Source organism: Bittarella massiliensis (ex Durand et al. 2017), assembly GCF_009876955.1.
Lineage (GTDB): Bacteria > Bacillota > Clostridia > Oscillospirales > Ruminococcaceae > Bittarella > Bittarella massiliensis.
The window spans coordinates 195,348-250,762 of record NZ_WWVY01000009.1 but is presented as its reverse complement, the minus strand read 5'-3'; the positions used below and the strand labels follow the sequence as shown (position 1 = coordinate 250,762).

45 protein-coding genes and 1 riboswitch are annotated in these 55,415 nt (G+C 64.9%); of the genes, 15 read left to right on the top strand and 30 right to left on the bottom strand.

What is annotated here, in order from left to right; translation table 11 throughout:
• Positions 1-29 precede the first annotated feature (29 nt).
• The 3 genes from GT748_RS11395 to GT748_RS11385 all read right to left on the bottom strand — a co-directional run bounded on the left by GT748_RS11395 (position 30) and on the right by GT748_RS11385 (position 4,605).
• Complete coding sequence (locus GT748_RS11395; protein WP_021658912.1) at positions 30-935, bottom strand: helix-turn-helix domain-containing protein; 906 nt, start codon at positions 933-935, stop codon at positions 30-32.
• A 182-nt stretch (positions 936-1,117) separates the two neighbouring features.
• Entirely contained in the window at positions 1,118-2,881 is a 1,764-nt protein-coding gene (locus tag GT748_RS11390) for an ABC transporter ATP-binding protein (protein ID WP_021658910.1), read from the bottom strand.
• Positions 2,881-4,605, bottom strand: coding sequence for an ABC transporter ATP-binding protein (locus tag GT748_RS11385; protein ID WP_044992249.1), 1,725 nt, complete (start codon positions 4,603-4,605; stop codon positions 2,881-2,883). Before GT748_RS11385 ends, GT748_RS11390 begins: the two co-directional genes overlap by 1 nt.
• A 177-nt stretch (positions 4,606-4,782) precedes the next feature.
• Here GT748_RS11385 and GT748_RS11380 point away from each other — a divergent pair, with 177 nt between their 5' ends.
• Positions 4,783-5,658, top strand: coding sequence for a LysR family transcriptional regulator (locus GT748_RS11380; protein ID WP_044992224.1), 876 nt, complete (start codon positions 4,783-4,785; stop codon positions 5,656-5,658).
• Between the two features lie 630 nt (positions 5,659-6,288).
• Here the strand turns inward: GT748_RS11380 and GT748_RS11375 are convergent.
• Complete coding sequence (locus GT748_RS11375) at positions 6,289-8,961, bottom strand: hypothetical protein (RefSeq protein WP_161222349.1); 2,673 nt, start codon at positions 8,959-8,961, stop codon at positions 6,289-6,291.
• Positions 8,962-9,860: 899 nt separating this feature from the next.
• Here GT748_RS11375 and GT748_RS11370 point away from each other — a divergent pair.
• A complete protein-coding gene (locus GT748_RS11370) occupies positions 9,861-11,051 on the top strand; it encodes an RNA polymerase sigma factor (RefSeq protein ID WP_021658905.1) in 1,191 nt (396 codons plus the stop codon).
• Positions 11,052-11,362: 311 nt separating this feature from the next.
• Here GT748_RS11370 and GT748_RS11365 read toward each other — a convergent pair whose 3' ends face one another.
• The gene (locus GT748_RS11365) at positions 11,363-11,932 is read right to left on the bottom strand and encodes a folate family ECF transporter S component (RefSeq protein ID WP_021658904.1); all 570 of its coding nucleotides are present in this window, start codon (positions 11,930-11,932) and stop codon (positions 11,363-11,365) included.
• 193 nt (positions 11,933-12,125) lie between these two features.
• Positions 12,126-12,222: riboswitch (THF riboswitch) on the bottom strand.
• 68 nt (positions 12,223-12,290) lie between these two features.
• Positions 12,291-13,232 carry a 4Fe-4S cluster-binding domain-containing protein gene (locus tag GT748_RS11360; protein WP_021658903.1) on the bottom strand — a complete coding sequence of 314 codons (942 nt, stop codon included), beginning with the start codon at positions 13,230-13,232 and terminating at the stop codon, positions 12,291-12,293.
• Between the two features lie 498 nt (positions 13,233-13,730).
• Here GT748_RS11360 and GT748_RS11355 point away from each other — a divergent pair, with 498 nt between their 5' ends.
• Together GT748_RS11355 and GT748_RS11350 are read left to right on the top strand one after the other, a co-directional pair.
• Positions 13,731-14,441 (top strand): ABC transporter ATP-binding protein, encoded by a 711-nt coding sequence (locus GT748_RS11355; protein ID WP_021658901.1) that lies wholly within the window; start codon positions 13,731-13,733, stop codon positions 14,439-14,441.
• Entirely contained in the window at positions 14,434-16,047 is a 1,614-nt protein-coding gene (locus GT748_RS11350; protein WP_161213509.1) for a hypothetical protein, read from the top strand. Before GT748_RS11355 ends, GT748_RS11350 begins: the two co-directional genes overlap by 8 nt.
• A gap of 418 nt (positions 16,048-16,465) precedes the next feature.
• Here the strand turns inward: GT748_RS11350 and GT748_RS11345 are convergent, their stop codons facing one another.
• Entirely contained in the window at positions 16,466-17,836 is a 1,371-nt protein-coding gene (locus GT748_RS11345) for an MATE family efflux transporter (RefSeq protein ID WP_021658898.1), read from the bottom strand.
• A complete protein-coding gene (locus GT748_RS11340; protein ID WP_021658897.1) occupies positions 17,829-18,674 on the bottom strand; it encodes a GNAT family N-acetyltransferase in 846 nt (281 codons plus the stop codon). Before GT748_RS11340 ends, GT748_RS11345 begins: the two co-directional genes overlap by 8 nt.
• A 307-nt stretch (positions 18,675-18,981) precedes the next feature.
• Between GT748_RS11340 and GT748_RS11335 the strand changes: the two genes are divergently transcribed.
• Together GT748_RS11335 and GT748_RS11330 are read left to right on the top strand one after the other, a co-directional pair.
• Positions 18,982-19,557 (top strand): xanthine phosphoribosyltransferase, encoded by a 576-nt coding sequence (locus tag GT748_RS11335; protein WP_021658896.1) that lies wholly within the window; start codon positions 18,982-18,984, stop codon positions 19,555-19,557.
• 216 nt (positions 19,558-19,773) lie between these two features.
• Entirely contained in the window at positions 19,774-21,384 is a 1,611-nt protein-coding gene (locus GT748_RS11330; protein WP_021658895.1) for an amidohydrolase, read from the top strand.
• Positions 21,385-21,439: 55 nt separating this feature from the next.
• Here GT748_RS11330 and GT748_RS11325 read toward each other — a convergent pair whose 3' ends face one another.
• Both GT748_RS11325 and GT748_RS11320 read right to left on the bottom strand, forming a co-directional pair.
• Positions 21,440-22,141, bottom strand: coding sequence for a sugar transferase (locus GT748_RS11325; RefSeq protein WP_021658894.1), 702 nt, complete (start codon positions 22,139-22,141; stop codon positions 21,440-21,442).
• Complete coding sequence (locus GT748_RS11320) at positions 22,138-23,337, bottom strand: DegT/DnrJ/EryC1/StrS family aminotransferase (protein WP_021658893.1); 1,200 nt, start codon at positions 23,335-23,337, stop codon at positions 22,138-22,140. Before GT748_RS11320 ends, GT748_RS11325 begins: the two co-directional genes overlap by 4 nt.
• 637 nt (positions 23,338-23,974) lie before the next feature.
• On the opposite strand from GT748_RS11320, the gene GT748_RS11315 reads away from it, so the two are divergent.
• A complete protein-coding gene (locus GT748_RS11315) occupies positions 23,975-24,925 on the top strand; it encodes an NAD(P)-dependent oxidoreductase (RefSeq protein ID WP_021658889.1) in 951 nt (316 codons plus the stop codon).
• A gap of 778 nt (positions 24,926-25,703) precedes the next feature.
• Here the strand turns inward: GT748_RS11315 and GT748_RS11310 are convergent.
• Together GT748_RS11310 and alaS are read right to left on the bottom strand one after the other, a co-directional pair.
• Positions 25,704-26,042, bottom strand: coding sequence for a histidine triad nucleotide-binding protein (locus GT748_RS11310; protein ID WP_021658887.1), 339 nt, complete (start codon positions 26,040-26,042; stop codon positions 25,704-25,706).
• A 107-nt stretch (positions 26,043-26,149) separates the two neighbouring features.
• Positions 26,150-28,804, bottom strand: coding sequence for an alanine--tRNA ligase (alaS, locus tag GT748_RS11305; protein WP_044992220.1), 2,655 nt, complete (start codon positions 28,802-28,804; stop codon positions 26,150-26,152).
• A gap of 509 nt (positions 28,805-29,313) precedes the next feature.
• Here alaS and GT748_RS11300 point away from each other — a divergent pair.
• Positions 29,314-30,198, top strand: a complete 885-nt coding sequence (locus tag GT748_RS11300; RefSeq protein WP_021658884.1) for a YitT family protein — start codon at positions 29,314-29,316, stop codon at positions 30,196-30,198.
• A gap of 66 nt (positions 30,199-30,264) precedes the next feature.
• Here GT748_RS11300 and GT748_RS11295 read toward each other — a convergent pair whose 3' ends face one another.
• Positions 30,265-30,852: a pentapeptide repeat-containing protein gene (locus GT748_RS11295; RefSeq protein ID WP_021658883.1), complete on the bottom strand. Its 588-nt coding sequence runs from the start codon at positions 30,850-30,852 to the stop codon at positions 30,265-30,267.
• Positions 30,853-31,041: 189 nt separating this feature from the next.
• Between GT748_RS11295 and GT748_RS11290 the strand changes: the two genes are divergently transcribed.
• Positions 31,042-32,523 carry an APC family permease gene (locus GT748_RS11290; RefSeq protein WP_161213512.1) on the top strand — a complete coding sequence of 494 codons (1,482 nt, stop codon included), beginning with the start codon at positions 31,042-31,044 and terminating at the stop codon, positions 32,521-32,523.
• Positions 32,524-32,600: 77 nt separating this feature from the next.
• Positions 32,601-33,965, top strand: coding sequence for an MATE family efflux transporter (locus GT748_RS11285; RefSeq protein ID WP_021658881.1), 1,365 nt, complete (start codon positions 32,601-32,603; stop codon positions 33,963-33,965).
• On the opposite strand, the gene GT748_RS11280 is transcribed toward GT748_RS11285, so the two are convergent.
• The 9 genes from GT748_RS11280 to GT748_RS11240 form a co-directional block, all read right to left on the bottom strand.
• On the bottom strand, positions 33,919-34,857 hold the full coding sequence (locus tag GT748_RS11280) for a hypothetical protein (protein ID WP_044992218.1): 939 nt from the start codon (positions 34,855-34,857) through the stop codon (positions 33,919-33,921). The genes GT748_RS11285 and GT748_RS11280 overlap by 47 nt on opposite strands.
• A 169-nt stretch (positions 34,858-35,026) precedes the next feature.
• Positions 35,027-36,688, bottom strand: coding sequence for a phosphoenolpyruvate--protein phosphotransferase (gene ptsP, locus GT748_RS11275; RefSeq protein WP_021661266.1), 1,662 nt, complete (start codon positions 36,686-36,688; stop codon positions 35,027-35,029).
• 67 nt (positions 36,689-36,755) lie between these two features.
• Positions 36,756-37,010: an Ig-like domain-containing protein gene (locus GT748_RS11270; protein ID WP_143161557.1), complete on the bottom strand. Its 255-nt coding sequence runs from the start codon at positions 37,008-37,010 to the stop codon at positions 36,756-36,758.
• A 149-nt stretch (positions 37,011-37,159) separates the two neighbouring features.
• Entirely contained in the window at positions 37,160-37,417 is a 258-nt protein-coding gene (locus GT748_RS11265; protein ID WP_021661264.1) for an HPr family phosphocarrier protein, read from the bottom strand.
• A gap of 43 nt (positions 37,418-37,460) precedes the next feature.
• Positions 37,461-39,365: a PTS fructose transporter subunit IIABC gene (locus GT748_RS11260; protein ID WP_021661263.1), complete on the bottom strand. Its 1,905-nt coding sequence runs from the start codon at positions 39,363-39,365 to the stop codon at positions 37,461-37,463.
• 37 nt (positions 39,366-39,402) lie between these two features.
• Positions 39,403-40,323 (bottom strand): 1-phosphofructokinase, encoded by a 921-nt coding sequence (pfkB, locus tag GT748_RS11255; RefSeq protein WP_021661262.1) that lies wholly within the window; start codon positions 40,321-40,323, stop codon positions 39,403-39,405.
• A complete protein-coding gene (locus GT748_RS11250; protein ID WP_021661261.1) occupies positions 40,320-41,072 on the bottom strand; it encodes a DeoR/GlpR family DNA-binding transcription regulator in 753 nt (250 codons plus the stop codon). The genes pfkB and GT748_RS11250 overlap by 4 nt, the downstream gene beginning before the upstream one ends.
• A 374-nt stretch (positions 41,073-41,446) precedes the next feature.
• On the bottom strand, positions 41,447-42,316 hold the full coding sequence (locus GT748_RS11245) for a MerR family transcriptional regulator (protein ID WP_021661259.1): 870 nt from the start codon (positions 42,314-42,316) through the stop codon (positions 41,447-41,449).
• A gap of 154 nt (positions 42,317-42,470) precedes the next feature.
• Positions 42,471-44,084 carry a peptidoglycan D,D-transpeptidase FtsI family protein gene (locus GT748_RS11240; protein WP_021661257.1) on the bottom strand — a complete coding sequence of 538 codons (1,614 nt, stop codon included), beginning with the start codon at positions 44,082-44,084 and terminating at the stop codon, positions 42,471-42,473.
• A gap of 233 nt (positions 44,085-44,317) precedes the next feature.
• Between GT748_RS11240 and GT748_RS11235 the strand changes: the two genes are divergently transcribed.
• Positions 44,318-44,512, top strand: coding sequence for a hypothetical protein (locus GT748_RS11235; protein WP_021661256.1), 195 nt, complete (start codon positions 44,318-44,320; stop codon positions 44,510-44,512).
• A gap of 52 nt (positions 44,513-44,564) precedes the next feature.
• Here the strand turns inward: GT748_RS11235 and GT748_RS11230 are convergent, their stop codons facing one another.
• The 4 genes from GT748_RS11230 to GT748_RS11215 all read right to left on the bottom strand — a co-directional run bounded on the left by GT748_RS11230 (position 44,565) and on the right by GT748_RS11215 (position 48,056).
• Entirely contained in the window at positions 44,565-44,906 is a 342-nt protein-coding gene (locus GT748_RS11230; protein ID WP_044993429.1) for a hypothetical protein, read from the bottom strand.
• Positions 44,907-45,073: 167 nt separating this feature from the next.
• Entirely contained in the window at positions 45,074-46,171 is a 1,098-nt protein-coding gene (locus GT748_RS11225; RefSeq protein ID WP_044993428.1) for a BMP family ABC transporter substrate-binding protein, read from the bottom strand.
• A gap of 259 nt (positions 46,172-46,430) precedes the next feature.
• Positions 46,431-46,976 carry a Gx transporter family protein gene (locus GT748_RS11220; protein WP_021661253.1) on the bottom strand — a complete coding sequence of 182 codons (546 nt, stop codon included), beginning with the start codon at positions 46,974-46,976 and terminating at the stop codon, positions 46,431-46,433.
• A 24-nt stretch (positions 46,977-47,000) separates the two neighbouring features.
• Positions 47,001-48,056, bottom strand: coding sequence for an FAD:protein FMN transferase (locus GT748_RS11215; RefSeq protein WP_052537730.1), 1,056 nt, complete (start codon positions 48,054-48,056; stop codon positions 47,001-47,003).
• Positions 48,057-48,368: 312 nt separating this feature from the next.
• Here GT748_RS11215 and GT748_RS11210 point away from each other — a divergent pair, with 312 nt between their 5' ends.
• Complete coding sequence (locus GT748_RS11210) at positions 48,369-48,809, top strand: FMN-binding protein (RefSeq protein ID WP_021661251.1); 441 nt, start codon at positions 48,369-48,371, stop codon at positions 48,807-48,809.
• Between the two features lie 140 nt (positions 48,810-48,949).
• On the opposite strand, the gene GT748_RS11205 is transcribed toward GT748_RS11210, so the two are convergent.
• From GT748_RS11205 to GT748_RS11195, 3 genes are all read right to left on the bottom strand, one after another.
• Positions 48,950-50,233 (bottom strand): hypothetical protein, encoded by a 1,284-nt coding sequence (locus tag GT748_RS11205; protein ID WP_021661250.1) that lies wholly within the window; start codon positions 50,231-50,233, stop codon positions 48,950-48,952.
• Positions 50,234-50,488: 255 nt separating this feature from the next.
• Positions 50,489-51,049, bottom strand: a complete 561-nt coding sequence (locus tag GT748_RS11200) for a hypothetical protein (RefSeq protein ID WP_021661248.1) — start codon at positions 51,047-51,049, stop codon at positions 50,489-50,491.
• Positions 51,022-52,929, bottom strand: coding sequence for an ABC-F family ATP-binding cassette domain-containing protein (locus GT748_RS11195; protein ID WP_021661247.1), 1,908 nt, complete (start codon positions 52,927-52,929; stop codon positions 51,022-51,024). Before GT748_RS11195 ends, GT748_RS11200 begins: the two co-directional genes overlap by 28 nt.
• 199 nt (positions 52,930-53,128) lie before the next feature.
• On the opposite strand from GT748_RS11195, the gene GT748_RS11190 reads away from it, so the two are divergent.
• Positions 53,129-53,755, top strand: coding sequence for a lactate utilization protein (locus GT748_RS11190; RefSeq protein WP_021661246.1), 627 nt, complete (start codon positions 53,129-53,131; stop codon positions 53,753-53,755).
• Positions 53,756-53,808: 53 nt separating this feature from the next.
• The gene (locus GT748_RS11185) at positions 53,809-54,378 is read left to right on the top strand and encodes an HDIG domain-containing metalloprotein (RefSeq protein ID WP_021661245.1); all 570 of its coding nucleotides are present in this window, start codon (positions 53,809-53,811) and stop codon (positions 54,376-54,378) included.
• Between the two features lie 69 nt (positions 54,379-54,447).
• Here GT748_RS11185 and trxA read toward each other — a convergent pair whose 3' ends face one another.
• Positions 54,448-54,819: a thioredoxin gene (gene trxA / locus GT748_RS11180; protein ID WP_021661244.1), complete on the bottom strand. Its 372-nt coding sequence runs from the start codon at positions 54,817-54,819 to the stop codon at positions 54,448-54,450.
• Positions 54,820-54,933: 114 nt separating this feature from the next.
• On the opposite strand from trxA, the gene GT748_RS11175 reads away from it, so the two are divergent.
• Complete coding sequence (locus tag GT748_RS11175; protein WP_044993425.1) at positions 54,934-55,374, top strand: YaiI/YqxD family protein; 441 nt, start codon at positions 54,934-54,936, stop codon at positions 55,372-55,374.
• Positions 55,375-55,415: the final 41 nt, after the last annotated feature.

Genomic DNA, 55,415 nt, shown 5'->3' with positions numbered 1-55,415 from the left:
CGCGCCGCTCCCCTTTTTGGACGCGCGTTTTACAGTTTTACCGCCGGCACCGCCACCCGGGCGCCGGTCTCCTGCTCGGCGCCGAAGTTGAAGGACGGGCCGCTCTCCGGGGCAAAGCGGTAGCCGAAGGGCTCGGGGCGGTAGCGCTCCACCGCCCGCTGCACCGACTCGATGGCCAGGCAGAAGTCCTCCTCCCGGTCGTAGGGCTCGCTCTGGAAGTAGAAGAGGGCCCCGGCCGGCAGCTGGGCCAGCGCATACCCCTCCGGCACCTCACCGCAGTAGTCCAGGGGCAGTTCCACCCCGGCGGCGATGTTGGAGCAGCCCTCCTTCACCAGCTGGGGCGGCAGCTCCAACAGGGCGGCAGTGTCCATCTTCTGGGGGATGCTGTTCAGCAGCCCCTCCCACTCGCAGCCCATCTCCTCGCAAAAGGAGAGGTAGTCCTTCCCCTTTTTGGAGCAGAGGTAGAGCAGCTTTCTGCGGGGTCTCTCCTGGACGGTGACGGTACACATCTTGATTTCTTCGCTCATCTGGCATTCCTCCTTGCGGCGGATCAGGGCCTGATAGTCCCTGATCGGGTACTGTACGAACAGGGGGATGGGGGACGGCGAGCGCCGGTAGCGCGACGGGGCGACCGAAAATCGGCTCTCAAAGGCCCGGGTAAACCCCTCGTGGCTGGCAAACCGGCTGTCCAGGGCGATGTCGAGCACCGGATCCCGGGTGTCCCGCAGCCGGGCGGCCCCCTGGGTCAGCAGCACGGCCTGCAGGTACTCCCGCGGGGTCTGCCCCAGCAGCTCCTTGAAGAGGCGGTCGGCGTGCCGGCGGGAATAGCCGGCGGCGGCATACATCCCCTCCAGGGAAAACTCGTCGCTCCCCGCCCAGCGGCGGATGTAGTCCTGCATCCGCTGGACGGCGGCGGTCTGTTCGGTCAGCTCCATCTCTCTTCCCCCCTCTCACAGGATACCAGAGCGCGCCCCGCGGCGCTTGACCTGGTTGGACAACCCCTTTTGGGCCAGTGTAACACCCGCCCCCCTCCCCGGGCAAGGGTCGATTTTTTCCAGGGCGGCAAAAGGGGGCGCAGCCCCTGTTTGGCTGCGCCCCCACGGGCGGTCTGTCCGGTCTACTCCTCCGCCCCGGCAAACTGGCTGTTGTAGAGTTCGGCGTAAAAGCCGCCCTTCTCCAGCAGGGACTGGTGGTTGCCCTGCTCCACGATCCTGCCGTCGCGCATCACCAGGATGCGGTCGGCCTCTTTGATGGTGGAGAGCCGGTGGGCCACGATGAAGCTGGTCTTCCCCCGCATCATCTCGTCAAAGGCCTTTTGGATGCGGATCTCGGTGCGGGTGTCGATGTTGGAGGTGGCCTCGTCCAGAATCAGCATCGGGGGCGAGGTCAGCATCACCCGGGCGATGCAGAGCAGCTGCTTTTGCCCCTGGGAGATGCTCCCCCCCTCCTCGGAGATGACGGTGTCATACCCCTGGGGCAGCCGCTTGATGAAGCTGTGGGCGTGGGCCGCTTTGGCCGCCGCGATCACCTCTTCCTCGCTGGCGTCGGGGCGGGCGTAGGCGATGTTTTCCCGCACTGTGCCGGTGAAGAGCCAGGTGTCCTGCAGCACCATCCCGTAGCAGGCCCGCAGGGAGCCCCGGGCGTAGTCGCGGATGTCCTTGCCGTCCACCGAGATGGCGCCCTTGTCCACGTCGTAAAAGCGCATGAGCAGGTTGATGAGGGTGGTCTTGCCGCAGCCGGTGGGGCCGACGATGGCCACCCGCTGGCCCGGCTCCACCTGCAAGTTGAAGTCCTCGATCAGGGGCTTTTTCGCCTCGTAGGCAAAGGAGACCCCGTCCACCGCCACCCGGCCCTCGCAGGATGCGGGGCGGGCGGCCTCCAGCGCGTCGGGGGACTCGCTGGGCTCGTCGAGCACCGCAAAGACCCGGCGGGCCGAGGCGAGGGCCGACTGCAACTCGGTCACCACCCCGGAAATCTCGTTGAAGGGCTTGGTGTACTGGTTGGCGTAGGCCAAAAAGCTGCTGATCTGGCCCACGGTGATGGCCCCGTTGATGGCCGCCACCGCGCCGATGATCCCCACCCCGGCGTAGACCACCCCGTTGACAAACCGGGTGCAGGGGTTGGTGAGGGAGGAGTAGAACTGCGCCTTCACCCCGCAGTCGTAGAGGCGGCTGTTGATCTCGTCAAATCTCTCCTGCGAGGCGGCCTCCCGGCCAAAGGCCTTGACGATCTTCTGGTTGCCCAGCATCTCCTCCACGTAGCCGCCCATCTCGCCCCGCACCGCCGACTGCTCCCGGAACATGTTGTGGGAGCGCTTGGCGATAAAACTGGCCACAAAGAGGGAGAGGGGGGTGATGAGTACCACCACCAAGGCGATCTTCACATTGATGGAGAGCATGAACGCCAGAGTGCCGAGGATGGTGATGACCCCGGTGAAGAGCTGGGAAAAGCCCTGGAGCATCCCGTCGGAGATCACGTCGATGTCCGACACCACCCGGGTGATGAGATCGCCGTGGGAGTGGCCGTCGATGTAGCGCAGGGGGACGGTGGAGAGCTTGGAAAAGGCCTGCACCCGAATGTCCTTGACGGTGTGGTAGGTGATTTTGTTGGTGCAGTAGGTCATCAGCCACTGGGTCAGGGCCCCCAGGGCGTAGACCCCGGCCAGCCAGCCGGCCATCCCCAGGATGCCGGTGAAATCCACCTGCCCGGGGCCGATAATCATGTCCACCGTCCGCCCCACCAGCACCGGGCCGGTGAGGGTGCAGGTGACGGTGGCCACCGCGCAGAGAAGGGCCAGGGTCAGCAGCCACCAATAGGGTTTTAGATATTTGAGGATCCGCCCCAGCACCGGGGTGCGGTCCTCCTGCCTGATTTTCGCCATCAGCGGCTCACCTCCTCTTCGCTGAGCTGGGAGAGACAGATCTCCCGGTAGACCGGGCAGCTCTCCAACAGCTGTTCATGGCTCCCCACCCCGGCCAGGCGGCCGTCGTCGAGGACCGCGATCACGTCGGCATGGCGGATGGCGCTGGCCCGCTGGGAGACCACAAAGACGGTGCTCTCCCCCGCTTGGGCCGCCAGGGCGGCGCGCAGGGCCGCGTCGGTGCGGTAGTCCAAGGCCGAGGAGGAGTCGTCCAAAATCAGGATGTCCGGCCGCCCCACCAGGGCGCGGGCGATGGCCAGCCGCTGCCGCTGCCCGCCCGAGAGGTTCTTGCCCCCCTGCAAGATGGGGGTGTCATACCCCTGGGGCAGCTTTGCCACAAATTCGGCCGCCTGGGCAATGTCCAGCGCCCGGGCGATCTCCTCGTCGCTGGCATCGGGCTTTCCCCAGCGCAGGTTTTCCCGCACCGTGCCGGTGAAGAGGACCGATTTCTGGGGGACGATGCCGATTTTTTTGCGAAGGGCGGCGGTGTCGTAGGCCCGCACGTCCACCCCGTCGATGAGCACCCGCCCGGCGGTGGCGTCGTAGAAGCGGGGGATCAGGTTGACCAGGGTGGACTTGCCCGCCCCGGTGCCGCCGATGATCCCCACCGTCTGCCCCGGCTGCACCGTCAGGTCGATCCCCTCCAGGGCGTTTTCACCGGTGCTGTAAGCAAAGGACACCCCTTCAAAGGCCACCTTGGCGGCCCCCCAGAGGCCGCTCTCCTCCCCGCCGGGGAGGATGGAGGGCTCGGTCTCGAAAATCTCGTTGACCCGGCTGGCCGAGGCAGAGGCCTTGGTGAAGATGACCACCAGGTTGGCCACCACCACCAGGGCCAGCAGAATCTGTGTCATGTAGTTGACCAGGGCGATGATCTGCCCCTGGGTCAGGGCGCCGCTGTCCACCCGGAAGCCGCCGAACCAGAGGATGGCGATGATGGCGAAGTTGACGATGATGGAGGTGAGGGGGTTCAAGAGGGCGGACACCTTCCCCACCCGCACCGAGGACTGGGCCAGGTCGTCGCTGGCCGCGTAGAAGCGTTGGTTCTCGTGCTCCTGCTTGGAGAAGGCCTTGATGACCCGGGCGCCCTCCAGATTCTCGCGGGTGATGAGGCCGATGCGGTCCAGCTTTTTCTGGATGGTGCGGTAAAAGGGGATGGTCCGCTTCATCACCTGGTAGAGGACCAGGGCCACCAGGGGCCCCGCCACCAGGAAGATGAGCGACAGCTTCCAGTCCAGCCAGATGGCCATGACGGTGGAGCCGATGACCAGGAAGGGGGCGCGGATCACCAGGCGGATGAGCATTGCCACCGCCACCTGCAACTGGTTGACGTCGCTGATGATGCGGTTGATGAGGGTCGAGGTGCCCAGCTTGTCGATCTCGGCGTGGGACAGGGTGCCCACATGGGCAAAGAGGTCGTGGCGCAGCCGGGTGCCCACCCCCTGGGAGGCCCGGGCGGCCGAGTACTGACAGATGAGGGCGCAGCCCAGCCCCACCAGCCCCAGCAGCACGATCACCGCGCCGGTCTTGAGCACGTAGGGCAGGTCGCCCCGGGCCACCCCGTCGTCGATGATCTTGGCCATCAGCAGCGGCACGATCAGCTCGAAGATGGCCTCGGTCAGCTTGAAAAGCGGGCCGATGATGACCTGTTTCCGAAATTCCTTTAGATAGCGAACCAATTTCAGCAAGATGTTTTCCCCCACTTTTTTCGGGTTTTGCCTGGCCGTTTGTTGCAAATCCCCGGCAAACTGTTATTATAATAACAAATGCGCAGCTATATGAAAAGGATTTTATTTGTATATTTTCCATTCAAGTCCCGTATAGCTTGCCCCGCCGGAAGGGCGGGGGATGAGGAGGTCGTTTTGTTGGAGTTAAAACAGCTGTCCGCCTTTGTCGCCGTGGCGGAGGAGGGCACCATCTCCGCCGCCGCCCGGCGGCTGCACATGACCCAGCCCCCCTTGAGCCACCAGCTCAAGCTGTTGGAGGAGGAGCTCTCCCTCACCCTCTTTGAAAGGGGGGCGCGCAAGGTGACCCTCACCCCCGCGGGCGAGCTGTTCTACCCCCGGGCTGCCAACATCTTGGAGATGGCGCGGGTGGCCCGCAAGGAGCTCTCCGACCTGGCGGTGGGCAAGCGGGGCACCCTGCGGCTGGGCACCGTCTCCTCCTCGGGCAGCGCCCTGCTCTCCAGCCGCATCCGCGAATTTCACGCCCTCTACCCCGACGTGGACTTCTCCCTCCACGAAGGAAACACCTACCAACTGCTGGAATTGCTGCGCGCCGGCATCATTGAGGTAGCGGTGGCCCGCACCCCCTTTCAGGCCGAGGGGTTTCACTGCAGCTACCTGTCCCCCGAGCCCATGGTGGCGGTGGCCGGGCCCGCTCACCCCTGGCCGGGTGAAGGGGCGCTCTCCCTCACCTATTTAAAGGGGCGACCCCTCATCCTCTACCGCCGGTTTGAGGACCTGATCGCCCGCCAGTGCGCAGCGGCGGGCTTTGCCCCCACCGTCCTCTGCAAAAACGACGACGCCCGCACCACCCTCATGTGGGTGGGGGCGGGGCTGGGGGTCGCCCTGGTGCCCCGCTCGGCCCTCAAGATCATGCAGGGATTGCAGGTGAGCTGCCGGGAAATCGACGACCCGGCCCTCACCACCCAAATCGCCGCCGTCTGGGCCAAAAACCGCCCCCTCTCCCCCCCGGCACAGGGGTTCGTGGAGGTCTTTTCCCGGGAGCGGGAGGTATGAGGGGGACGGCGGATCAGCTGTCCCCGCGCCAAAAAAGGCCGCTGCCCTCTGGCGGCGGCCTTTTTTGGAAAGGGGGGATGAGGGGTGCTTGGCCCTCTGGGGGCAGACGGCATGGGCGGGGGTCTGCCCCTGTGCGGAAGGGGGAGGATCGCGGGAGGCAAAGGGTCCAAAAGCGCTGCCGGGCAGCCTGTGACAGGCTGCCCGGCGGCGCTCCTCTTTTGGGCCGAAAGACTCCCCTCCCTCTCCGTGGAGGCGGTGGGGCGTACAGGGAAGCCCGCGCCGCTCTCCGCCAACACTTTCACCTTGCCCAGCGTCATCCCTCCAGGCCCCGGCGCTGGAGCCGGAGGAGGAGACCGCAGGGGGATGTGCCCTTTCGGCGACGGGGACAGGGTCGGGAGGTCGGGTTTCCGCCCGGATGGCGCAGACTGGGGCCGGCCACTGGGCGATGGCCGGGCAGGAACGCTCAGCCACCATCCCCGCCGAGAGGCATGCCGTGGCGATGGGGAAAAGCGGGGGTGCGGCCGGCTCTTATTGCGCCAAAGAGGCCGCTGCTTTTTGGCAGCGACCTCTTTGAAAAGGATATTGGAGGGGTCTTTTACCCGTTGACAGCGGTTGGCCCGAGCGGAGAAATCAGAGGGCTTCCCCCTCCCTCTCCTCTTCCTTTTTCTCGGCGGAGAGGTTCCACAAGGCCATGAAGATCACCCCGCCCCAGCAGAGGAGGGCGGGCACATCCAGCCCGCAGCGGGCGAGGAAGGCCAGGGAGACGGCGCAGCCGCCCGCCAGGGCCAACAGCACCGCGTCCCAGAGGGTGAGGCCGTGTCTCCCCCGGCCGAGGAAGGTCTTGCGCCCCAGCCAGTAGAGCAGGGTGCAGAGGGCCCCCAGCAGGGCCAGCCAGTGGATGGGGCAGTGCCCGTCCGCCCCGTGGCCGCTGCCGCCGTCCATCCCGGTGTAGGGGGTGGCGCCGCCCGACGAATTGCCGTCGGGGGCCAGGTCACCGGCCGCGCCGGGTTTTAACTGATATTGCAAAAAGAGGGAGGTGCGGTTTTCAGCGGAGTCTTCCAGGGTGTAGGCGATCAGGTATTCTCCCGGCTGGGTGGTGTCGATGCCCTCCACCGCCTTCCCGTCCCGGCTCACGGCAAAGCGCACCTCTTTTAGCATCCCGTCCGGCTGGGCGGAGGTGAACTGGTACCGGCTCTGCAGAAAGGCCCGCAGCTCCTCCCCGTCCAGCCAGCCGTCCGACAGCGGCGGGTCGGTGATGGTCTGCACCAGCCGGTCCGTCACCGTGGCGTACTTGGTCCCGCTCTGCCAGTCCTCCACGATCTCCGGCTCCTCCAGCTCACTCCCCGGCTCCACCGTCGGGTCGCTGGGGTCGTAGGCCACCCAGGGCGGGCTCCCCACCGGCAAAAAGGTGTAGGTCAGGTAGACGGTGGTCTTGTTCCCCCGGCTGTCGGTGGCCGTCTGGCTGATGACGCAGCTCCCCGGCTTGGCGGTGTCGTACCCCGCCGCGCTCACGTCCTTGCCGTCCTGGGTCACGCAGATGGGCGAGAGGCTCAGCTCCCCGTCCCCCTGCTGGCTCACAAACCCGTACCGCCCGGCAAAAATCTGCTGGGCCGTCGCCCCCGTCAGGCTGCCGCCATAGGCCCCGGGCTCCCTGACCCCCTCGGCGATCTGCTCGTAGACATAGGCGTGGTAGCGCCCGGTCTCCGGATCCTCCTTGATCACCGGCTGGGGCACCGGCTTCAGGGGGTCAAAGGGCGGGCCCACCGGCGGGGTCCCCTCCTCCTGCCGCTCCACCAGCGGCGGCGCGTCCGGGTCGATGAGGGTGTCGGTCAGGTAGAGGGTGGTGGTGTTCCCGTCCGCGTCGGTGGCGGTGCAGACCACCACAAAGCTGCCCGCCTGGGTGGTGTCCACCCCCTGGCCGCTCACGTCCGCCCCCTTCTGGGTGATGGCATAGGTGTAGTTCAGGCTGTCGTCCCGTTCCACGTTGGAGGCAAAGCCGTATCTCTGGGCCATCAGCTCCGCCGCGTCCTCCAGGGTGAACCGCCCGCCGTAGAGGGGGGCCGCCTTGTCGATGTACTCGCTCATGCTGTCGCTGGCCGCGGCGTGGCGCAGGCCCCCCTCGTCGGTCTCCTCCTCCGGCTCCAGCTCCGGGGCCTCCGGGTCGGCCGGGGTGACGCTGGGCGGGGCGTTGAAGGAGACCGGCGTGGGCTCCCCCCCATTCCCCGCCGCGTCCACCGCCCGGTAGAGCCCGTTTTGCCCGATGGAGGCGCTCTCGCTGGCCTTGCCGTTGCCCTTCTCCGCCCCCTCGGTGGGCAGGTCGAAGGTCTCGGCCGCCACCCACTCCTTGGAAGCAGTGTCGTACCGCTCCAACTTCCAGATGCCGGAGAGGTTGTCCGCCAGGGTCACCGACGAAGCCGGAGCGGCCGCCCGCCGGAACCCAAACAGCGCGGGGGCCGGGCTGGCCGCCGTCAGGGTCGGCGGCACCTTGTCCACCTTGATGACGTCGTCGTTCCGCACCGACTTGGCCCCGCTCTTGCTGTTTTCCGCCTGCAACGCCACCGGCGTCTCGGTCTCGTCGGTATAGAGCAGGGGTTCCTTCTCACTGGTGAGGGTGGCGTGTACCGTCCCCTCCTCCGGATCCTTGATGTAGAACTGGTTGAAGTCCCCGGGGTAGAAGGTGATGGCCACGTCCGAGTTGTTCCACCCGTTCTCGTTGGGGCTGGTGCGGGTGTAGTGATAGTCCTTCCCCGCCTCCCCCTCCGGCTTCTCCGGGTCGGCCGGGACCAATGGCTGGGCGGGGATCAGCTCGGCACTTGAATACTGCTTGGAGTCGAAGAAGTCGTCGCTCATCCGCTGGCCCACCGTGACGGACTTGCCGTCGGGGTTGTTGATTTTTGCCTTGTAGGTGATGACGTTCCCCGCCGCCGTGCAGCCGAAGGGGATGCCCTCCCCCGACACGTCGTAGGGCTGCCCGGAGGCGTTTGTCACTGCCTTGCCGTCCACCGTCACCGTCTGGTCGGCTCCCGTGAGGATGTCCAGCCCGGCGGTGGGGTACTTTTTGACCTTTTCGTCGTCCCCCGGCACCAGGGTCAGGTGGTCGTAGACGATCTCCTTCCCCGCGTCGGGGTGGGTGTTCTTCACCGTGGCGCGAACGGTGACCACGTCCCCGTCCTTTAGGGCCTTTTTTTCCTCGTCGGTCATGGTGTTCCCGTCTTTGTCCAGCAGCTCGGTGCTCACGAACTGGGGGGTGTAGTGGGTGTAGCGGGCTTGGAGAAAATCCGCGTTGATGGTCGCATTGGGCACCCTTGCGCTTTTGCTAAAGGCAATCTGTCCAAAAACAGAGAGACTGGCGGTGGCCGTCTTGACAATTTGATTTTTGTAGGAGACCTCCACACCGTCAAAGGATATATAAAATGTCTGTGCAGAAGCATCGTAGCGCAATTTTTGCACCTTTGCACCCGTCAGAGAACTGGAAGAAAGTTCTTTTGTAGAGAGATACTCTGTACAGTTGCTCCCAGTAAAACGGGCAGCATATATTTTGTATGAGCTTCCCAACAACCCGGCGTCAAAGGCGAGCCAATCACCACCCGCCGTACCCGTCACACCATATCTGCCGACACAGTTGGTGGCATTGTCGGGCTGCAGCGTGTAGCTGGTCTCTATCTCCCAATCCGCTTGGAGAGATATTTTGTTTTTGCTCGAGAGAGCTGACTGGTTGATCCAGAGACCTGAATTCCAATGTGCTGTTTGCCACGGATAGCCGCCGGTGGTACTGGCGAGCAGCATGTGATTGTCCGTCAGCTCTAAAGCGCCAGGCCCAAATATTTGCTGTAAATCAAAACTTCCCACAAACTCCGAGGAGCTGTCGCCGCCGGAAGGGTCCTCCCCCCCTTCGACTGCCCAGGCCGGCGTCAAATTGAGACAGAGGGTGGCTGCCAGACCTATTGCCGCCAATTTTTTTGGCAGCTTCCGCCGTTTTCGCTCTCTCATTGCCCATTCTCCCCTTTTCCAATATTTCTCTGTTCGTGTGGCGGGGAGGCTCGGTCCTTCTCTCCAACCCGCACAGACAGCGAAAGAAAGTCGATTTTCCCCTTCTTTTTTCTAAGAGAAACGGTTGGGGGAAAAGTGGTCACAACTTGAAAAGAAAAATTTATTTGTTACAATGGGGAAAACCGACTTGTCGAAAAAGGGGGAAACAGCAGGTGAAAAAGGCAACGCACGGGCAGCTTGCCCAGTGGCTGGAAGCGGCCCGCCAGGGGGACGAGGCGGCATTTCGCGCCCTCTACGACGCCACCGCCCCCCTGCAAAAGAGCCGGGCTTTGGGGATTTTAAAGGACCCGGAGTTGGCCGGTGAAGCGGTGCAGGAGAGCTATCTCGCCTTTTTCCGGTCGATGGGGAACATCCACTCGGGCAAGGCGGTGGTGGCCTACCTCAACAAGACCACCTACTACGCCTGCCTGGCGGTGCTGCGGCGGGAGAAGCGCCCCACCGAGGGGGAGCAGGCCCTGCTGACCCTGGCCGAGCCGGAGGAGAACGGCCCCGAGGCCCAGGCCGACCGCAGCGACCGGCAGCGGCGGCTGCGGGCCGCCCTGGACAGCCTGCCTGACCGCCAGCGCCAGGCGGTGCAGCTGCGCTATTACCAGGGCAAAAAGCTGGCGGAGACCGCCCGGGAGATGGGCTGTTCCCAGAGCACCGTGCAGCGGCTGCTGCGGGAGGCGCAGGGCGCTCTCCGCACCGCCCTGAGGGGCGGACTGCTCACCGTTTTGCCCCTGGGGGTGGCCGTGCGGGTTGCAAACCGCGCCCCCCAACCGGCCCGCCGGGTGCCCCGCTGGGCAGCGGCGGCCGCTGTTTTGGTGGTAGGCGCCCTCACCGCCGCCGTCTGGCAGGCCCTGCCCCCCGCCATTCAGTCGGCAGAGGCCCAGGTGAGCGACCCGGCCAACGCCGCCACCATCGCCGTGCGGCTGGGCGGGCGAACCGCCGACCGAGTGCGGCTGATCGACGCCCAGGGAGGGGCGGTGGACTTTGCTCCCCAGGGGGACGGCCTCTACCTGGCCACCGCCCGGCAAAACGGCACCTATCGGGTGGAGGCAGCGGCCGGCAGCCGCCTGGCCACCACCTCGGTGGCGGTGGACGCCCTGGACACCGAGGCCCCCGCCCTCCTCTGGGTCGAGCGGGAGGGGAGCGACACCCTGATTGCCCTGCAAGACAGCGGCTCGGGGGTGGACTGGGCCTCCGCCGTCGCCTGCGCGCCCACGGGGGAGGTCTACGCCCCCCAGCCCCACGCGGAGGGCGAGGGTGTCGTCCGCTTTTCCCTGCCGCCGGGGCGCTACACCCTGAAGGTGCGCGACCTGGCAGGCAACTGGGCCCAAGGGCCGCTGCAGGTGCTGGGGTAAGCGATAAAAAGGGGGGAAGGCACAGGCCTTCCCCCCTCTTATGGTACTGTCAAGTCCGCTGGAGAGAGCAGTTCCCTCTACACAGATAAGCTGGAGAGGGACCTTTCTCCCAAAGCCAGTCAATACAAAGAAGCAGCCCTGAAATCACAGGATTTCAGGGCTTTCTTGGCAGAAAAAAACGGGACCGGCCCGTTAATCTCCTAGATTCTATTCAGGCGCTTTCTCGGGTGGGCTATACCCCCAAATCGTAAGAGAGCAAATATTCGATTTTGGGCTTTGAGCTACCGAGGCACGCAACCGCTTCAACTGTGCTACCGGGAGAGGCTCCCCCCCGTCTGCCTCACCCGCACCCGTTCCAGCAGCCGCAACATCCCGTAGAGCAGGGCGGTGTCCACCGGGAACATCACCAGCTGTTTGGTCAGCCGCACGGTGGAGATGAGGACAAAGGCCTTGCCGTAGAGGATGGAGAGAAACAGGGGGTTGAGCACCAGGTTGATGACCAGGGAGACGGTGAGTTTGGCGCAGACCGCCCGCCAGAGTTTCACCGGCTTTTTGTAGAGGTAGAGGCCGTAGAGAAAGCCGGAGAGGCAGGCGTTGAAGGTGAAGCCGATGAAGTAGGGCCCGTCGGGATGGATGAGGTATTTGATGATGTCGCCAACTCCCCCGGCGGCCGCCCCCAGCAGCGGGCCGTAGAGGAAGCCGGTGGCCGCCACCGCCAGAAAGCTGAAACCCACCTTGAGCAGCTCGGAGAGACGAAGGGTGAAAAAGCTGAGCACCACGTTGAGGGCGGTCATCATCGACGCCCCCGCCAGGCTGGACAGGGTCCGAAACTCCCTCGCTGCCAGCCGAAATCGGTTTTTGGTCTTGGTTGTCTCCTGCATGGGACACACACTCCTTTCTTGACAGCAGAAAGGGGCGGTGCGCCAAAGCGCGCCGCCCCGTACAAGCCGGTATTGCCACATCGCGTAAAGGAGTGCCCCCCGGCCCGGCCATCCCCCCAACGGGCGGAGAGAGCAGCCGGGGCCGGGAAACGTATTGCGGGGACGGGACCGGCCCGTCCCCCCTTCACCGTGCAGCAGCGGGATGCGGGGACCGCACCGCAAGTCGCCTTTTCGTCCGCCCGACAACTCCCCGTTCGAGCGGCACTTAACGCGCGGTCCCCTACTCTGCTTAAGCAAGGCCAGTATAGCAGTTTTTTCCCCCGTTCACAAGAGAAACTTGACAGGCCGGGGCGGCCCCTCACCCCCGCCGCAAAAAGGCGGGCAGGCCGCTGCCGTCAAAGGGGGGGATGAAGCTCTCCTCCGCCGTGTCCCCCTCCTGCACAAAGCCCTTTTCCACCCCGCAGTCCACCGCATGGTCCACCCACTGGTCGTACTCGTCGGGGGTGACGGTGCGGCAGAGTTCCGGCCAGGGCGCCACCTGGGGGAGGATGGGGGTGTACTGGTTCATCAAACTCAGGTAGACCCGGTCGCCGTAGCGCGCGTGCAGAGTTGCCGTCAGCCGCTGGGCCTCCCCCACCCGGCCGGGCAGCAGCAGCTGGCGGATGATCACCCCGCCGGTCATCACCCCCCGCTCGTCCAGCCGGGGCGGGCCGGTCTGCTCCACCATCTCGTCCAGGGCGGCCACGGCCACCCCAAAATAGTCCTCCACCCCCGAATAGCGGCGGGCCGTCTCGGCCGAGAGGTACTTGCAGTCGGGCAGGTAGACCTGCACCTTCCCCCGCAGCAGGCGCAGGCACTCCACCCGCTCGTACCCACTGGTGTTGTAGACCACCGGCAGGTGGAGCCCCTGCGCCCGGGCCAATTCCAGCGCCCAGAGGATGGAGGGCAGGTAGTGCCCCGGGGTGACCAGGTTGATGTTGAGGGCCTCCTGCTCTTGCAGGTGGAGAAAGACCTGGGCCAACTCCTCCTCGCTGACCTCCTGCCCCTGCTGGCGGGCGCTGATGTCGGCGTTTTGGCAGTAGACGCACCGCAGGGTGCAGTGGGAGAAAAAGACCGCCCCGCTCCCCGCCTGGCCCGAGAGACAGGGCTCCTCCCAGTAATGGAGGGCGGCCCGGGCGATTTTGGGGGTGGCCCCTGCACCGCAAAAGCCGGTCTCCCCCGCCAGCCGGTCGACCCCGCAGCACCGGGGGCAGAGCCGGCAGCACTTGTAAAGGGACAGATAGGGGTTTGTCCGCTCCATCTCGCTCTCTCCTCTCCCTCGTCAAACTTCCCCCGCGGCTGTGGGGGTGCCCTTTTGCGATAACCACAAGGGCAGACCGGCATCGCCCGCGCGCTGGGGCAAAAGCGCCAACAGCGCCCATCCGCCCTGCGCACCGGCCGCACCATCGCCGCTTTTGGACTGTTGTATCGCCGGCGCCGGGGGCGCAGTGGGGTTTTGGCCGCGGGCAGGGGGCAAATGGTGTTTGCGCATCTGCCAGGCCATCCCCGAGATAACAGCCGCTCTGCGACCAGTATACCACATCCCCTCCCCGCTGCAAAAGGGGGGGACTTTCCCCCCGCCCGGACGGGGGCGGTTTTGCCCGGCGGCCGCCGCCCGAAAAAGGGGTGCTCCTCCCCCCTCGATTTGCCCGGAAAGGGGATTGACAAACAAATCACAGCTATGTATCATTGTATTATTCCAGTAATACAATGACCAAATCACACCCGTGTTTCCCCCGTTGGGGGAGGAGGAGACCAGATGACACAGCTGACACTGCAGGGAATCACCAAGTCCTTTGGGGAGAAGCAGGTCCTCAAGGGGGCCGACTTCGCCTTTGAAAAGGGGAAGATCTACGGCCTGCTGGGCCGAAATGGGGCGGGCAAGACCACCCTCTTCAACTGCCTGTCGGGGGAGACCCCGCCGGACGGCGGCCAGGCGCTGCTGGTGGACGAGGCGGGGGCCCGCCCCCTGCAGGAGGGGGACGTGGGCTACGTCTTCTCCACCCCCATCCTGCCCGAATTTCTCACCGGGTACGAGTTTGTCAAGTTCTTCATGGACATCAACCGGGAGAAGATCCACTCCTCCATGGGGATCGACGACTACTTCGACCTGATCCGCTTTGCCCCGGAGGACCGGCACCGCCTCATCAAAAACTATTCCCACGGGATGAAAAACAAGGTGCAGATGCTCTGCTTCATCATCGCCAAGCCGCCGGTGATCTTGCTGGACGAGCCCCTCACCTCCTTCGACGTGGTGGTGGCGCTGGAGATGAAAAATCTGCTGCGGGAGATGAAGGACGAGCACATCATCGTCTTCTCCACCCACATCCTGCAGCTGGCCACCGACCTCTGCGACGAAATCGTCCTCCTCACCGGGGGCGAATTGGAGCCGGTGGACGCCTCCATCATCCACAGCCGCGAGTTTGAGGACCGGGTGGTCGAGCTCTTGAAGGAGGAAGGCCATGATTAACACCCTTCGCCAGAGCTTTCAGATCGGGGCGGCGGTGACCGGCAACACCCTCATCTACTGGTGCCAGCGCCTGCCCCTGGTGGGAAAGCTCTTCAAAGACCGGCTCTATGCCGAGGGCTCCCTCAAAGACAGGGTCTGCGCCGTGGCCTTTTTGCTCAAGGCCTGCACCCAGGTGCTCTACAAGGCCCTCTACGTCTGCCTGGCCATCTGGCTGCCGGCGGCGGTGGTGATGGAAACCCTCACCCCCCAGCAGCGGGTGGACGCCTTTCTCTGGTTTCTGCTGATGATGAGTTTTGTGGGGGGCGCCCTCATCAAGACCGCCATCGGGGACACCAGCGCCGTCAAGTACACCTGCGTCAAGTTGATGGGGATGCCCGCGCAGGAATACCTGCCGGTCAACGGCCTCTTCTCCCACCTGATGGACATCCTCTACCTGCTGCCCGTCACCGCCCTCTTCTCGGCCCTCATCGGCTTTGGGGTCCTGCGGGGGCTGCTGCTGGCCCCCCTGTGGGTGGCCGCCCACCTGATCGGGGAGCGGGTGCAGCTCTGGCTGTTTGACCGCTTCGGCCTGCTGACCCAAAAGAAGATGGCCTACCAGTGGGTGCTGATCCTCCTCATCCCCCTGGCGGCCTACCTGCCGCCCTTCTTGCAGGCCATTCCCCCGGTGGGGCGGGTGGTCGCCTCCCCCCTCTTTTGGGCCGCCCTGCTGGGGCTGGGGGCGCTGGCCGCCCACAGCCTCTTTCGCTACCGCAACTACCCCGCCTTTGCCCGGCAGGCCCTGCCCTTGAGCGAGGTGCAGCTGGACGCCAAAAAGGCCTCGAACCAGGCCCAGTTCGCGTCGGTCAAGCTGCGGGACAAGGACTTTGCGGGCGACGCCCTGCAGACCGGCAAATACGACCGAAAAACGGGTTACGACTACCTCAACGCCATCTTCTTCGACCGGCACAAGCGGCTCTTCTTCCTGCCGGTCTGCCGCCGTCTGGCGGTGGTGGCGGGGGCGGCCGTTCTCTCCTTCGGCTGCCTTCTCTTCTTTCCCGAAATCGCCCGCAACCTGGGGGGGTACCTCCCCCAGTCCCTGCCGCTGATGGTCTTTTTGATGTATCTGCTCTCCATTGGCGACCAGGCCTGCCGCGCCATGTTCTACAACTGCGACATCAGCCTGCTGCGCTACGGCTTCTACCGGCAAAAGGAGGTCATCCTCCGCAACTTCCGCATCCGGCTGCGGCGGCTCTGCGGCTTCAACCTCATCACCGCCGGGGGGATCTGCCTCTACGTCCTCTCCTTCGGGCTGGCGGCCGGGCTGAACTGGCCCCCGCTGGACATCCTCTCCTACTGCGCCACCGTGCTGATGCTGGCCGTCTTTTTCTCGGTGCACCACCTGTTCCTCTACTACGTGTTCCAGCCCTACACCGCCGAGCTGGACATCAAAAACCCCTTCTACACCCTGCTGAACATGGTGGTCTACATCGCCTGCTTTGTCTGTCTCAAGCTGGACAGCCAGCCCGCCGGCTTTGCCTTCATCGTGCTGGGGGCCACCATCCTCTACACCGCCGCCGCCCTGGTGCTCATCTACCGCTGGGCGCCCAAGAACTTCCGGGTCAAATAGGCGGCAAAATCGCGAGCGCCGCGCCGCCCCATTTTGGGGGTAGCGCGGCGCTCGTTCTATTCGGGACGGAAGGCCCTTTCTTCTAGCTGGGGCGGGGACTGCTGATGTTGGGTTTGTGCCGGTCAAAGAGGAGGGCACTGGGGAGAGTTGCAGCCCCCTTTTCAGTCGCATTGGCCGGTCCGCGGGGCGTTGTCTGCAAAGCCGTTGTCCCACAGCTTGACCGGCGCGAATTGGGCCCGGCCCGCGGCCCTTTGGATGTCCGGCAGGAGCCCCTCTCCCACCAACTGGGGAGGGACAACAGAGCGCCCCTTTTTGATTCCCAAAAGGGCGGAGAGGCCGCCTGTTTTCCCCCGACAGTCCGAGCGCCCTCCCTCCCGCCGTCGGGCACGGGGGCGAGGGCAAGGATGAGGGCGGTCGATCAGCGGGGCACGCTCAGGGCCTTTTCCTTCCCCTCCAGCCGCCGGCGCTGCCGCCAGAGGCAAAATACCGAGCAGAGGAAAGCGCCCCCCTCCGCCAGGGGGACCGCCAGCCAGATGCCCGCCCTCCCCCAGACCCGGGGCAGGTACAGGATGGCGGGCGCCAGCAGGCCGAAGGTGCGCAGAAAGGAGAGCAGGGCCGAGGCCCTGCCGTCCGACAGGGCGGTAAAATAGGCTGAGGAGAAGAGGTTGATCCCCGAAAAGAGGAAGGAATAGGCAAAGAGGGAGAACCCCTCTGCCGCCAAATTTGCCACCGCTTGGTCCTCCCCCGCAAAGAGGGCGGCGATCCGGCCGCCCCCCAGCAGGGCCGCGGCGAACACCGCCAGGGAGGAGAGCCCCACCGCCCCCAGGGCCAGGCGGGTGGTCCTCGCCAGGGCCGAGCGGTCCCCCCGCCCATACTGGTAGCTGATGACCGGGGCCACCCCCATGGAGAAGCCGATGTAGAGGGTGCTGAGCACGAACTGGGAGTAGATGAGGACGGTGATGGCCGCCACCCCCTCCTCCCCCAGGCGGGCCATCATGGCGGCGTTGAAGAGAAAGGTGGTCACCGCTGCCGCCAGCTGGCCCACCATCTCGCTGCAGCCGTTGCGGCAGCTCTCGGCCACCGCTTGCCACCCGCCGCCGGGGCGGGCGAAGCGCAGGCTCCCCCCGTCCCGGGCGAAAAACCAGAGACCGGCCGCCACAGGGATGGCGTAGCCGATCCCCGTCCCGAGGGCGGCCCCCGCCACCCCCATCCCCCCGGGGACGATGAAGAGCCAGTCCAGCAGGGCGTTGGCGCAGCCCGACCCCAGGGTGAGCGCCAGCCCCAGCCCGGGACGGCCCGCCGTCACCAGCAGATTTTGAAAGAACACCTGCCCCAGCCCCGCCGGGGTGAAGAGGAGGATGACGGCCAGGTAGTCGCGGCAGTAGGGGTAGAGCCGCTCGCTGGCCCCCAGCCCCCGGATGAGGGAGGGCAAAAAGAGCAGCCCTCCCAGGGCGATCAGCACCCCGAGGGCCCCGGCGAAGAGGGCCAGCAGGGTGAACTTGCGGCGGGCAGCCAGGGCGTTTCCCGCCCCCATCTCCCGCGCCACCAGGGCACTCCCTCCGGTGGCCAGCATGGTCCCCAGCCCCACCGTCAGGTTGATGACCGGGCAGACGATGTTCACCGCCGAGAGGGCGTCGGTCCCCACCAGCCGGGCGATAAACAGGGTGTCCACCACCGTGTAAAGCCCCATGAACAGCATGGTGCCCACCGTGGGCAGGGCAAAGCGCAACAGGGCGGCGGGGCCGAAGACCCGGTCCAGGGGGTTGGCCCCCTCGGTTTTTTTACCCATCCCGCCGCCTCCCCTCCGGGGGGAAGAGAATCATCTGCTGGGTGGGGTAGCCAAATTCCACCCGCAGGGGGCCCTCGACAAAGCCCAGGCGCAAAAAGGCGGCCCGATAGCCCGGATCGGCCCGGTCCCCCGCGCGGAAGGTGGTCAGGTAGAGGGGGCTGCCCGGCCAGCGGGCGGCGGCAAAGCGGAGCATTGCCCGGGCCGCCCCCCGCCGCCGGCAGTGGGGCGACACTGTCAGGTAATCGATCCACCCGGGCGCGCGCCCCAGGATCACCGCCCCCGCCAGCTCCCCCTCCCCGGTGGGCAGGAGGAAGGCCCGCCCCTCCGCCACTGCCGCCGCGAGGGCGCGGCCGAACCCCTCCTCCAGGTGGGGAAAGCCCTCCACCGTGGAAAAGGCCAGCTCTGTCCAGGCGGGGATGTCCTCCTCCCGGGCCGGGCGCACCGCGCCAAATCGCCGCGTCCCTCTGGCAGGGAGCTGCCGGGGGCGATGGCGAAGCTGCAGGGGGTAAAAGCGCCCCTCTTCCCGAAAGGCGTGGGGCGGCTGCTTGTAGAAGGCGGCAAAGGCGGCGGTGAAGGCCTGTTGGCTCTCATACCCCGCCGCCAGGGCGATGTCCGCCAGGGGCCGGCGGGTGTAGCAGAGCTGCAGCGCCGCCTCGGTCAGCCGGCGGCGCTGGGCGTAGCGGGCGGGCGGCAGCCCCACCGCCTCCACAAAGGCCCGCTGCAGGTAGTAGGGGGAGTAGTGCAGCCGCTCGGCCAACTCGGCCAGCGGGATGCGGCGCTGCAGCTCCCCCTCGATGATGGCGACCGCCTCTGCCGCCAGTTTTCGCGCGCTGTTCAACGGCGCTCCCCCCTCTCTGTTTTTTCAGTATAGCAGACCGGCGCGCAGGGCGCTTTCTCCCCCTTGCCCATTTTGCCCACTTTGCGCGGGGAGGCGCGAAAAACCGCCCCAAAAGCGGAAACGGTTTGCCGTCGAAATGCCCCGCCGCTGTCAAACAGCCGCCTTTTTTTCGGGACAGATGCCAACGGTGCCAGACCGCCCCCGAAAAATCGACAAATTTGTGAGCAGTTTGCCCCTTTCTTTCTGTCCTGCCGCCGTGGTATCCTGGTGGTACTTTGGAAATTGGAATGCAGGAGGAAAGACGCCTATGGAACTCTTGAAGCAGCGCATCTTACAGGACGGAAAGGTCAAGCCCGGCCACATTTTGAAGGTGGACAGCTTTCTCAACCACCAGATGGACATCCCCCTTCTCGACGAGATCGGGGCGGAGTTTGCGCGCCGGTTCGCAGGGGTGCCGGTCAGCAAGATCCTCACCATCGAGGCGTCGGGCATCGGCATCGCCGCCATCGCTGCCCGCCACTTCGGCAACGTGCCGGTGATCTTTGCCAAAAAGACCAAGTCCAAGAACCTGGACGGGGACATCCTCACCGCCCAGGTGACCTCCTACACCCGGGGCACCACCTTTGACATTCAGGTGGAGAGCAAGTTTGTCAACCCGGGGGACCACATCCTCATCCTCGACGACTTTTTGGCCCGCGGACAGGCCCTGCTGGGCCTCATCCAGCTGGTGCAACAGGCGGGCGCCACCATCGCCGGCTGCGGCATCGTCATCGAAAAGGGCTTTCAGGACGGCGGGGAGCTGGTGCGCCGAACCGGCGTCCGGCTGGAGAGCCTGGCCGTCATCAAGGAGATGAGCGACGACAGCCTGGTCTTTGCCGACTGACCCACCCGCCCAATGCCACCGCCGGGGACGCCCCCTCTCGACCGCCGAGGGGGGCGTCCCTTTTTTCGCGCAGAATTTACAATTTTTTCATAGCTGCCGCCGGAGCGCCCACTACAATAGAAAACACGGCCCGGCATATCTCTCCGGGCCGGAGACTAGACTACTGTATATCGGCCGCCCCTCCCGGCGGCACAGAAAAGAAGGGTGAAACGCAATATGTCACAAACGCTCTACTACAACGGCCACATCTACACCATGGAGCCCGGCGACCAGTGCCGCTGCGAGGCTGTTTTGGTGGCAGACGGCCGCATTTTGGGGGCCGGCGCACTCGCCGCCATGGAGCAGCTGGCCGACGCCGGTGTCCGCCGGGTGGACCTGGAGGGAAAGACCCTCCTCCCCTCCTTCATCGACCCCCACAGCCACCTCTCCATGCTGGCAAACACCCTGCACGCCGTCCCCCTGGGGGACTGCACCAGCTACCGGCAGATCGTGCAGCGGCTGCGAGAGGCCGTCGCCAGCGGGGACCTGGAGCCCGGCCAGTGGGTCGTCGGCTTTGGCTACGACCACAACCGCCTCGAAGAGGGGCGCCACCCCACCCGGCAGGTGCTCGACCAGGTCAGTTCCACCCGGCCGGTGCTCATCACCCACCAGTCGGGCCACATGGGGGTGGCCAACACCATCGCCTTAAACGAGGGCGGCTACACCCCCCAGACCCCCGACCCCGAGGGCGGCAAAATTGGTCGGGACTACGCCACCGGGGAGCTTAGCGGCTATCTGGAAGAAAACGCCTTCATCTCCTTCTCCTCCTCCGCCTCCAGTCTGGCCCCCACCTTCGCGCAGATGCTGGCCCTCTGCGAAAAGGCGCAGGAGGTGTATCTCAAACACGGCATCACCACCGCCCAGGAGGGGATGGTCAAGCACCAGAACTTCACCCTGCTGCGCACCCTGGCCGAGCACGGCAGCCTGAAATTGGACCTGGTGGGCTATGTCGACTTGAAGGACGAGGCGGAAATCGCCAAGGAAAACCCCGAGTATCTGCGCCAGTACCGCAACCGGCTGAAAATCGGCGGCTACAAGATCTTCCTCGACGGCTCGCCCCAGGGCAAGACCGCCTGGCTCTCCGCCCCCTACGAGGGCGAGCGGGACGGCTACTGCGGCTACCCCATCTACAAGGACGCCGAGGTGGAGCGGTTTTGCAAAATCGCCATGGGTGAGGGGATGCAGCTGCTCTGCCACTGCAACGGCGACGCCGCCTCGCAACAGTACCTGGACGCCTTTGCCGCGGCCAAGGCCGCCCTGCCGGACAAAGACACCTGCCGCCCGGTGATGATCCACGCCCAGACGGTCCGCCCCGGCGACCAGGTACCCCGGATGAAGGAGCTGGGGATGATGCCCTCCTACTTTGTCGCCCACACCTATTTCTGGGGGGACACCCACCTAAAAAACCTGGGGCAGGAGCGGGCCACCCGCATCTCCCCCGCCGCCTCCACCTTAAAGGCGGGCATCCCCTTCACCTTCCACCAGGACACCCCCGTCTTGGAGCCGGATATGCTCCGCACCGTCTGGTGCGCGGTCAACCGCATCAGCCTCTCGGGGGCCGACATGGGAAAAGCGGAGCGCATCTCCCCCCTGGAGGCGCTGAAGGCCGTGACCATCAACGCCGCCTACCAGTACTTTGAAGAGGACGAAAAGGGCTCCATCGCCCCCGGCAAGCTGGCCAACCTGGTCATCCTCGACCAGGACCCCATAGAGGTGGATCCCATGGCGATCTGCGACATCCGGGTGGTGGAGACCATCCGCGAGGGCGAGACCCTCTACCGCGCCTGAGGAACAGGCGACAAAAGAGCGCGCGAACGGTGTTCGCGCGCTCTTTTTTGCTGTCTTAATCCTGGTGAAAGAAAACCCCCATGACGGTTTTCCACATCAGTTTGAAATCCTCCCCGAGGCCGAAATTTTGCAGGTATTCCAGGTTGTAGCGCATCTTGGCGGGCAGCACCCGGGTGACATAGGCCTGATCGATGTCGCTGCAGCCCTCTTCCATGGCCTGGTTGAGGATGGTCTGCTCGTCCTTGAACTTGATGCTGGCGTTGGAGGTGATCCCCGCCGGCAGCAGCAGGGTGGCCCGCATCTCGTCGGTGTAGGCGTCCACGTACTGGGGCACCTCGGGGCGGGTGCCCACAAAGGTCATCTGCCCCAAAAAAACGTTGATGAGCTGGGGCAGCTCGTCCAGCCGGTAGACGCGCAGCTTGTCCCCCACCCGGGTGACCCGGCTATCGCCGGGGGCGGTGACGGCGCTGCCCAACTTGTCCGCATCCTGCACCATGGTGCGAAACTTGAAGATGCGAAAGGGCTTGCCGCCGGTGGTGATCCGCTCCTGCCGGAAAAAGACCGGCCCGCGGGAGTCGCACTTGATGACCACCGCCAGCACCAGCAGCAGCGGCGACAGGCAGATGAGCATCAGGGCGCTGACGATCAGGTCAAAGGCCCGCTTGCAGAGAAGGCTCCCCTTTTTCTTGAGCAGCCTGTCCCTGTATTGGTGGATGATGGGGGCGTCCATCGCCCCCGTCAGTTTCCCTGGTATCATACATCTTCCTCAAGGCTTTGCAGGACCGCTGCGATCACATATTCCACCTGCTCGTCGGTGAGGGTGCTGTACAGGGGAAGGGTCATCTCGTTTATAAACTGGGCGTAGGCGTTGGGGTAATCGGCAATGTCAAAGCCCAGGTTTTTGTAGGCGCTCAACAGCGGCAGCGGCTTGTAGTGGACGTTGGTGGCGACCCCCTTTTCGGCGATGCGCTCGATGAGGGCGTTTCGCTTTTCCAAGCTGTAGCCGGGGATCCGGGTCAGGTAGAGGTGGCCGGAGGACTGGTACTCCCCGGTGTAGTGGGGCATGATCTCCAGCTTGCCGGCAAAGGCGGCGTCGTAGCGCGCGACCACAGAGCGGCGCTCGGCCAGCAGCTGGGGATAGCGCTCCAACTGGCTCTGGCCCAGGCCCGCCAAAATGTCGGTCATATTGCACTTATAGGCCGGGGAGACGATGTCGTACTCCCAGGCGCCCAACTTGGTCTTGGAGAGGGCGTCTTTGGTCTGCCCGTGCAGGGAGAGCAGCATGAACTGGCGGTAGATCTCCTCCCCGTCGATGCCGGGAAAGTCCAGCCAGGTGGCACTCCCCCCCTCGGCGGTGGTGAGGTTTTTCACCGCGTGGAAGGAAAAACAGGTGAAGTCGGCCACAGAGCCGATCTGCCTGCCCTTGTAGGTGGCCCCTACCGAGTGGGCGGCGTCCGCCACCACGGCCACCCGGCCGATGGCCTTTTGCAGGTCGCTAGCCGGGGTGAAGAGGTCTTTTTTCCCCTCCAACACCGAGAAGATGGCGTCGTAGTCGGCGGGCACCCCGCCGATGTCCACCGGAATGACCGCCTTGGTTTTCGGGGTGATGGCCTTTTCCAGATTGGCAGCCGACATGTGGTAGCTGCCCTCGTCCACATCGATGAGGACCGGGGTGGCGCCCACATGGCAGATGACGCTGCAGGAGGCCGTGTAGGTATATGCAGAGGTGATGACCTCATCCCCCGGGCCGATGCCCAGCACCCGCAGAGAGAGCTCCAGCGCGGCGGTGGCCGAGTTGAGGCAGGCGGTGTGGGCGGTGCCGCAGTAGGCGGAGAGGTCCTTTTCCAGCTGTTTGGTCTTGGGGCCGGTGGTGATCCAACCCGAACGAAGGGCATCGACTACATTGGCGATGTCCTGTTCGCTGATATCCGGGGGAGAAAAGGGAATTTTCATTACAGATCGCACTCATTTCTCTTGATTACTCGGTGGATAAGCCACAGAAGAAAGGACGGCACCCTGCCCGAGGCAGCATTGGGCCGACCTTGCTTGAATCAATTGTAATCGTTTCCCCATGGCCTGTCAAGAAATGGGGGCACTTTATCACGGAAAATTCATTTTCTCCTCCGGCTTTTCAGACAGCGTTCACAGGGGGTTCATGTTCTCTTTTTCGGCGGCCGTTTCAGGGTCATTCTCTATGTATATTTTTTCCTTTTGCGCGACTTTTATTCCCCCCTGTACCGCCGGCGGCCACCTGTGGTATAATGACAGAAATGCGGCTGTCCTGCGGCGATTGCCGGACTGCTGCGCACCCCCATACCATCCCCTTGCCCACGGCTCAACGGCGCGCTTTTCGGTGGGAAGGGTGGGCAAAATAGGCAGGCGGCGAAATCCAAGTCAAAGGGGCCCCACTCCCCCTCTGGCACTCCCCGCTGTGCCCGCAAGGGCTTGCGGCTGCACGGTAGGTTCGTCGGGCCGCCCTGCTCGTCGGCGCACGACCCCGCTTATCCTGCCTGCCGCCCCATTCCCGAAGAGATGAAGCGCCTGTTTTGGCAGGGGCGAACTGTAAAAAAGAAAGAAAGAGGGTACTTTTGTGAAGGATAAAACCGTGGTCCTCAACGCCGACCGCATCAACTACGACGGCAAGATCGACTTCTCCCACATCGCCTCCCAGGTCACCGTCTACGGCGCCACCGACGAGGGACAACTGTTGGAGCGCATTCAGGGATACGACATTGTGGTGACCAAGGAGATGCCCGTCTCCGCCGAGAGCATCCGCCGGTTCCCCGATTCGGTCAAGCTCCTCTGCGAGGCGGGGACCGGCTACAACAACATCGACCTGGCCGCCGCCAAAGCCCGGGGGATCACCGTCTGCAACATCCCCGCTTACAGCACCCAGCGGGTGGCGCACACCGTCTTTTTGCTGCTGCTCAACCTCTTTTCCTCCATGCAGAAGCAGCAGGCCATGCTCTGCCGGGGCGATCACAGCAATTTTGAGCAGTTTCTCCAGGTCGACCACCTGGAGCTCAACGGCAAGATCCTGGGGGTCGTCGGGGCCGGTCACATCGGCCGGGCGGTCATCCGTCTGGCCCACGCCTTTGATATGGAAGTGCTGGCCTATACCCGCACCCCTCGGCCCGACGAGGAGGGGGTGCGGTATGTCCCCCTCGACACCCTGCTGCAGGAGAGCGACGCCGTGACTCTCCACTGCCCCCTCACCGAACAGACCCGCCACCTGATCGACGAGACGGCCCTCGCCAAGATGAAACCGACCGCCTTTCTCATCAACACCTCCCGTGGGGCTTTGATCGATGAGCCCGCCCTCATTCGGGCCCTGGCCGCCCGACAAATTGCCGGGGCCGGACTGGATGTGTTGGAGCAGGAGCCCCCCCGGCCGGACAACCCGCTCTACACCCTGGACAACGTGGTCCTCACCCCCCACATGGGTTGGAAGGGGCTGGAGACCCGCCAGCGCCTTGTCGACTTATTGGGGGAAAACATCGCCGCCTTCTGCCGGGGAGAGCCCCGCAATGTCATCGTCTGAACTTCAATTGACAGATCAAGTGGATAAAAAGAGGGAGCCGGAGCAGCAGGTGCTGCTCCGGCTCCTTTTTGTTGTGAGGCGTATGTGGGGCGTTGCGCTTTGGAATAGGAAGTTTGCACAGCGGCTGTGTCTGTGCAGACGCTAAAGTTTTGGGTTGTGTCCTCGAATAGGGGACGATCCGCTGGGAGGGGTCATGCGATTTCATGGACATACCAGTTCAATCCACGTCCCCTGCGTGAGGGGACGACTGACCGATTCACTCAGCGACTGGCTCACCGAAGTGATTTCAATCCACGTCCCCTGCGTGAGGGGACGACTTATAATACACGTTCCATTCGGACAAGTCAAGCTTTTCAATCCACGTCCCCTGCGTGGGGGGACGACCCGGGGTATCTGCGCAAGTTGCGTATTTTACAAGTTTTTCAATCCACGTCCCCTGCGTGGGGGGACGACGTAACCATTGTTTGCTTAACTCTTTTACGATATTTTTTCAATCCACGTCCCCTGCGTGGGGGGACGACAGCAAAACAGCACAAAAACAAGACGCTGCTTTCCTCTTTAGGATACTCTTTCCACAAAATCCTGTCAAATGCAGATCCCATTTTTCCCAAACCTCTCCATTCCACCGCAAAAGGCCGGTATTCTGCGGTGCGAACCTCCCGGCAAATGGGTGTGCACTTGGGGTTCGCACCCGCGAATTGGGTAAAAAGCGCGCAAAAGAGCTGGACGCAGACGCGTCCAGCTCTTTTGAATCGAGGGATATGCAAGGGCAGGGCAATCAGCCCGGGGGCCAGGCCAACGAGCGGCCGGCCAGCACGTGAAAGTGCAGGTGACCCACCGTCTGGCCGCCGTCTTTGCCGCAGTTGTTGACGATGCGGTAGCCGTCTTTCAGCCCCAGCTCCCCCGCCAGCTTGGCGATGGTGGCGAAGATGTGGGCGACAATGGCGCTGTTTTCTTCGGTCAGCTCGTCGCAGCTGGCGATGTGGGCTTTGGGGATGACCAGAAAGTGGACCGGCGCCTGGGGATCGACATCGTAAAAGGCCAGGATCGAGTCGTCCTCATAGAGCTTTTTCGAGGGGATCTCCCCCCCTGCGATCTTGCAAAAAAGGCAATCCACTGGGCACTCCTCCCTTCTGCCGGCGGGCAGGGGCTCTCCCCTGCCCGCCGGGCGATTCTGTGTAAGCGCTGACGCCGCATCCCGTCAAAGGCGGGGCGGGAAAGGCGCTAGTGGGCAATCATCCGGGCGATGATGCTGGGCACCTGGGCGATGGCCTCGTCGATTTTGAAGATCTCCTTGACGCCGGCCATGGCGTTGTCGGCCCGGCCGCCGCCGCTGCCCCCGGCCAGTTTGGCGATCTCCTTGACCAGATTGCCGGCGTGGACCCCGGCCTCAACGGCCTCCTTGCCGCAGGAGACACAGATGGTGCCCTTGCCGTCGACCACGGTGGAGAGGACGGCCACCATCCGCGGCGCCTTGTCCCGCACCCGCTCGCCCATCGAGCGCAGGCTCTTGGCGTCGGTGCCGGTGAATGAGGCGCTGACCAGCCGCACGTTCCCCACCTCGGTGGCCTGCTCGAAGAGGCTGTCCATCTGGATGGCGGCCAGCTGGCTGCCCAACTCCTCGATCTGCTTGCCGCAGCGCTTGAGCTCGCCCATCACCGACTCGGCCTTTTCCACCAAGTCGGCGGGGTTTTGCAGTTTCAGGGCCCGGGCGGCCTGCTGGATGGCCTCCTGGTCGCGGTCGAGCTGGCGGATGACGCCGAAGCCGGTGACGGCCTCGATCCGGCGGACGCCGGCGGCCACCGAGCTCTCGGAGAGGATCTTGAACAGCCCGATGCAGCCGGTGTTCTTCACGTGGGTGCCGCCGCAGAACTCACGGGAGAAATCCCCCACCGAGCAGACCCGGACGGTGTCGCCGTACTTCTCGCCAAAGAGGGCCATGGCCCCCAGCTGCTTGGCCTCCTCAATGGGCATCTCCCGCACGTCGGTGGGCAGGGCCTCCATGATCTTGCGGTTGACCAGCTCCTCCACCTGGGCCAGTTCCAGCCCGCTCATGGAGGAGAAGTGGGAGAAGTCAAAGCGGACGCGGTCCTTGGTCACCAGCTGGCCGGCCTGGTGGACATGCTCGCCCAGCACCTCCCGCAGGGCGGCCTGCAGCAGGTGGGCGGAGGTGTGGTTGCGGGCCACGGCGGCGCGGTAGTCCTTGTCCACCGAGAGGCGCAGGGCGTCGCCGGTGTGGAGGGTGCCGCACTGCACGGTGACGGTGTGGAGGTACTGGCCGGTGGGGGACTTGGTGCAGCCCTCCACCAGGGCGGCGACCCCCTCGCCGGTGATGGCGCCCCGGTCCCCCACCTGTCCACCGCTCTCGGCGTAGAAGGGGGTGGTGTCGAAGATGAGGGTGGCCTGCTCGCCGGCGGTGACGCTGTCAGCCAGCTGGCCGCCTGCGATGATGCAGGCCAGGCGGGCCACCGCGTCCAGCTTTTCATAGCCCACAAACGCGGTGCGGGGCAGGTCCAGCTCGGCGGTGACGTCCTCCGACCAGGCGATGGTGTCCATCTGCTCCCTGGCGGCGCGGGCCCGCTGGCGCTGCTGCTCCATCAGCTCGTTGAAGGTCGCTTCGTCCAGGCCGATCTCCCGCTCGGCCACGATCTCCCGCACCAGGTCGATGGGGAAGCCGAAGGTGTCGTAGAGCTTGAATGCCTCGTCCCCGGAGAGGACGGCCTTGCCGGCTTTGATCTGCTCGGCGCTGATGTGGTCGAGCATGGTGCCCAGCAGATCCATCCCCTGGTCGATGGTCTTTTCAAAGCGGAGCTCTTCGTTCTGGATGACCTTTTTGATGTACTCCCGCTTCTCGCCCAACTCGGGGTAGGCGCCGATGTTCTCGTCGATGACGGTGTCGCAGACCTGATAGAGGAAGGCCCGGTCGATGCCCAGCAGCCGGCCGTGGCGGGCGGCCCGGCGCAGCAGCCGGCGCAGCACGTAGCCCCGGCCCTCGTTTTGCGGCACCACCCCATCGGAGACCATGAAGACGGTGGAGCGGATGTGGTCGGTCACCACCCGCAGGGAGACGTCGGTGCGGGGGTCCTCGCCGTAGTGGACGCCGGCGATCTTGCTGATGTGCTTCATGATGTTCTGGACGGTGTCCACCTCGAAGAGGTTGTCCACCCCCTGCATCAGGCAGGCGAGGCGCTCGAGCCCCATGCCGGTGTCGATGTTCTTGTGCTCCATCTCGGTGTAGTTGCCCTCGCCGTCGTTGACGAACTGGGAGAACACCAGGTTCCAAAACTCCATGAAGCGGTCGCACTCGCAGCCGGGGCCGCAGTCGGGACTGCCGCAGCCGTACTTCTCGCCCCGGTCAAAGTAAATCTCGGAGCAGGGGCCGCAGGGGCCGGCGCCGATCTCCCAGAAGTTGTCCTCCTTGCCCAGGCGGACCACCCGCTCGGGGGCCACGCCGATCTCCTTGGTCCAGATGTCGTAGGCCTCGTCATCGTCCAGGTAGATGGTGACCCAGAGCTTGTCCACCGGGATCTCCAGCCGCTGGGTGATGAACTCCCAGGCCCAGGAGATAGCCTCTTTCTTGAAGTAGTCGCCAAAGGAGAAGTTGCCCAACATCTCAAAGTAGGTGCCGTGGCGGGCGGTCTTGCCCACCTGCTCGATGTCGGGGGTGCGGATGCACTTTTGGCAGGTGGTGACCCGGACGTTGGGCGGGGTCTCCTGGCCGAGGAAGTACTTTTTCAGCGGGGCCATCCCCGAGTTGATGAGCAGGAGGCTGTTGTCCCCCTGGGGCACCAGCGGGGCGCTGGGGAGGCGGGTGTGCCCCTTCTCCTCAAAAAAGGCGAGAAACTCTTCCCGCAGTTGATTCAGTCCAGTCCATTTCACGATCGACTCGCTCCTCTTCTCTCGTTGGTTGCGCCGAAGGGGTCTGCCCCTGGCCGGCGGCCGCGGCATACAAAAAAACAGCTCCGCCCCCACTCTGGGACGAAAGCTGTCAGTTTCCGCGGTACCACCCAAATTGCGCAGGGCGCAAAGGCCCCCGCCTCTTTGCGGCCGTAACGGGGCCGGGCCCGCCGCCGGTCCTCCCGGCGAAACTCCAAGGCGGCAGCCATGTGCCCCGCCCAAGGGCCCTTTCAGCACAGGGGCCCCTCTCTGGGTGGGGAGGCGCACAGCCTTCCTCTTCAGCGTCTTTCACAAAGATGATTGTACACGCACCGGCCGCTGTTTGTCAAGGAAAAGGCGGCTTTTTCAGGCCATTTTCCCCGCCCGCCCAGACCGGAGGCCCAAAATCGGTAAAAAGCCCCTCTTTTTTGGCGCCCGCTCTGGAAAAATGGGGTCAAATCGCGTATACTGGCTCTGTTTGGAAAAGCTAGAGAGAAAGGACGTGACCGGAGATGAAAATCGACTGGAAAGAGGAGGGGAAGAAGGTCCCCTTCATCGTGGCGGGGAACGCCATCCTGGCCCTGGGGGTGGTGGCCTTTATCGTGCCCGGGGGGCTGATTTCCGGCGGGGCCACCGGTCTGGCCCTGCTCATCAGCCACCTGCTGCCGGTGGACATCTCGTTGGCGCTCTCGGCCCTCAACTTCGTCCTCTTTTTCGTGGGGGCGGCCTTTTTGGGGCGGCGCTTTGCCCTGTCCACCCTCCTCTCCTCGGTGCTCTACCCGCTGTTTGTCAAGCTGTTTCAGTCTGTCCCCGCCCTGACCACCTTCACCGACAACATCCTCTTGCAGACGGTGTACAGCGGGCTGCTGGTGGGGCTGGGGGTCGGCCTGGTGCTGCGGGTGGGCTCCTCCACCGGGGGGATGGACATCCCGCCGGTGATCCTCCACGAAAAGGTGGGGCTGCCCCTGGCAGGGCTGATGTACGGCTTTGACACGGTGATCCTGCTCTGCCAAATCGGCTATTCCAGCGCCGAGCAGGTGCTCTTCGGGGTGCTGGAAGTCCTCATCAGCGCCCTGGTGATGAGCCGGGTGCTGCTGCTGGGCAAGAGCCAGACCCAGGCCATGATCATCAGCCCCAAGTACCAGGAGATCAGCCAGGCCATTCAGGAACAGCTGGAGCGGGGCACCACCCTGCTGGCGGCCACCACCGGCTACCTGCTGGCCAACCAGCAGGTGGTGATGGCGGTGGTCTCCAACCGGGAACTGGCCCGGCTCAAATCGGTGGTGACCGCCATCGACCCCCAGGCCTTCATGGTGCTCAGCGAGGTGGGGGAGGTGCGGGGGCGCGGCTTCTCCTTTGAGCAGGAGCGCCGTCGCCGCCCCGGACAGATCCGATAAAAAAAGGAAGAGGCCCCCGGACGGCAGCGCTGTCCGGGGGCCCTCTCTTTTGCCTGTCGGGGACACTCACTCGACGGTGACCTCCAGGGAGTGGAGGAGGTTGACGGCCTCGGGGAAGGAGAAGCGAGCCCCCTTCATCCGGCTGGTGAGAACGTCGACCTCGTACCCCGTCGCCTCGCGGAAATCCGCCCTCCGCAGGTCGCACTTGAAAAACTCGGTCCCCTCCAACCGGCAACCGAAAAAGCGGCTCTCGAAGAGGTCGCACTCGCCGAAGGTGGAGCGCAGGAGGGCGCAGCTGGAAAAGTCAAACCGGCGCAGGCTCATCCCGGTGAAGGTGTTGTACCTGAGCTGGCAGTCCTCCAGGCTGCTGACCGGCTCGGCAAAGCGGCCGCTGGGCAGCAGTTCGCCCCAGTTGACCCCCACCAGGGAGGAGGCGGCCCAGTCGGTGCCGCGGAGTTCCGACCCCTCGCTGCGCAGGTTGGTCACCCGGCACCCCTCGAACCGGCAGCCGGAGAAGGTGCAGCCCAGCAGCCGGCAGTTTTCGGCGGCGCAGTCGCGAAAGGTGCAGTCGGCAAAGGTGCACCCCGCAAGGGTCTCCCCCTCCAGCCGCACCCCCTCGAAAAGGCGGTCTTCAAAAGAGCTGTTTTCCACCATTTTGCAATCCCTCCCTGCCCCCTCTCCGCCCACGGGGCGAGGAGGGGATATGAGGGGATTATAGCACATCCCGCCCGGCGGGACAACGGGGCTGACGAGGGCGGCCGGGCACACCTTTTTCCCCACCTTCTCGTAGACTGGCGGAGGCCGCGCGGACGGCCAAACACTGCTGTGAGAGGAAGGAATGCCATGCAAAACTGCAAAAGCGACCCGGCGCAGGCCGGGCTGAAGCGCTGTCTGGGGCTGCGGGAGACCATTACCCTGACGGTGGGAACGGTGATCGGGGTGGGGCTGTTCACCGTGGGGGCCAACGTGGTGGGGATGCTGGGGCCCGCCACCATCCTCGCCACCCTGGCGGCCATGTTGGTGAGCATCTACCCCGCCCTGCTCTACGCCGAGATGGGGGCCGCCCTCCCCTTTTCCGGGGGTACATATCAATACGCGTCGCTGGGGTTGGGGCGGCCCTTTGGGATGCTGGCGGGGTGGAATTTCATCATCTCCATGGTGTCGGTGGCCAGCGGCGAGGCCCTGGCCTTCAGCTTCTACCTGCGCACCCTGCTGGGGGCCCTGGGGATCGAGCTGCCCCTCTCGGACCGGTGGGTGGCCTGCATCACCCTAGTGGTCTTTTTGCTGCTGGCCGTGCGGGGGGTGGAGATGACCGGGCGGCTGCAAAACGGGTTCCTCTTTTTCTTCTGGGAGGTGGCGGCGGTCTGGGTGCTCTCCCTTCTGCCCTCCCTGACCGGCGGTGGGCCGGTGGCGGTGCCCGACCCGTCCAGCCTGACCCCCAGCGGCTTTCTGGGGTGCGTCTGTCTCATCTGGTGGTGTTTTGCCGGGTTTGAGACCTGCTGCGCCATGGGGGAGGAGATCCGCTACCCCCAGAAAAACCTGCCCCGGGCCCTCTTCCTGGCCCCGTTTTTGGTCTTTGCGGTCAACGGGCTGTTCCAGTGGGCGCTGGTGGCCCTGGTGCCGGGGGACGCCCTGGGGCAGCTGGCCACGGCGGCCGCCCCCTATGCCGAGGGGATGCGCCTGGCCGGGGTGGTGGGCTTCCCCCTGGTGCTCCTCTGCGCGGGGATCGCCTTTGGGGGCGACTTCTCCACCCTCAACGCCGGAGTGTCGGCCCCGGCGCGCTACCTCTACACCATGGCCAGGGACGGGGCGGCCCCCGCCGTCTTCGGCAGGCTGCACCCCCGCTGGCACACCCCTGCCGCGGCCGTGGCCGTCATCGGGGGGCTGATGGTTTTGCTGGTGGGCACCGGCTCCATCGCCTACATCGCCTCCCTCTCCCTCTTCGCGACCCTCTTTTACTACGTCATCGGCATCGCCGCGGCCTGTGGGCTGCGGCTGCACAAGCCCGACTTGACCCGGCCCTACCGGGCCCCCCTGCTCTGGGTGGGGGCGCCGGTGAGCATCCTCATCTACCTGGTGATGATGACCCAGCTGGACCCCTTCGCCGCCCTGGCGGGGGCGGCCTGGTCGGCCCTGGGGCTGCTGCTCTACGCCCTCTGCCGCCGGGGAAAGCGGGGGGCGGAGATCGCGCTGCCCCCCCTGCCCCCACCGCCGGGACCGGAGGAGAGCCGAAAGATGGACCGCTCCTTCCGCCGCTGGGCCTGGGTGGTGGCGGCCGCCGCCCTGTTGGTCTTGGGGCTCAATCTGGCCCTGTTGGCCCGCTGAGACCCCGGCGGGGCGCATGAACCGCTCCCCCTTCGCATAGGAATGAAAAAATACAGGAATTTTGGGGGGGAATCAAAATGGAGGGACGGCGGCTGACGGAGGGGAGCGCCTTTGGGACACTGGTGCGGTTCTCGCTCCCCTTTTTGCTGGCAAACATCCTGCAGGCCTGCTACGGGGCCTCGGACCTGTTCATGGTGGGGCGGTTTTCCGACTCGGTGGGGGTCTGCGCGGTGGCCACCGGCGGACAGGTGATGCAGACCATCACCGGCCTCTCCATCGGCCTGACCGCCGGGGGGACGGTGCTCATCGGCCAGTACTACGGCGCCCGGCGGGGGCGGGAGGTGGCCAGCGCGGTCAAGACCATCTTCTGGGTGTTCGGGCTGCTCTCCCTGGCCCTCTGCGCCGCCACCCTGCTCCTCCTCGACCCCATCTGCAACTTGATGCAGGTGCCCGCCGAGGCCCTGGCCACCACCCGGCAGTACCTCTTTCTCTGCGCCCTGGGCATCCCCTTCATTGTGGGGTACAATGCCGTCAGCGGCATCCTGCGGGGGCTGGGGGACTCCCGCACCCCGCTGCTGCTCATCGCCCTGGCCTGTGTCATCAACGTCTCCACCGACGTGCTCTTTGTGGGGGTGATGCGCCAGGGGGCGGCCGGGGCCGCGGTCTCGACCGTCCTCGCCCAGGTGGTGAGCCTGGTGCTGGCCCTGTTCTACCTGGCCGGGCGGGGGCTGGTGCGCAAGTACCGGGGCGGCGCGCCCTGCTTCAAGCTGGTGGCGGCCAAACAGGTGCTGGCCACCGGGGCCCCCATCGCCCTGCAGGAGGGACTGGTCAACCTCTCCTTCCTCATCATCACCGCCATCCTCAACGGGCTGGGGCTGGTGGCGGCGGCCGCCGTGGGGGTGGTGGAGAAGCTGATTGCCTTCTCCATGCTGCCCACCACCGCCTTTGCCGCCGCCCTCTCGGCCATGACCGCCCAGCACCGGGGCGCGGGGATGATGGGGCGGGCCAAGCGCTGCCTCAAGATGGCCATCGCCCTCTCGCTGGTGTTCGGGGCGGGCTGTTTTCTGGCCGCCCAGTTACAGGCCCCGGCCCTGGTGGGGCTCTTCACCGGCGACCCCCGGGTGGTGGCGGCGGGGAGCGGCTACCTGCGGGCATACAGCGCCGACTGCATGGCCGTCTGCTTCGTCTTCTGCATGAACGCCTTTTTGAGCGGGGGCGGGCACCCAGTCTTCCCCCTGGTGCACAGCCTGCTCTCCACCTTTCTGGTGCGCATCCCCCTCTCCTTCTTCTTCTCCCGCAGCGGCGGGGGGACCCTCACGCCGGTGGGCTTTGCCGCCCCCCTGGCCACCCTCTTCTCCCTGCTGCTCTGCCTGTGGTACATGAAAAAGGTCGGGTCTAGCGGTTTGGAAGGAGGGTCTGCAGCCGCACCAAGTCACGGATAAAGGACTGGTTGGTGTGGGGTCCCGCCAGGGCCTCCACCGCCCGCTGGAGCCGAAGGGCCTTCGCCCTTCGGCTCCTATTCTGTTTGGCGTAGGCGGCGAAGTGGGGCAGGGACCGCTCCACCCGGCTGCGGTAGAGGGCGGGGGCGGCCGGGGCGGCGGAGAGGGTGGCGATCAGGGTCTGCAACGCCGGCAGGTCCCGGTAGAGGGGGGCCAGCTTTCTGCCCAGACGAGACTGCTCGAGGGAGAGGAGGGTGATGTCGAAGATGAGGAAGGTGAGCATGGCCTCCAACAGGGGCGGCACCGCCCCCTCGGCCACCCCGTGCAGGGCGGCGGGGCTGCCCAGCAGGGCCGCCGCCAGCAGGTTGCCCGAGAGTTTGAAGCCGGTGGCCAGCAGGCAGAGCAGTCCCATCCCGAAATAGAGGGCGGGCCGGTTGCGCAGGAGCAGGTGCAAAAAGAGCACCCAGAGCAAAAAGAGGAGGTAGCGGCAGGCGTAGGTCAGGTTGTCGGGGAGCTGGGCCACCCGCTGGCAGTACTCCGCCAACCCGGCAAGACCGGTCCCCTCCCCCCGCAGGTATTCGAGGTAGGGCTGGTTTTGGCAGAGGAGGTAGGCCATCTCCTCCGCCCGCTGGGCGTACTGGCGGCAGAGTTCGGCCTGGGATACCGGCGGCGCAAGCCCCAGGGGGGAAAGCAGGTCCAGGGGCACCCCGAAGCGCGCCTGGCTCTCCTCGCTGAAATAGGGGTTTTGCTCAAACTCTCCCCCGCTGGCGTAGAGGGCCAGCAGCCGGGGGCTGCTCTCCACCCGGCGGGCCAGGGCCGGGCCGGCCCAGCCCGAGAGGGCCAGGGCCAGCCAGAAGGCCAGGGCCGCCGCCAGCGCCTTTCCCAACCGCTTCATCCCCATCTCTCCCCTCCCGCGCCGCCGGACATGGCGCTTTTTAGTAGAGTATGGGGCGAACGGGAGCAAAATAGTCCCCTTTTCACAGACCGCATCCCGCCGCAAAAAAGGGCCCCCGCACCGGAACACACCGGTGCGGGGGCCCTTTTTCCGTCTCTTTGGCGGCCCCTCAGCGGCCGATGGCGGCGAGAATCTCCTCCCGGCGGGAGAGGTCGCAGGCCCGCACCTGCCGGCGCACCGCCAGCACCCGGCCCGGGGAGACCGAGAGCTCGTCGACCCCCAGGGCCAAAAAGGTCTCGGTGAGGGAGAGATCGGCCCCCAGCTCCCCGCAGACGCCCACCCAGATGCCCGCCTGGTGGGCGCTCTCCACCACCCGGCAGATCAGCCGCAGGATGGCCTTGTGGTGGGGGTCGTAGAGGGACTCCAACTGGGCGTTCTGCCGGTCGATGGCCAGGGTGTACTGGGTGAGGTCGTTGGTGCCGATGCTGAAAAAGTCGACCTCCTGCGCCAACTCGTCGGCGATCAGGGCGGCGGCCGGGGTCTCGATCATGATGCCCAGGGGGATCCCCTCGTCGAATTTGACGCCCTGTTCCCGCAGCTCGGCCTTGAGGCCGTCGAGGAGGGTCTTGACCCGGCGCACCTCCTCCACCGAGATGACCATGGGGACCATGATGGCCAGGTTGCCGAAGGCGGAGGCGCAGAGGATGGCCCGCAGCTGGGTCTTGAACATCTCCTCCCGGTCGAGGCAGAGGCGGATGGCCCGGTACCCCAGGGCGGGGTTTTCCTCTTTGGGGAGCTGGAAGTAGCCGATCTGCTTGTCGGCGCCGATGTCCAGGGTGCGGATGATGACCCGCCGCCCGGCGAGGATCTCGCCCGCGGCCTTGTAGGCGGCAAACTGCTCCCCCTCGGTGGGGTAATCGCTGTTTTCCAGGTAGAGGAACTCGCTGCGAAAGAGCCCCACCCCGCCGGCGTCGCTCTGCAGGGCCAGCCCCACGTCGGCAACGCTGCCCACGTTGGCAAACACGTCGATGTGCCGGCCGTCCTTGGTGACGTTTTCCTGCCCCCGCAGGGATTGCAGCAGCGCCTCGGCCTCCTCGTCCTCCCGCTGCTTTTGGCGCAGGGCGGCCAGGGTCTGCTCGTCGGGGTCCACCACCAGCTCGCCGGCGGCGCCGTCCACCGCGCAGAGGACCCCGTCGTAGCGGCGGTCGAGCCCCGCCCCCAGGCCGATGACGGCGGGGATCTGCATGGTCCGGGCGAGGATGGCGGTGTGGGAGTTGGAGGAGCCCTCGGCGGTGGCGAAGGCCAGCACCTTCCCCTTGTCCAACTGCACCGTCTCGCTGGGGGTCAGGTCCCCGGCGGCGACGATGACCGGCTCCTCCCCGCCGATGAGGGCGTCGCCCTGGCCGGCGAGCACCCGCAGCAGCCGGTCGGAGACGTCCTTCACGTCGGCGGCCCGGGCGCGCATGTACTCGTCGTCCATCTCGGAAAACATCTGGGAGAAGTTCTCCCCGGTGGCGGCCACGGCGTACTCGGCGTTGACCTTTTGGCGCTGGATGATGTCGGCGATGGACTCGCGGTAATCCAGGTCCTCGAGCATCATCTGGTGGATCTCAAAAATTTGGGCGCCCGACTCCCCCACCTCGCCCACGGCTCGGTCGCGCAGCGCGCCCAACTGCTGGGCCGCCGTCTGGGCCGCCGCCTCAAACCGGGCGAGCTCGGCCGCTGCGTCCGCGACATGGCGGCGCTCCACCTGTTGGCGCCGGTTTTCGTAAAAGTGGAGCCGCCCGATGGCGACGCCGCCCGAGACGCCCTTTCCTTTGATGCGAATCACAGAGACCGCCCCTTTCCCGCGCCGGGGTGACCGGCGCGCCTCAATCCGTCAAATCGTTCATTGTAAATCACGAGTCCCCTTTGGCGGGGACGACCTCTACCTGCACCGAATCGGAGACCTCCCTGCCGTCAGCCTCGACAATCACCGTCACCGTTGCCTCGCCGACAGAGAGGGCTTTCAGCTTTCCGTCGCCCAGCGAGGCGAGAATCTCCGCCCCTTCGATCCTCCAGCCGACGGTCGGACTGAAGGTGGACTCGATGTCGACGGTGAGCTGCCGCACCTCGCCCACCTCCATCACCAATTTGGCCTGGGCGATGTACACCGACAGCTGGGGCTCTTCGGCAGCTTTGTTTGGCCCTTTACACCCTGTCAGCGAAAGGGTGAGCAGCGCAAGAAAAAGAAACAGCGCCCTTTGGTATCTGTACACCGTGGATCCCCGTCCTCTCTAAAAATCCTTTCGCGCCCCTGTCCCTAGAGATTTTCTGCCAAAAAGGCCTCCAGGGCCTTTGCCGCCTCGCCCTCGTCCTCGCCGTCGCAGGAGACGGTGATGGTCTCGCCCTGTTTGGCGGCCAGGCTCATGACGGCGAAGATGCGCTTGGCGTCGGCGGTCTTCTCCCCCTTTTGCAGGGTGATGGCGCAGGGGAACCCGGCCGCCTGTTTGACCAGCAGGCCCGCGGGGCGGGCGTGGATGCCGGACGCGTCGGTGATGGTGTAGGTGAATGTGATCACGATCGATTCCTCCTTGTTTGGATGGTGGATGGTCGTCGGGGGGTCAGTCCTCCCCGACAGGTTTCTTTAACAGGGCCAGCAGGAGCGTGCTCACCGCCGAGCCGATGGCCAGGGCCAGCAGGTACATGGGCCAGTTGTGCACCACCGGGATGACGAAGATGCCGCCGTGGGGGGCCGGCAGGGTGCAGCCGAAGAACATGCTCAGGCCGCCCGCCACCGCCGAGCCGATGGCGCAGGCGGGGATGACCCGCAGCGGGTCGGCCGCCGCAAAGGGAATGGCCCCCTCGGTGATGAAGGAGAGCCCCATGATATAGTTGGTGAGGCCGGACTGGCGCTCTTTGGCAGTGAAGCGGTTTTTAAAGAAAGTGGAGCAGAGGGCGATGGCCAGAGGGGGCACCATGCCGCCGATCATCACCGCCGCCATCGGCCCGGAGGAGATGGAAGCGCCGCCGGCCGTCAGCAGGGAGGCGGTGCCGAAGACATAGGCCGCCTTGTTGAAGGGGCCGCCCATGTCGATGGCCATCATGGCGGCCAACACCACCCCCAACAGGATGCCGCTGGCCTCGCCCATGTTGATGAGGCCGTTTGAGATGGCGGCGTTGAGGGCGCTCACCGGCGGGTTGACCACAAAGGTGATGGCAGCGCCGATGCCGAGGATGCCGAAGAGGGGGTAGAGGAGCACCGGCTTGAGCCCCTCCAGCGAGGTGGGGAGTTTGTCGCAGAGCCACTTGAGGAGAAGCACCAGGTAGCCCGCGGCAAAGCCGGCGATCAGCGCCCCCAAGAAGCCCGAGCCCCCGGCGCTGGCCAGGGCGCCGCCCACAAAGCCCACGGCCAGCCCCGGCCGGTCGGCGATGGAGGAGGCGATGTAGCCCGCCAGGATGGGCAGCATGAAGCCGAAGGCCGCCTCTCCCACCGTCTTGAGGAAGTTCGCCAGCTGGGAGTTTTTGCCGAAGTTGGCCGGGTCGGCCCCGGGGGCGAGGAGGGTGTCGGCCAAAAAGGCCAGGGCGATGAGGATGCCGCCGCCGATGACGAAGGGCAGCATGTGGGAGACGCCGTTCATCAGGTGCTTGTAGATGGCGTGGCCCGCCCCCTCCCTGCCCTGGGACCGGGAGGGCTGTTGGCCGCCGCCCCGGGCGCGGTAGAGGGGGGCCTTTTCCTCCAGCACCGCGGCGATGAGTTCGCCCGGCTTGGAGATGCCGTCGGCCACCCTGGTCTGCACCACCCGCTTGCCGTCAAAGCGCTCCATCGCCACCTGGGTGTCGGCGGCGACGATGACCCCCTTGGCCCCGGCGATCTCCTCGGGGGTGAGGACGTTTTTCGCCCCGCCGGAGCCGTTGGTCTCCACCTTGATGGAGACGCCCAGCTCGGCGGCCTTCTGCTCCAGCCCCTCGGCCGCCATATAGGTGTGGGCGATGCCGGTGGGGCAGGCGGTGACCGCCACGATCTGGTAGCCGGCGGCGGGGGCGGGCTGGGGGGTCTCCCCCTCCGCCTTCTCCTCGTCGGCCTCGTCGATGATGCGCAAAAACTCCGCTGGGGTGGGGGCGTCGATCAGCTTTTGGCGGAACCCCTCGTCCATCAGGAGGACCGAGAGGCGGCCCAGCAGGTCCAGGTGGAAGTTCTTGGCCTCCTCCGGGGCGGCGATCATGAAAAACAGGTGGGTGGGCTCCCCGTCGAGGGAGTCGTAGTCCACCCCGTCCCGGGAGACCGCCGCCACCAGGGCCGCCCGCTTGACGGCGGCCACCTTGGCGTGGGGGATGGCCACCCCCTCGCCGATGCCGGTGGTCCCCTCCTCCTCGCGGGCCAGGATCTGGGCCTTATAGGCGGCCTTGTCGGCAAGGACCCCCAGACTGTCCATCCGCTCTACCAGCTCGTCGACGGCCTGGGCCTTGTCGGCGGCCTGAAAGTGCAGCGCGACCCCCTGCTCGCTGAGCAATTCGGTGATTCGCATATCTTCCCTACTCCTCTCTCAAAGGGGGCGACCCCTCTTAAAACGATTCAATCCGCACCTGGGATGCCAGGCGCTCGGCCTCGACCCCGGTGGCCAGGGTCTCGGAGAAGGCGGTGGCGCTGCCCGCGCCGACGGCCAGGGCGAAGGCGCGCCTGACGTCGCCCCCACTTGCCAGCCAGCCGGCCAAAAATCCGGCCACCATCGAGTCCCCCGCCCCCACCGAGCCCTTGACCCGGCCCTGGGGGGCGGCGGCCCGAAAGCGGGCGCCCCCCTCGCTCACCAGGATGGCGCCGTCCCCCGCCATGGAGACGAGGACGTTTTGCGCCCCCCGCCGGTGCAGCTGCTCGGCGCAGGAGGCGATCTCCTCCGCCCCCGCCAGGGGCCTGCCGAAAATCTCGCCCAGCTCGTGGTTGTTGGGCTTGATGAGGAAGGGTCGGTAGGGCAGGGTCTCGCAGAGGAGGTCGCCGGTGGCGTCCACCGCGGCGCGGATCCCCCGGCCCTGAAGCCGCTTGAGAATGTTCTGGTAAATATCGTCCGGCAGGGCGGCGGGGATGCTGCCGGCCAGCACCAGGATGTCGCCCTCCTTTAGCTCGTCGAGGATGGTGTAGAGCCCCTCCAGCGCCTCGGGCCCGATCGGGGGGCCGAGGCCGTTGATCTCGCTCTCCTCCTCCGCCCGGACCTTGACGTTGATGCGGGAGAGGCCCGCGGGCAGGTGAATAAAGCGGGTGGCGCAGCGGCGGGCTTTCAGCCGGCGCTCGATCTCGTCGCCGGTGAAGCCGGAGACAAAGCCCAGGGCGGTGCTGGGGTAGCCCAGGTTTTGCAGCACCATCGAGACGTTGAGCCCCTTGCCCCCGGCGGCGAGGGTCTCGCCTGCCGCCCGGTTGACCCGGCCCAGCTCCAGCTTTTCGAGGGAGAGGGTGTAGTCCAGCGAGGGGTTGAAGGTGACGGTGTAAATCACAGGGTATCTACCTCCCAAACGGTGGTTTTTTCGGCATATCTCCTGTCGCCGAGGCGGGTGGTGACGATGGCGGCATCGCCCAAATCGGCAAAGGTCACCGAGGAGAGCTTGCCGAACTTGCTGGGGTCGGCCAGCACAAAGGCCTCGCCGCAGTGCAGGAGGGCGGTCTCCTTGACCTGGGCCTCCCGCAGATCGGGGGTGGAGAAGCCCCCCTGCAGCCCGACACCGTTGGCCCCAAAAAAGCCCTTGGTGAAGTGGTAGCGGCCCAGGGCGGCCAGCGCCTCGCCGCCGACGATGCCGTCGGTCACGGCCCTCACTTCGCCCCCCAAGAGGACGGTGCGGCAGCCCTTTTGGGCCAGCTTTTGCGCGTGCACCACCCCGTTGGTGACGTAGACGGCCTCCCGCTCCTGCAGGGCGTCCACCAGCATTTCGGTGGTGGTGCCCGCGTCGATGTAGCAGAAGTCGCCCCCGCCGATGAGCCCGGCGGCATAGGCGGCGATCCGCCGCTTCTCCCCGGTGTTTTGCCCGTGGCGGACGCTGACCTCGTCCTCGCCGGCGACATAGCTGTTTTCCAGCGCTGTGGCCCCCCCGTGCACCTTGATGAGTTTGCCCATCCTGTGCAGGGCGGTCAGGTCCCGGCGGACGGTGGATTCCGAACTCCCCAGCAGGGCGGTCAACTCGGCCACCGTGGCGCTGCCCCGCTGGGCCACCCACTGCAAGATCTCCCGGTAGCGATCTTCCGTCAGCATCTCATTCCTCCCCTTCTGTCGGGGCTTCCCCCGCTCTGTGCCTCCATCATATCACCAATATCAATCATATTCAATCATTTTTAATCAAATAATTGTTGTATTCCTGACTGAATATGACTGTTTGATTTTGTGAAATCTGCCCGACCCTCCCCTTTTTCCCCTTCTGTACAGGGGAAATGCCGCCGCAGAGGGGTGACTGATTTTGACCGATCGAGAGCGGATGGTTGGATTTGACCGAATCCGCCAGGGGTGTTTTTTAAAAAGACGCCTGTTGGAACGTTTCCCCTTCCGGGCGGGTTTTATACAGAGAGGGAGAGCGGGCCCCGGCACACTTGGATGCCGGGACCCGCTCTCCCTTTTTGCGCCGGACGGCGCTATTCCTTTTTGGCGAGATAGGCTTTGAGGGCGAGGCCCAAGAAACGGGCGCACCCCTCTTTGCCAAAGTGGCGGTCGGTGCCCTCGATATAGGCGGGGTTTGTCAGGTAGCACTCGGCCAAAAAGGGCCAGTAGCCATCGCCCATGTCGGTGCCGCCGCTGGCGCGATCGCCCATGGCGACCCACTCGGCGACGGCCGCCTGCACCTCGGGCGAAGCGGGGTCTGCCTGCAGATCGCCCAGGATGCGGTGGGCGACGGCGTCCCCCTGGGCGACCAGTTCATCCACCTGGGAGGGCTCGACCGAGGGGCCGTTTTCCAGGTAGTTTTGAAAGGTCTCCCTCATGGCGGCCGCGTATCTCTCCATGCTGCCGTACTGCCGAAGCACCAGCGGGGCGATGTCCCCGCTGTGGGCTTTCAGCTCATCGAGCATCTCGTCGAAGGACGCGACGCTGCCGAAGCGCTCGACGATCTTCTCCAGGTGGGTCTCCTTGAATTCCGCCAACACGCGGAAGTACTCGCTCATGTCAAATTTATCAAAGTCCAACCATGTCTCCCCCTTTGTCAGCCTGTCCAAAAGCTCCAACAAGCCGTTGAGCCGGTCCCGCTTCATCTCGATGAGCTGCCGCTGTTTGGCAAAGGCGGCCGCCCGGTCAAAGGCAGGGTCCGCCAGAATGGCCTGGATCTCCCGCAGGGTGAAGTCCAACTCCTTGAAAAACAGGATCTGCTGCAAGGTCTCCAGCGCGGCCTCGTCGTAGAGGCGGTAGCCCGCCTCGCTGGTGGCGGTCGGTTTGAACAGGCCGATCTCGTCGTAAAATTGCAGGGTGCGCACGCTGACGCCGGTCAGCGAGGCGACCTGTTTGACGGTCATCACAGCTTGTGCTCCCTCCCTTTTTGTCGTGGTGGATGTTCGTTCTGCCGGCAGAGGGGGCGGCGGGGACCGCTGCCCTCTACGACTACTATACCCCCTCACGGTGCGTGAGGGTCAAGGGGGGAAATGGACTTTTTTCAAAAAACTTTAGGCCCTACTGCAGGGCCATCAGTCCCTCGGCCAGTTCCTTGAAGATGGGGGCGGCCACAAAGCTGCCCTCGCCGCCGTTCTCGCAGAAGACCACCACCGTGTAGCGGGGGTTTTCCGCCGGGAAAAAGCTGGAGAAGTAGGCGTTGAGCTGCTCTTCCCCGTCCACAAAGACGCCGGTCTGGGCGGTGGCGGTCTTGCCGGCGATGGAGAGCCCCTCCACCTTGGCGCGGGTGCCGGTGCCGCCCTCCTCGGTCACCTGGAGCATGGCCTCCTTGACGGCTGCGGCGGTTTTCTCTGAAATCACCTGCCGGGCGGCGGACGGCGCCTCGGCCCGCAGCTGACCGTCCTGGTAGGTGCCGCGCAGCAGGGTGGGCTGCCGGTAGACGCCGTTTTGGGCAAAGACGTTGACCATGGCCGCCAACTGCACCGGAGTGGCCAACAGTTTGCCCTGGCCGAAGGAGAAGTTCTCCATGTCCCCCTGCAGCAGCTGCTGGGCGGTGGGCAGATTGCCTGCGGCGGCGGAGAGGCCGTCACAGAAGACTGTCTTTTTGCCAAACCCCATATCCTTGGCCAGGGAGAGGAGGAACTCGTCCCCCATCTGCTGGGAGAGCTGGACGAAATAGCAGTTGCAGGACTTTTCAATGGCCCCGGCCATGTCCAGTTCGCCGTGGCCCTGCAGCTTGTGGCAGCGGTAGACGGTGTCCCCCACCGTCACCTGGCCCTCGCAGGTGAAGCGAGTGTCTGGGGAGATGCCGCTCTCCACGGCGGCGGAGGCGGTGACCAACTTGAAGGTCGAGCCCACGGCGTAGGCCTCAAAGGCCTTGTTGACCAGGGGGGAGTGGGGGGCGTTCAGGCTGGCGGCCACGTTGGCCGGGTTGTAGGCGGGGAAGCTGGCGCAGCCCCGGATCTCGCCCGAGGCGCTGTCGAGAACGACGATGGCCCCCGACTCGATGGAGCGGCCCCCCACCTCCTCGCAGAGGGATTGAACGCGGCTGTCCAGCGTCAGCACCGGGCCGCGGTTGAGGTCGGGGTCGGACTCGCCGGTGATCTCCCCCGAGAGGAGAGGGGAGCCGGTGGCGTCCACTCCAAAGGAGAGGGAGCGCTCGCCGCCCAGCTCCTCCAACTGGCTGTTGAGGGCCTTTTGCAGCCCCACCACCCCGCCGCTTTCGTCGGTGTAGCCGATGATGTGAGGGGCCAACTGCCCCTCCCCCACCGGCTTTTGGTAGCGCACGGTGTAGCCGCCGGAAAAGTTGAGGGGTCCGGTGAGGCGGACCGAAAAGATTTTCCCCTTGGCCGCCATCTCCAGGGCGTAGTCCCGGTCGTCGGGGACAATTTTTTGCAGGATGGATTTGACCTGACCGAAGTTTTTGGTCACCACCAGCTTGTACCCGGTCTCGGCGTTGGTGAGCCGCTGCAGGTTGCAGTCGAAGATGGTCCCCCGGTTCTGGGAGATGACCACCCGCCGGGTGGACTGGCTGCGGGCGGCCGAGACGATCTCCTCGTCCCGGCCGAGGGCGTAGATGCGCACCCCCAGCAGCACCGACACGGCCGCCAGCACCAGGGCCACCACCCGGGTGCGCTTTTGCAGTTTGGTTCGCTTTTCCCTCACACGGCGCATAAAAAGACCGCCTCCCCTGTTTTTTCCTTAGTATGGGCGGCGGGGCGGGGGGATAAACCCGAAAGCACATCTCCATTTTTCTGTGACAAAAGCACGGGAGGACCAATTTTTTGCACCATTTCACCAGTGGACTGAAGTGTTTGCCCAAATCACTCGCGAAAATTGCTCTTTATCGACGGGCTGATCTGCGCTATTGTAGACTTGTACACCGAGAGGAAAGGAGCGGTCTTGCAATGGCGTTTACAATCAGGGCAATTGGGTACAAAGGGGCCGACATCGGCCTGACCACCCGCTTCCCCGCCGCCCTCTACGACCGGCTCTGCGCCCTCAAAAAGCGCACCGGCGTCTCCCTCAACTTCCTTCTCCTGCAGGCCGTCGAATACGCCCTGGACGACCTGCCGGAGGAGGACCCGCCGCACCCGCCGTGACGGGCCAAAAAAGCCGCCCTACAAAGGGCGGCTTTTTTCTGCCTGCGGCCGTTCAGCCGTCGGCGTGCTTGAGGAATTCGAGGAAGGCAAAGACGATGGAGATCACGGTGAGGACGGCGACGATCAATTCGGACATGTTGTTGGCGTACTCGGCCTGCCCGGGGGACACCGCTCCCAACACCAAAAAGTAAACGCACCAGATGAGCCCCAGCGCCAGCCCGAGAAAGGTGAGGTATTTGGCCACCCGGGCCGCCCGGGCCAGCGCCTTTCGGGCCTGCGTCACCTGCTGCTGGGAATACCCTTTCTTGCGGCAGATGGCCTTGATCGCCCCTCCCAAAAAGCCCAGCACGACCCCGGCCGATACGGCGAGGCAGAACTGATAGAAGATGCCCATCCCCATTCCCCCTTCTCCCCGCCGGTCACACCGGCTTTTTTCGATTGTAGCCCCTGCCCGGGCAAATGTCAAATAGCGGGCAAAAGCGGACCGGCATCTGGCTACTGGCCGCCAGACACCGGTCCGCTTTGGAAAGAGGGGGCTTTCAAAAGGAAGGGGGCAAGCCGTTAGGCCTTGACCTCGTTTTTCATGGTGTTGATGACATCCTGCTCCAGGCCGAAGGCGCTTTTTACCTTGATGGAGCCGCTGGTGATGCCCTCTTTGCACTGGGCGATGTAGTCCTGCACCTCTTTGGAGGTGTTTTGCTTGTAGAAGTCGTTTTCAGAGAGGCCGATGGCCCCCCGGGCAATGCCCCAGGTCTCGTTGGTGCCGTACATCTCGGTCTCGCCGTTCATGGTCATCTTGGTCAGGTCGTAGATGGCCACGTCGTTGCGCTTTTGCATGGAGACCAGGATCAGGTCGGCGATCTCGGGCTTGCTCTCGATGAAGAAGTTGCGCTGGTCGGCGTCCACGCCGATGCCCCAGGTGCCCTCTTTGGTGCTCAGGGCCTCAAAGACACCCAGCCCGGCGCCGCCGGCCACCTGGTGGATGATGTTGGCGCCGTTCTGCTCGATCTGCAGCAGGGCCAGCTCTTTGGCTTTGGGGGCGTTGGAGAAGTCGCCCACAAAGGAGATGGCGACCTTGCCGCTGGGGTTGGCGTGCTTGCTGCCCTCGATATAGCCCACCAAAAAGTCGTTGATGACCGTGTCCTCCCGGCCGCCCACCCAGCCGATGACCCCGTTTTTGGACATCTTTTGGGCCAGGGCCGCCGCCAGGAAGTCGCCCTCGTTCTGGGCATAGGTGATGCAGTAGACGTTGGGGTGCTCGGGCACCTTGCTGGGATCGACGTCAAAGGCCACAAACTTGACGTCGGGGAACTCGGCGGCGTGCTTCTGCACGTACTCCAACCGCTCGCTGCCGGAGAGGAACACCAGGTCGTAGTTCTCGGCCGCGTCGAGGATGCTGGGCTCGATCTTCGCCTTGTCGGTGCCGTACTCAATGGTCTTGTAGGTCAGGCCAAACTCCTTGCCCGCCTTCACCAGTCCCTCGTTGGCGATGTCGGACATGGACTTGTCGCCCAGGTTGGCGGTGACGTAGCAGATGCTCTCGATGTGCTTTTGCTGGCTGGAGCTCTCGTTCCCCGCCTCTTTCTTCTCCCCGCAGCCGGTCATGGTCAACCCCGCGAGAACGCTCAGCGCCAACAGCGACGCCATCCATTTTTTCATGGTTTTCATATCCTCCCCATCTGTTTTTTGACCGTTTCCAGGCGCTGTCGGCGCCCAGTCAACTTGTATCTAAAACATAACATCAAGACAACAAGCTGTCAACATGGGGACTTCATTTTCCCCCTTCTGCCAAAAGAGCGGACCTTTTCTTTGTACATTTGTACTAAGTATATGACAAGTTATCGAAGTCTCGGGGAGGGCAAGGCGGGCCGCCGCACAGAAAAAGGGCCCGGCAGATGCCGGACCCGCTGTCCATTCGCTATTGCCGGCGGCCGTTCTCCCCCCGCAGCTGCAGCCGCTGGATGTGGGGCATCACCACCCGCAGGGTGGAGCCGGTGACCACCCCCATCACCACCCCGGAAATCAACAGCACCGGCAGGTAGTAGAAGGCGACGGTGGTTTTGAGGAGGAGGACCGACATCCCGATTTGACCCAGATTGTGGCCGATGGAACCGGTCATGGCCAGGGTCAGAAAATCCACCTTGCGGCCCTTCTTGGCGGCGCGGGAGAAGAGGACCACCCCCTCCATGGCCAGCACCGAGACCAGGCTGCCCGCCAAACTCATGCAGGCGGAGATGGCCCCCCGCATCAAAAAGGCCGAGAGCCCCTTGAGGGCGGTGAGGGTGAGGGCGCTGCGAAAGTCGAGACAGAGCAGGCTGTACATCACCACGATGTTGGCCAGCCCCAGTTTGACCCCGGGGGGCATGGCGGGCAGCGGCGGGATGAGCCCCTCCAAAAAGGAGAGGACCAGGGAGACGGCAAAGAGGAGCCCCAACAGGGCGATCCGCCTGGTTTTCTGGTGCATGGTGCCGCTCCTTTCCCCCGGGCGCTACGCGTCGGCCAGGTGGTAGTTTTCGTCGGTGAGGACAAAGTCGTCCCTGATGTTGTCCGAGAGGTAGACCGCGCCGGTGGCGTCGACGGCGAGGAGGGAGAACTCCTCCCGGTCCAGGTTTTCCTTGATGCCGTCCAGCCCCTCCACAAAGAGGGCGGTGGACATGGCGTCGGCCAGGGCCCCGTCCTGGGAGATGACCGTCACCGACAGCAGGTCGGACTGGGCGGGCCAGCCGGTGGCGGGGTCGAAGATGTGGTGATAGCGCCGGCCGTCCACCTCGAAATACCGCTCGTAGGCGCCGGAGGTGGAGATCACCATCCCGTCGGCGTGGAGGGTGCCCAGGAGCTCGGTCCGGTCCTTGACCGGGGCGGACACTCCGATGTCAAAGGGCTTCCCCCCCGGCTGGTGGCCGACGGTGTAGACGTTCCCCCCGATGGAGAGGACCGCCGACTCGACCCCCTGCTGCCGGTAGACCTGACCGGCCACCGCACAGGCATACCCCTTGGCGATGGCCCCCAGATCCAGCTTCTGCCCCGGGCGGCGGAGCATCACCGTCCCCCGCTCCTCGTCCAGGAGGATGTCGCGGTAGTCCACCAGGGCCAGGGCCTGGTCGATCTCGCCCTGGGCGGGGACGCGGGGATTTTTTCCAGTGATGTCCCAGAGGAGGGAGAGGGGGGCCACGGTGATGTCAAAGGCGCCGCCGCTCTCCTCGGAGAGGGCCTTGGCCCGGGCGATGAGGGTGAACACCTCGGCGTCCACCTCCACCGGCGCGACCCCCGCGTTTCGGTTGATGGCCTCGACCTGGGAGCTGTCTTTATAGAGGGAATAGACCGACTCGAATTGGCGCAGCCGCTCGACCACGGCGGCGACCGCCTCTTCCCTGTGGGGGCCGTACACCGTCTGGCTGACAAAGGTGTTCATCAAAAAGTTGGTGCTGGAGGAGGAGGCCCGCCGCTCCTCGTACCAGCGGCCAAAGAGGAGGAGGGCCAGCAGCAGGGCGGCGACCGCCGTGGCCACCGGCCAGCGCCTTGTCCGCTTTTTCGCAATTTCCACAAAACCCCTCCCCTTCTCTGGCCAAACTGCCCATTCGCTATCCGATTTCTCTATTGTAATTGCCCCAAACTGCGGTGTCAACACTCCCCCGCAAAAGGACTGTCGAATCTGTACAAAAAAGGGGAGATTTGAGCCGTATTTCCCGATTGACAAATTGGATATAATAGGGTATATTAATAGTCAGCCCGGGAATGATGAATGGTGAGGTGCGCCTTTTGTCACAGCTTTCCGGTCTGTGTCCGTCCTCACGCCAGCGTCCGGGGACGGCGCGTACCAGATGAGTGTCTTTGCGCTGGAGAAAAGGAGAATAATATGAAGAAAGTGTTGTCCATTGCGATGGTCGCCATTCTCGCCCTCTCCGTTTTTGTTGGTTGCGGCAAATCCGCCTACAAAGACGGCACCTACAAGGCCCAGTACAGTGCCGCTGACGAGCACGGCTGGACCGAGTATGTAGAGGTCACCGTCAAAGACGGCAAGGTCACCGCCTGCACCGCCGACGCCTTGAACGCCGCCGGGGAGAAGAAGTCCGCGAGCGCCGAGTACCGCGCCTCCATGGAGCCGGTCAACGGCAACTACCCCGAGAAGTTCTACAAGGACATCGCCACCCAGTACGTGGAGAAGCAGTCCGCCGAGAAGATGGCCGCTGTTGCCGGCGCCACCAACTCCTCCAACTCCATCAAGGTGCTGCTGGTCGAGCTGGAGAAGAGCATGAAAGAGGGCAAGACCGACACCGTCACCGTCACCGCTGCCTAAGTGCCGCTTTAACAGGCCAAAACAGAGCTTGCAAAATGGGAGATGCTACAAACAGTAGCATCTCCCATTTTTTTGTGCCGATCCGGCGCCGACCCCGCCGCCCGCAGAGGGGCGAGGCGGCGTGTGAAGGGCCTTGCTCTTTACAGGGGGCTGTTGGCGGCCACAAAGTCGATGAGCCGGCCCGCCGATTCCCGCCGCAGGGGGAACACCCGCCCGAAGTAGGGAAAGTAAAGGAGCAGCGACCAGTAGACCTCGTAGCCGCCCAGATCAAACTCCTCCTCTGTTGGGAAGTAGCCCCCGCAGCCGTTGGTGTACCCGCCGAAGTAGAGATATTCGCTCCCCACCTGGGCGGCGGCGCGCAGGGCGAACTCGCACATCACCTCGTTGGGCACCCCGCAGAGACAGCCCTCTCCCAGCAGAAAATACTGCACCTCCACCTCCTCCACCTGCCGGCGGACACCGGCGTCGAGAAGGCGGCGCACCTCGGCCAGCCAGGCCGTGCCGTCCATGTTGCAAAAGCGCCGCGCCTCGTCAGCGATTTCCAGCGCCCGCTCGTAGCTGGGGACCTGGGCGGTCAGCTCGACGGTGCGGACAAACGCGGCCAGCCGCTCCACCCCCTGCGGGCGGATGCGGTCGATGACCGGCCGGGCGTCCCGGAGGACGGTCTGGGCCATGTCCTCCAGGGCGGTAGCGGAGCGACGGAAGGCCTCTCCCACGGCGTCGGGCGGGGTCTCCTCCGAGCAGAAATAGCGGGGGGCCACGTTGCCCGACGCCCCCTGGGTGACCACCACCGGGCAGCGGTACTGGCGGCCCAGCAGCTCCCTCACCGCGCCGAAGTAATCGGGGCTGATGAGCCAGTTGTCCCCCTTGAGGACGTTGGCGTGGGCGGTCAGCCGCAACAGCAGCAGCCGGAGCTCGCCGGTGGCGGGGTCCGTCACCTTTAAAATGCCCAGCCGGTCGTCCAGTTGGGTGCTGTCCGCGCGGCGGTTGACGCCGATGGCGGTGTGCCCGTTGCCCCACCCCGCACAGACGGGGGCCATCTTCCCGGCCGCCTCGGCGGCGGCTGCCAGCACCCGCTCACAGAGAAGGCGCAGATAGGCGGGTTCCTCGCTGTCGTTGGGCGCGGCGTGGGTGTGGGAAAAGCAGAGCATCACCTTTTCCCGAGAAATGCCCAGCACCTCCCCCAGCCCGTCGCGCAGCGCCCGGGCGTGTTCCAGCCCGAGGCCGATGTGGTCGATGGCGGCCAGACAGCAGCGCTCCTCCCCCAACTGCCAGACGGTGACCTGGGCCGAGAGGGGCTTTCGCACCCCGCGGGAGAGCTGGTCCTCCCGCCCAAAGCCGATGGTGACGACCGGCCCTGCCGGGGTGATGTCGGCCTGGGCGTAGCCCATGCGCAGGGCGGTTTGATTGGTTGTATCCATCATTTGATTTCTCCTTTTTTCACAGGTGGCCGGTGCGAGGGGCCATTCTCCGGTGGACGCTGTTCCCACCCGCCCCGCAAAAGCTCCTTTTTTCGGGATACAGCGGTGTATTTTGCCGGTCTTTTTCGCTCGCCCCACCTCGGCCAACCCCAGTATAGCACGCCCCTCCCCTCTCCGCCAGCACCCCCTCTCCGGGCCCTCCACGCCAAAAAGCGCGCCCCCTGCTTCTCCGCAGAGGGCGCGCTTGCAGATGTCTTTTCAGTTCCCCGCGAGGGCGGGCACCTCTGCCAGGGAGGGCAGCTCACAGGCCAGGTAGACCCCGCCGGTGCCGGGGGTCACCCTGACCCGGAGAAAGGCCTTGCTGCCAGCCAGGGTCTCGGCGTAGGCGCGCCCCTCCTCCATGTCGGCCTCCGGCAAAAAGAAGGTGATGGCCCCGTCGGCACAGCGGATGCGCTCGATCTTCTGCTCCACCGGGATGGCCTTGAGGATGTCGAGAAAGCCCACCGCCACCGCCTGGGGCTGCATCTCGGCGCGCAGGGCCGAGTCCCCCAGGGCGTCGGTGTAGTCAAAAAAGAGCTGCAGGGTGTCCCCCCTGCCAAAGAGCACCTGAATGTAGGGGCGGGGGTCCACCTCGCTCTTCAAAAAGAGGCGGGCGGTGCTCACCAGGTTGCCCAGGGCCGAGCGCTCGACCCGGCCCGCCACCGCCCGGGTGGCGTAATAGGTGGCCTCCATGGCCACAATGCAGGAGGCGACCGCCCCCAGCAGCAGGGCCGCGGTGCGGACCCGGCCCTTTACTGCGCGCTTTCCAGCGTTTCCCATTCTTCCATCAACCCATCCAATTTGGACTGGAGCGCCTCCAGGGCGGCGGTGATGTCCGCCAGCCGCTGGTAGTCGCTCTGCACGTCGGGTTCGGCCAGGGCCGCCTGCTGGGCGGCCATCTCCGCCTCGCAGTCCTCGATGGCCCGCTCCACCCGGGAGAGGGCCTCCCGCCGCTGGGCGGCCCGGCGCCGCTCCTCCTTGGAGCGATAGTTCCCCGCCTCCTGCTTGGGGGTGGGTTTTTTCTCCTGCTCCTGGGCCTGGCCGGCGGCCTCCCTAGCCTCCAACTTGGCGCGGTACGCCTCGAAATTGCCCGGGGTGATCTCCACCCCGCTGCGGGACATCTCGATGATGTAGTCGGCGGTGTCGTTGAGGAGATAGCGGTCGTGGGAGACCATGAGGATGGTCCCCTCATACGCCTTGAGGGCCTTTTGCAGCTCCTCCTTGGCAAAGAGGTCCAGGTGGTTGGAGGGTTCGTCCAGCACCAGGACGTTGGGCCGCTGCAGGCTCAGGTTGGCAAATTTCAGCTTGGCCAGCTCCCCGCCGGAGAGTTCGCCCACCCGCTTTTCGATCTCCTCCCCGGTAAAGGCAAAGGCCGCCAGGTGGGAGCGCAGCTCCAACTCGGTCATGCCGGGGTATTTGTTGTGCAGGGCGTCCAGCACCGTCTCGCCGGGGTGAAAGGGGTTTTGCTCCTGCTCGAAGTAGCCGATCTTCACAAAGCCGCCTGTCTGTATCCTGCCCCGAAGGGTGGGCAGCATTCCCAGCACCTGCTTTAAAAAGGTGGATTTGCCCGCCCCGTTCTCCCCCACGATGCAGGCCTTTTCCCCCCGCTTGACGGTGAAGGAGACATCGTGGATGAGGGCCTTGCCCTCGACGCAGACATCCACCCCCTTGACCGAAAAGACATTTTCAAAGGGGGGCCGGTCAAAGGGGAAGGTGAAGCGGACCACCTCCTTCTCCTCGGTGGGCTTTTCGAGGACCTCCATCTTCTCCAGCGCCTTGCGGCGGGATTTGGCCATCTTGGAGGTGGAGGCCCGCACCAGGTTTTTCTGGATGTAATCCTCGTACTTTTCAATGACCTTCTGCTGCTTTTCGTAGGCGCGGGAGCCGGCGTAGAGCTCCTCCTCCTTGAGCTGCTTGTAGCGGCTGTAGTTGCCCTTGTAGCTCTTGACCCGGTGGCGGGAGACCTCGAGGATCTCGGTGACGGTGGTGTCGAGGAAGTAGCGGTCGTGGGAGACCACCACCACGCAGCCCTTGTAGCCCTTGAGGTAGTTTTCCAGCCAGAGGAGGGTCGTGAAGTCCAGGTGGTTGGTGGGTTCGTCCAGCAGCAGCACCTGGGGACCCAGGAGGAGCAGCTTGGCCAGGGCCAGGCGGGTCTTCTCCCCGCCGGACATCTTGTAGATCTCCTTGGGGAAGTCCTCCTCCCCAAAGCCCATGCCGAAGAGGACGGTGCGGATGCGGTAGTCGATGGTGTAGCCGTCGCCCGCCTCGAATTCGGTGTTCAGGGCGGCGTAGTCGGCGGCCATCCGGGCGTAGTCGGCACCGGCGGGGTCGGCCGCGGCCATCTGCCGCTGGAGCTTCGCCATCTGCTCCTGGCAGAAAAGCAGCCGGGAAAAGACCGAGCGCATCTCCTCGAAGATGGTACGCTCAGCCGAGAGGCCGCTGTTTTGTTTGAGAAAGCCGATGCTGGTGCCCCGGGTGATGAACAGATCGCCCGCGTCGGGGGTCAGCTCCCCGGTGATGAGTTTGAGCAGGGTGGACTTGCCCGCCCCGTTCTGGCCGATGATCCCCACCCGGGAGGTGTCGGTCAGGGTAAAGTTGACCCCCTGCAAGATCGGGAACTGGCCGAAGGAGAGGGAGAGGTCGTTGCACTTGATTTCCATGGTGTCACCTGTTGTGTCGTCGAGAGATTTTCAAAACAGGTCTATCATACCACATCTCCTGCAAAAAAGACAGCGGGGGGAGGGGGGAAACCGCTTTACAAAAAAAGGGGGGTGTTTATACTGGAAAGCAGAGGATCAGGGGGCAAAGAGCGGCCGCGATTTTGCGCCTGCCGCTCCCGCCCAAAAAGGAGGGGCCGCCATGACCGAACAGCTGGCGAGGACCATCGCCGCACTGCAAAAAAACAACATCCAAGCCCAATTCGTGGAGGGCCCGGAGGACCTGGTGGCCCTTCTGCGCCGGGACTACCTGCGGCCCGGCGACACGGTGGCCATGGGCGGCACCATGACCGCCGCCGAGACGGGGGTGGCCGGGCTGCTGGCCTGCGGGGACTACCGCTTTCTCGACCGGACCCGCCCCGGCATCACCCCCGATGAGGCCGGGGAGATGATGCGCCGCGCCTTCTTTGCCGACTGGTATATCACCTCGACCAACGCCGTCACCGAACAGGGCGAGCTCTTCAACGTGGACGGCAACGGCAACCGGGTGGCGGCCATGGCTTTTGGGCCGAAAAAGGTGCTCGTCATCGCCGGGGAGAACAAAATCGTCCCCGACCTGAAGGCGGCGGTGGAGCGGGTCAAGGCGGTGGCCGCGCCGAAAAACTGCGTTCGCCTGGGACTGGCCACCCCCTGTGCGGCCACCGGCCACTGCGGCGAGCGGCGCTGCCGCAGCGAGGGGCGCATCTGCTGCGACTTCTCGGTGCAGTCCTACCAGCGGGACCCCCAGCGCATCCACCTCTTCTTCCTGCCGGGGCGGCTGGGCTACTGATCATTTGAGACGGCAAATAAAGACAGAGACGATAGAGAGAAGGAGCGATTTCCATGATCCCAAACCGCCAACAGGCATACGACATCCTCACCAAGTACACCCACTCCCCCGATTTGGTCAAACACGCCCTCTGCGTGGAGGGGACCATGCGCCACTTCGCCCGCCTCGCGGGGGCGGACGAGGGGCTATGGGGGGTCGTGGGGCTGCTGCACGACGTGGACTACGACCAGTACCCCGAGGAACACTGCAAGAAGGCGGTGGAACTGCTGCAGGCCGAAGGGGTGGACGACAGCGTCATCCACTCGGTCTGCTCCCACGGGTACGGCCTCTGCTGCGACGTCGCGCCCGAGAGCGAGATGGAGAAGACCCTCTACACGGTGGACGAGCTCACCGGCATCATCAACGCCGCGGCCCTGGTGCGCCCCAGCAAGAGCGTGATGGACATGGAGCTCAAGAGCCTGAAAAAGAAGTTCAAGGACAAAAAATTTGCCGCCGGCTGCAACCGGGATGTGATCCGCGGCGGCTGTGAGCTGCTGGGAAAAGAACTGGACTGGGTGATGGCCGAGGCCCTGGAGGGGATGAAGGAAGTGGCCGACCAGGTCGGCCTGGGGATGGCGGAGTGACCGCACCCCCTCTACGGCCACAAAAAAAGGAACGGATCTCTCCGTTCCTTTTTTGCTCACCGGGACAGACTAGTCAAACAGGGTCTTGAGCTTGCTCTTGGGCTGAAAGCCCAGGGTGCGCTTGATCTCCTGCCCGTCCTGAAAGAGGATCAGGGTGGGGACACTCATCACCCCAAAGCGGTTGGCGATGTCGGGCGCCTCGTCGATGTCCAGCTTGTAAAAGTCGGCCTGGCCCTCCATCTCGCCGGCCAGCTCTTCGAGCACCGGGCCCAGCATCTTGCAGGGGCCGCACCAGGTGGCGAAAAAGTCCACCAGCACCGGCTTGCCGCTGCCCTTGACGGCGGTTTCAAAATTGCTTTCATTCAGGTGTTCCAGCGTCATGGTTCGTTTGACCTCCTTGGTTTTCTTCTTTTTATACCAGTTTAGTATAGTTTTGCCCATTTGTCAACCCTATCCTTTCCCTGCTTCGACCGGTTATGCGGAAAAGACCCGTCTCTCCCCCGCCGCCGGTCCCCATTGTCTCTCTTCAACATATACGAAAAGGAGTGGATTTCCATGCGCGTGCGCATCGATGCAGACGCCTGTCCGGTGACCCGGCTGGCCCTTGCCCTCTGCCGGGAGCGGGGGGTGGCCGTCACCCTCTACTGCGACACCGCCCACCAGTTTGCGCCGGGCGAGGGGTGCGAGGTGAAGGTGGTCTCCCAGGGGGCCGACGCCGCCGACTACGCTCTGGTGGGCGACCTGGAGCCGGGGGACATCGCCGTCACCCAGGACTACGGGGTGGCCGCCATGGCCCTGGCCAAACGGGCGCGGGCGCTCAACCAAAACGGGCTGGTCTACACCGACGAAAACCTGGACGGGCTGCTGATGAGCCGCCATCTGGGGAGAAAGGTCCGCCGGGCGGGCGGCCGCACCAAGGGCCCCAAAAAGCGCACTGCCCAGCAGGATGAAGACTTCTGCCGGGCGCTGGAGGGGCTGCTGGATGCCTACCCCTGATAGCGGGGGAGAGAAAAGAGGAAGCGCGGGGGGGCCCCCCC

Bases quoted from the DNA above. Each gene is read 5' to 3' on its own strand.
- GT748_RS11395 (WP_021658912.1), bottom strand. From the start codon at position 935: ATGGAGCTGACCGAACAGACCGCCGCCGTCCAGCGGATGCAGGACTAC.
- GT748_RS11390 (WP_021658910.1), bottom strand. From the start codon at position 2,881: ATGGCGAAAATCAGGCAGGAGGACCGCACCCCGGTGCTGGGGCGGATC.
- GT748_RS11365 (WP_021658904.1), bottom strand. From the start codon at position 11,932: ATGCAGGAGACAACCAAGACCAAAAACCGATTTCGGCTGGCAGCGAGG.
- GT748_RS11360 (WP_021658903.1), bottom strand. From the start codon at position 13,232: ATGGAGCGGACAAACCCCTATCTGTCCCTTTACAAGTGCTGCCGGCTC.
- GT748_RS11355 (WP_021658901.1), top strand. From the start codon at position 13,731: ATGACACAGCTGACACTGCAGGGAATCACCAAGTCCTTTGGGGAGAAG.
- GT748_RS11350 (WP_161213509.1), top strand. From the start codon at position 14,434: ATGATTAACACCCTTCGCCAGAGCTTTCAGATCGGGGCGGCGGTGACC.
- GT748_RS11345 (WP_021658898.1), bottom strand. From the start codon at position 17,836: ATGGGTAAAAAAACCGAGGGGGCCAACCCCCTGGACCGGGTCTTCGGC.
- GT748_RS11335 (WP_021658896.1), top strand. From the start codon at position 18,982: ATGGAACTCTTGAAGCAGCGCATCTTACAGGACGGAAAGGTCAAGCCC.
- GT748_RS11330 (WP_021658895.1), top strand. From the start codon at position 19,774: ATGTCACAAACGCTCTACTACAACGGCCACATCTACACCATGGAGCCC.
- GT748_RS11325 (WP_021658894.1), bottom strand. From the start codon at position 22,141: ATGATACCAGGGAAACTGACGGGGGCGATGGACGCCCCCATCATCCAC.
- GT748_RS11320 (WP_021658893.1), bottom strand. From the start codon at position 23,337: ATGAAAATTCCCTTTTCTCCCCCGGATATCAGCGAACAGGACATCGCC.
- GT748_RS11300 (WP_021658884.1), top strand. From the start codon at position 29,314: ATGAAAATCGACTGGAAAGAGGAGGGGAAGAAGGTCCCCTTCATCGTG.
- GT748_RS11295 (WP_021658883.1), bottom strand. From the start codon at position 30,852: ATGGTGGAAAACAGCTCTTTTGAAGACCGCCTTTTCGAGGGGGTGCGG.
- GT748_RS11290 (WP_161213512.1), top strand. From the start codon at position 31,042: ATGCAAAACTGCAAAAGCGACCCGGCGCAGGCCGGGCTGAAGCGCTGT.
- GT748_RS11285 (WP_021658881.1), top strand. From the start codon at position 32,601: ATGGAGGGACGGCGGCTGACGGAGGGGAGCGCCTTTGGGACACTGGTG.
- GT748_RS11280 (WP_044992218.1), bottom strand. From the start codon at position 34,857: ATGAAGCGGTTGGGAAAGGCGCTGGCGGCGGCCCTGGCCTTCTGGCTG.
- GT748_RS11260 (WP_021661263.1), bottom strand. From the start codon at position 39,365: ATGCGAATCACCGAATTGCTCAGCGAGCAGGGGGTCGCGCTGCACTTT.
- GT748_RS11250 (WP_021661261.1), bottom strand. From the start codon at position 41,072: ATGCTGACGGAAGATCGCTACCGGGAGATCTTGCAGTGGGTGGCCCAG.
- GT748_RS11245 (WP_021661259.1), bottom strand. From the start codon at position 42,316: ATGACCGTCAAACAGGTCGCCTCGCTGACCGGCGTCAGCGTGCGCACC.
- GT748_RS11240 (WP_021661257.1), bottom strand. From the start codon at position 44,084: ATGCGCCGTGTGAGGGAAAAGCGAACCAAACTGCAAAAGCGCACCCGG.
- GT748_RS11235 (WP_021661256.1), top strand. From the start codon at position 44,318: ATGGCGTTTACAATCAGGGCAATTGGGTACAAAGGGGCCGACATCGGC.
- GT748_RS11230 (WP_044993429.1), bottom strand. From the start codon at position 44,906: ATGGGCATCTTCTATCAGTTCTGCCTCGCCGTATCGGCCGGGGTCGTG.
- GT748_RS11225 (WP_044993428.1), bottom strand. From the start codon at position 46,171: ATGAAAAAATGGATGGCGTCGCTGTTGGCGCTGAGCGTTCTCGCGGGG.
- GT748_RS11220 (WP_021661253.1), bottom strand. From the start codon at position 46,976: ATGCACCAGAAAACCAGGCGGATCGCCCTGTTGGGGCTCCTCTTTGCC.
- GT748_RS11210 (WP_021661251.1), top strand. From the start codon at position 48,369: ATGAAGAAAGTGTTGTCCATTGCGATGGTCGCCATTCTCGCCCTCTCC.
- GT748_RS11205 (WP_021661250.1), bottom strand. From the start codon at position 50,233: ATGATGGATACAACCAATCAAACCGCCCTGCGCATGGGCTACGCCCAG.
- GT748_RS11200 (WP_021661248.1), bottom strand. From the start codon at position 51,049: ATGGGAAACGCTGGAAAGCGCGCAGTAAAGGGCCGGGTCCGCACCGCG.
- GT748_RS11195 (WP_021661247.1), bottom strand. From the start codon at position 52,929: ATGGAAATCAAGTGCAACGACCTCTCCCTCTCCTTCGGCCAGTTCCCG.
- GT748_RS11190 (WP_021661246.1), top strand. From the start codon at position 53,129: ATGACCGAACAGCTGGCGAGGACCATCGCCGCACTGCAAAAAAACAAC.
- GT748_RS11185 (WP_021661245.1), top strand. From the start codon at position 53,809: ATGATCCCAAACCGCCAACAGGCATACGACATCCTCACCAAGTACACC.
- trxA (WP_021661244.1), bottom strand. From the start codon at position 54,819: ATGGGCAAAACTATACTAAACTGGTATAAAAAGAAGAAAACCAAGGAG.
- GT748_RS11175 (WP_044993425.1), top strand. From the start codon at position 54,934: ATGCGCGTGCGCATCGATGCAGACGCCTGTCCGGTGACCCGGCTGGCC.